General features: G+C 59.0%; 46 protein-coding genes (1 of these 46 running past the window's edge). 11 read left to right on the top strand and 35 right to left on the bottom strand.

All coding sequences use genetic code 11. The features are described 5' to 3' along the window. From HMPREF1024_RS24845 to HMPREF1024_RS24865, 5 genes are all read right to left on the bottom strand, one after another. Positions 1 to 358, bottom strand: partial view of a multidrug ABC transporter permease/ATP-binding protein gene (locus HMPREF1024_RS24845; RefSeq protein WP_004184919.1) — the 5' portion only. The gene continues 1,286 nt to the left of window position 1, outside the view; only the first 358 of its 1,644 coding nucleotides appear in the window; its start codon is at positions 356 to 358; its stop codon lies beyond the left edge, outside the window. Positions 359 to 432: 74 nt separating this feature from the next. Beyond that, positions 433 to 1,086 (bottom strand): DNA oxidative demethylase AlkB, encoded by a 654-nt coding sequence (alkB, locus tag HMPREF1024_RS24850; protein ID WP_009307393.1) that lies wholly within the window; start codon positions 1,084 to 1,086, stop codon positions 433 to 435. Further along, positions 1,086 to 2,150 carry a bifunctional DNA-binding transcriptional regulator/O6-methylguanine-DNA methyltransferase Ada gene (gene ada / locus HMPREF1024_RS24855; protein WP_009307392.1) on the bottom strand — a complete coding sequence of 355 codons (1,065 nt, stop codon included), beginning with the start codon at positions 2,148 to 2,150 and terminating at the stop codon, positions 1,086 to 1,088. Before ada ends, alkB begins: the two co-directional genes overlap by 1 nt. Positions 2,151 to 2,223: 73 nt before the next feature. Further along, positions 2,224 to 3,276, bottom strand: a complete 1,053-nt coding sequence (gene apbE, locus HMPREF1024_RS24860; RefSeq protein ID WP_009307391.1) for an FAD:protein FMN transferase ApbE — start codon at positions 3,274 to 3,276, stop codon at positions 2,224 to 2,226. A 103-nt stretch (positions 3,277 to 3,379) separates the two neighbouring features. Beyond that, positions 3,380 to 4,483: a porin OmpC gene (locus HMPREF1024_RS24865; protein ID WP_009307390.1), complete on the bottom strand. Its 1,104-nt coding sequence runs from the start codon at positions 4,481 to 4,483 to the stop codon at positions 3,380 to 3,382. A 769-nt stretch (positions 4,484 to 5,252) separates the two neighbouring features. Here HMPREF1024_RS24865 and rcsD point away from each other — a divergent pair. Both rcsD and rcsB read left to right on the top strand, forming a co-directional pair. Beyond that, positions 5,253 to 7,910 (top strand): phosphotransferase RcsD, encoded by a 2,658-nt coding sequence (gene rcsD / locus HMPREF1024_RS24870; RefSeq protein WP_002913006.1) that lies wholly within the window; start codon positions 5,253 to 5,255, stop codon positions 7,908 to 7,910. A gap of 15 nt (positions 7,911 to 7,925) precedes the next feature. Continuing rightward, on the top strand, positions 7,926 to 8,576 hold the full coding sequence (rcsB, locus tag HMPREF1024_RS24875; RefSeq protein WP_002913007.1) for a response regulator transcription factor RcsB: 651 nt from the start codon (positions 7,926 to 7,928) through the stop codon (positions 8,574 to 8,576). A 45-nt stretch (positions 8,577 to 8,621) separates the two neighbouring features. On the opposite strand, the gene rcsC is transcribed toward rcsB, so the two are convergent. Further along, positions 8,622 to 11,462: a two-component system sensor histidine kinase RcsC gene (gene rcsC, locus HMPREF1024_RS24880; protein WP_009307389.1), complete on the bottom strand. Its 2,841-nt coding sequence runs from the start codon at positions 11,460 to 11,462 to the stop codon at positions 8,622 to 8,624. Between the two features lie 131 nt (positions 11,463 to 11,593). Beyond that, the gene (gyrA, locus tag HMPREF1024_RS24885; RefSeq protein ID WP_004175036.1) at positions 11,594 to 14,227 is read right to left on the bottom strand and encodes a DNA topoisomerase (ATP-hydrolyzing) subunit A; all 2,634 of its coding nucleotides are present in this window, start codon (positions 14,225 to 14,227) and stop codon (positions 11,594 to 11,596) included. A 146-nt stretch (positions 14,228 to 14,373) separates the two neighbouring features. Between gyrA and ubiG the strand changes: the two genes are divergently transcribed. The 4 genes from ubiG to yfaE all read left to right on the top strand — a co-directional run bounded on the left by ubiG (position 14,374) and on the right by yfaE (position 19,218). Continuing rightward, positions 14,374 to 15,102: a bifunctional 2-polyprenyl-6-hydroxyphenol methylase/3-demethylubiquinol 3-O-methyltransferase UbiG gene (gene ubiG / locus HMPREF1024_RS24890; RefSeq protein ID WP_002913014.1), complete on the top strand. Its 729-nt coding sequence runs from the start codon at positions 14,374 to 14,376 to the stop codon at positions 15,100 to 15,102. 344 nt (positions 15,103 to 15,446) lie between these two features. Next, positions 15,447 to 17,732 carry a class 1a ribonucleoside-diphosphate reductase subunit alpha gene (gene nrdA / locus HMPREF1024_RS24895; RefSeq protein ID WP_009307388.1) on the top strand — a complete coding sequence of 762 codons (2,286 nt, stop codon included), beginning with the start codon at positions 15,447 to 15,449 and terminating at the stop codon, positions 17,730 to 17,732. A 101-nt stretch (positions 17,733 to 17,833) separates the two neighbouring features. Beyond that, positions 17,834 to 18,964 carry a class Ia ribonucleoside-diphosphate reductase subunit beta gene (gene nrdB, locus HMPREF1024_RS24900; RefSeq protein ID WP_004140835.1) on the top strand — a complete coding sequence of 377 codons (1,131 nt, stop codon included), beginning with the start codon at positions 17,834 to 17,836 and terminating at the stop codon, positions 18,962 to 18,964. After that, positions 18,964 to 19,218: a class I ribonucleotide reductase maintenance protein YfaE gene (gene yfaE, locus HMPREF1024_RS24905; RefSeq protein WP_002913017.1), complete on the top strand. Its 255-nt coding sequence runs from the start codon at positions 18,964 to 18,966 to the stop codon at positions 19,216 to 19,218. Before nrdB ends, yfaE begins: the two co-directional genes overlap by 1 nt. Positions 19,219 to 19,682: 464 nt before the next feature. Here the strand turns inward: yfaE and glpQ are convergent, their stop codons facing one another. Together glpQ and glpT are read right to left on the bottom strand one after the other, a co-directional pair. Then, a complete protein-coding gene (gene glpQ, locus HMPREF1024_RS24910; protein ID WP_004149154.1) occupies positions 19,683 to 20,753 on the bottom strand; it encodes a glycerophosphodiester phosphodiesterase in 1,071 nt (356 codons plus the stop codon). Positions 20,754 to 20,762: 9 nt separating this feature from the next. Continuing rightward, positions 20,763 to 22,109, bottom strand: a complete 1,347-nt coding sequence (gene glpT / locus HMPREF1024_RS24915; protein WP_002913019.1) for a glycerol-3-phosphate transporter — start codon at positions 22,107 to 22,109, stop codon at positions 20,763 to 20,765. A 271-nt stretch (positions 22,110 to 22,380) separates the two neighbouring features. On the opposite strand from glpT, the gene glpA reads away from it, so the two are divergent. The 3 genes from glpA to glpC are packed head-to-tail and all read left to right on the top strand — an operon-like array spanning position 22,381 to position 26,427. Further along, positions 22,381 to 24,003 (top strand): anaerobic glycerol-3-phosphate dehydrogenase subunit A, encoded by a 1,623-nt coding sequence (gene glpA, locus HMPREF1024_RS24920; RefSeq protein WP_002913020.1) that lies wholly within the window; start codon positions 22,381 to 22,383, stop codon positions 24,001 to 24,003. Further along, positions 23,993 to 25,252, top strand: a complete 1,260-nt coding sequence (gene glpB / locus HMPREF1024_RS24925; protein WP_009307387.1) for a glycerol-3-phosphate dehydrogenase subunit GlpB — start codon at positions 23,993 to 23,995, stop codon at positions 25,250 to 25,252. The genes glpA and glpB overlap by 11 nt, the downstream gene beginning before the upstream one ends. Continuing rightward, the gene (gene glpC / locus HMPREF1024_RS24930; RefSeq protein WP_002913041.1) at positions 25,249 to 26,427 is read left to right on the top strand and encodes an anaerobic glycerol-3-phosphate dehydrogenase subunit GlpC; all 1,179 of its coding nucleotides are present in this window, start codon (positions 25,249 to 25,251) and stop codon (positions 26,425 to 26,427) included. The genes glpB and glpC overlap by 4 nt, the downstream gene beginning before the upstream one ends. A gap of 21 nt (positions 26,428 to 26,448) precedes the next feature. Here glpC and yfaU read toward each other — a convergent pair whose 3' ends face one another. The 7 genes from yfaU to HMPREF1024_RS24965 all read right to left on the bottom strand — a co-directional run bounded on the left by yfaU (position 26,449) and on the right by HMPREF1024_RS24965 (position 33,862). Further along, a complete protein-coding gene (gene yfaU / locus HMPREF1024_RS24935) occupies positions 26,449 to 27,252 on the bottom strand; it encodes a 2-keto-3-deoxy-L-rhamnonate aldolase (RefSeq protein ID WP_002913043.1) in 804 nt (267 codons plus the stop codon). 14 nt (positions 27,253 to 27,266) lie between these two features. Next, positions 27,267 to 28,556 carry an MFS transporter gene (locus tag HMPREF1024_RS24940; protein WP_002913045.1) on the bottom strand — a complete coding sequence of 430 codons (1,290 nt, stop codon included), beginning with the start codon at positions 28,554 to 28,556 and terminating at the stop codon, positions 27,267 to 27,269. 42 nt (positions 28,557 to 28,598) lie between these two features. Beyond that, on the bottom strand, positions 28,599 to 29,804 hold the full coding sequence (gene rhmD, locus HMPREF1024_RS24945) for an L-rhamnonate dehydratase (RefSeq protein ID WP_004175029.1): 1,206 nt from the start codon (positions 29,802 to 29,804) through the stop codon (positions 28,599 to 28,601). Between the two features lie 10 nt (positions 29,805 to 29,814). Beyond that, positions 29,815 to 30,600, bottom strand: a complete 786-nt coding sequence (locus tag HMPREF1024_RS24950; RefSeq protein WP_002913046.1) for an IclR family transcriptional regulator — start codon at positions 30,598 to 30,600, stop codon at positions 29,815 to 29,817. A gap of 204 nt (positions 30,601 to 30,804) precedes the next feature. Next, entirely contained in the window at positions 30,805 to 32,001 is a 1,197-nt protein-coding gene (locus HMPREF1024_RS24955) for a nicotinamide mononucleotide deamidase-related protein YfaY (protein WP_004151110.1), read from the bottom strand. A 102-nt stretch (positions 32,002 to 32,103) separates the two neighbouring features. Beyond that, complete coding sequence (locus HMPREF1024_RS24960) at positions 32,104 to 32,646, bottom strand: YfaZ family outer membrane protein (RefSeq protein WP_002913070.1); 543 nt, start codon at positions 32,644 to 32,646, stop codon at positions 32,104 to 32,106. A gap of 274 nt (positions 32,647 to 32,920) precedes the next feature. Continuing rightward, positions 32,921 to 33,862, bottom strand: a complete 942-nt coding sequence (locus HMPREF1024_RS24965; RefSeq protein WP_004180717.1) for an Rpn family recombination-promoting nuclease/putative transposase — start codon at positions 33,860 to 33,862, stop codon at positions 32,921 to 32,923. Positions 33,863 to 33,999: 137 nt separating this feature from the next. On the opposite strand from HMPREF1024_RS24965, the gene nudI reads away from it, so the two are divergent. Beyond that, positions 34,000 to 34,425, top strand: a complete 426-nt coding sequence (gene nudI / locus HMPREF1024_RS24970) for a nucleoside triphosphatase NudI (protein WP_004175023.1) — start codon at positions 34,000 to 34,002, stop codon at positions 34,423 to 34,425. Between the two features lie 55 nt (positions 34,426 to 34,480). Here nudI and menE read toward each other — a convergent pair whose 3' ends face one another. The 7 genes from menE to HMPREF1024_RS25005 all read right to left on the bottom strand — a co-directional run bounded on the left by menE (position 34,481) and on the right by HMPREF1024_RS25005 (position 42,085). Continuing rightward, the gene (gene menE, locus HMPREF1024_RS24975) at positions 34,481 to 35,857 is read right to left on the bottom strand and encodes an o-succinylbenzoate--CoA ligase (protein WP_009307386.1); all 1,377 of its coding nucleotides are present in this window, start codon (positions 35,855 to 35,857) and stop codon (positions 34,481 to 34,483) included. Further along, the gene (gene menC / locus HMPREF1024_RS24980) at positions 35,854 to 36,819 is read right to left on the bottom strand and encodes an o-succinylbenzoate synthase (protein WP_009307385.1); all 966 of its coding nucleotides are present in this window, start codon (positions 36,817 to 36,819) and stop codon (positions 35,854 to 35,856) included. The genes menE and menC overlap by 4 nt, the downstream gene beginning before the upstream one ends. Further along, positions 36,819 to 37,676, bottom strand: a complete 858-nt coding sequence (gene menB, locus HMPREF1024_RS24985) for a 1,4-dihydroxy-2-naphthoyl-CoA synthase (protein ID WP_002913098.1) — start codon at positions 37,674 to 37,676, stop codon at positions 36,819 to 36,821. The genes menC and menB overlap by 1 nt, the downstream gene beginning before the upstream one ends. Before the next feature lie 14 nt (positions 37,677 to 37,690). After that, on the bottom strand, positions 37,691 to 38,449 hold the full coding sequence (gene menH, locus HMPREF1024_RS24990; RefSeq protein WP_009307384.1) for a 2-succinyl-6-hydroxy-2,4-cyclohexadiene-1-carboxylate synthase: 759 nt from the start codon (positions 38,447 to 38,449) through the stop codon (positions 37,691 to 37,693). Beyond that, positions 38,446 to 40,116, bottom strand: a complete 1,671-nt coding sequence (gene menD, locus HMPREF1024_RS24995; RefSeq protein WP_009307383.1) for a 2-succinyl-5-enolpyruvyl-6-hydroxy-3-cyclohexene-1-carboxylic-acid synthase — start codon at positions 40,114 to 40,116, stop codon at positions 38,446 to 38,448. The genes menH and menD overlap by 4 nt, the downstream gene beginning before the upstream one ends. 82 nt (positions 40,117 to 40,198) lie before the next feature. Further along, positions 40,199 to 41,488, bottom strand: coding sequence for an isochorismate synthase MenF (menF, locus tag HMPREF1024_RS25000; protein WP_004899574.1), 1,290 nt, complete (start codon positions 41,486 to 41,488; stop codon positions 40,199 to 40,201). A 135-nt stretch (positions 41,489 to 41,623) separates the two neighbouring features. Then, complete coding sequence (locus HMPREF1024_RS25005) at positions 41,624 to 42,085, bottom strand: GNAT family N-acetyltransferase (protein WP_004184987.1); 462 nt, start codon at positions 42,083 to 42,085, stop codon at positions 41,624 to 41,626. Between the two features lie 57 nt (positions 42,086 to 42,142). Between HMPREF1024_RS25005 and rnz the strand changes: the two genes are divergently transcribed. Continuing rightward, positions 42,143 to 43,063, top strand: a complete 921-nt coding sequence (gene rnz / locus HMPREF1024_RS25010) for a ribonuclease Z (protein WP_002913144.1) — start codon at positions 42,143 to 42,145, stop codon at positions 43,061 to 43,063. 54 nt (positions 43,064 to 43,117) lie between these two features. Here the strand turns inward: rnz and nuoN are convergent, their stop codons facing one another. The 12 genes from nuoN to HMPREF1024_RS25070 form a co-directional block, all read right to left on the bottom strand. Next, positions 43,118 to 44,575 (bottom strand): NADH-quinone oxidoreductase subunit NuoN, encoded by a 1,458-nt coding sequence (gene nuoN / locus HMPREF1024_RS25015; RefSeq protein WP_004151107.1) that lies wholly within the window; start codon positions 44,573 to 44,575, stop codon positions 43,118 to 43,120. A 6-nt stretch (positions 44,576 to 44,581) separates the two neighbouring features. Further along, the gene (gene nuoM, locus HMPREF1024_RS25020; protein WP_002913146.1) at positions 44,582 to 46,111 is read right to left on the bottom strand and encodes an NADH-quinone oxidoreductase subunit M; all 1,530 of its coding nucleotides are present in this window, start codon (positions 46,109 to 46,111) and stop codon (positions 44,582 to 44,584) included. 169 nt (positions 46,112 to 46,280) lie between these two features. After that, complete coding sequence (nuoL, locus tag HMPREF1024_RS25025) at positions 46,281 to 48,122, bottom strand: NADH-quinone oxidoreductase subunit L (protein WP_004151106.1); 1,842 nt, start codon at positions 48,120 to 48,122, stop codon at positions 46,281 to 46,283. Beyond that, on the bottom strand, positions 48,119 to 48,421 hold the full coding sequence (gene nuoK, locus HMPREF1024_RS25030; protein WP_002913148.1) for an NADH-quinone oxidoreductase subunit NuoK: 303 nt from the start codon (positions 48,419 to 48,421) through the stop codon (positions 48,119 to 48,121). Before nuoK ends, nuoL begins: the two co-directional genes overlap by 4 nt. Continuing rightward, on the bottom strand, positions 48,418 to 48,972 hold the full coding sequence (gene nuoJ / locus HMPREF1024_RS25035) for an NADH-quinone oxidoreductase subunit J (RefSeq protein WP_002913150.1): 555 nt from the start codon (positions 48,970 to 48,972) through the stop codon (positions 48,418 to 48,420). The genes nuoK and nuoJ overlap by 4 nt, the downstream gene beginning before the upstream one ends. A gap of 11 nt (positions 48,973 to 48,983) precedes the next feature. Then, positions 48,984 to 49,526 carry an NADH-quinone oxidoreductase subunit NuoI gene (gene nuoI, locus HMPREF1024_RS25040; RefSeq protein WP_002913152.1) on the bottom strand — a complete coding sequence of 181 codons (543 nt, stop codon included), beginning with the start codon at positions 49,524 to 49,526 and terminating at the stop codon, positions 48,984 to 48,986. 14 nt (positions 49,527 to 49,540) lie between these two features. Beyond that, on the bottom strand, positions 49,541 to 50,518 hold the full coding sequence (gene nuoH / locus HMPREF1024_RS25045; RefSeq protein ID WP_002913156.1) for an NADH-quinone oxidoreductase subunit NuoH: 978 nt from the start codon (positions 50,516 to 50,518) through the stop codon (positions 49,541 to 49,543). Then, on the bottom strand, positions 50,515 to 53,241 hold the full coding sequence (gene nuoG / locus HMPREF1024_RS25050; RefSeq protein ID WP_009307382.1) for an NADH-quinone oxidoreductase subunit NuoG: 2,727 nt from the start codon (positions 53,239 to 53,241) through the stop codon (positions 50,515 to 50,517). Before nuoG ends, nuoH begins: the two co-directional genes overlap by 4 nt. Before the next feature lie 32 nt (positions 53,242 to 53,273). Continuing rightward, complete coding sequence (gene nuoF / locus HMPREF1024_RS25055) at positions 53,274 to 54,611, bottom strand: NADH-quinone oxidoreductase subunit NuoF (protein ID WP_002913158.1); 1,338 nt, start codon at positions 54,609 to 54,611, stop codon at positions 53,274 to 53,276. Beyond that, positions 54,608 to 55,108, bottom strand: coding sequence for an NADH-quinone oxidoreductase subunit NuoE (nuoE, locus tag HMPREF1024_RS25060; RefSeq protein ID WP_002913160.1), 501 nt, complete (start codon positions 55,106 to 55,108; stop codon positions 54,608 to 54,610). The genes nuoF and nuoE overlap by 4 nt, the downstream gene beginning before the upstream one ends. Before the next feature lie 2 nt (positions 55,109 to 55,110). Further along, the gene (gene nuoC / locus HMPREF1024_RS25065; protein WP_009307381.1) at positions 55,111 to 56,919 is read right to left on the bottom strand and encodes an NADH-quinone oxidoreductase subunit C/D; all 1,809 of its coding nucleotides are present in this window, start codon (positions 56,917 to 56,919) and stop codon (positions 55,111 to 55,113) included. 86 nt (positions 56,920 to 57,005) lie between these two features. Then, the coding region (locus HMPREF1024_RS25070; RefSeq protein ID WP_009307380.1) for an NADH-quinone oxidoreductase subunit B family protein at positions 57,006 to 57,671 on the bottom strand (666 nt) is incomplete at its 5' end.

Here is a 57,671-nt window from a genome sequence, read left to right as displayed (position 1 = left end):
TGGTGATATTGCGGATATCGCTGGTCAGCCCGGCAAGCAGCGACGCGCTGCCGATCTTCTCTACTTGTTCAATCTGGGTATCGAGGATGCGTTTAACAAACTCACCGCGCAGACGATAGACAAAATGGTGGCCGAGGGTGGTTAGCGCCAGCTGCGAGCCCAGGGTCACCGCCATCAGCAGCCCCAGCAGACCAAGAAACTCCGGCAGGACCCGCAGCGAGGTATCGACAGCGGTAATCAGACGCAGGTTAATGAAAGCGATTAAGCCGATACCCAGCGCGGCGCTGAGCAGGCTGAGAGCAATAACGCCCAGAAACGGCCAGCGGTACTGGCGCCAGACGAGAGAGAGAAGTTCCATAACAGGCTATCCGCAAAAGCAAAACAGCCAGCAGTTTAAACGGCTCGCCGATGACATCAAGAATAATTCTTATTTTAATACTGGCGACCGCCCGCCTGTCGGAAGGTGAGATTGTAACGACAGTCGCCCGTTTCCGGATGATGCCCCGCTTTCAGCGGCTGAATGCCATGATAAAACAGGCGCGACTCGCCGCCCCAGACCACCACATCGCCATGCTCCAGCAGCAGCCGCTGCAGCGGGTCGCTGCGTTGCAAGCCGCCAAACTGAAAGATGGCCGGCAAGCCCAGCGAGACCGAGACAATCGGCGCCCGCAGATCCTGTTCATCTTTATCCTGATGCAACGACAGTTTTGCGCCAGGACAATAGCGGTTAATCAAACAGGCGTCGGGGGAAAACTCCGGATAGCCGCCGGCGGCGGCCGCCGCCAGCGCCAGTTCATGAAATACGGCAGGCATCGGCGGCCAGGTTTGATCGGTTACCGGGTCGACCGGGGCGTACAAATAGCCCTGGCGATCGGTAGTCCAGCCCAGCGCGCCGCAGTTGGTCATGGCGACCGACATGGTGTACCCGCCCGGCGTGACCATCTGGCGAAACGGCGACTGACTGGCGACGTCGGCTATCGCCTGCAGCAGCACCGGGGCGCGTTCGCGGGCAAATCGCCGCAGCACCACCGCGCCGGGGGCCAGCGGCTCCTGCCACGGTGGGGTATCGCTAAACAGATCGAGCATTACTCCTCCTCATGTTGGGCCTCGCGCGCCAGCAGCTGCGCTTTTCGCGCCGTTCCCCAGCGATAACCGGACAGGGTGCCATCTTCACGCACCACCCGGTGGCAGGGAACAATCACCGCCAGCGAATTCGCCGCGCAGGCGCCGGCCACGGCTCTTACTGCCCGCGGCTGGCCAATATGCTCTGCCACCTGGCGGTAGCTGCGGGTCTCGCCCACCGGGATCTGCCGCAGCGCCTGCCAGACCTGCAGCTGAAACGCGGTGCCCTGCAGATCCAGCGGCAGCGATACCGGCCGCCGGCTGTCGTCGAGGTGGGCGAAAATCTCGGCCATCTGCTGACAAAAATCGGGGTCGCCTTCACGCAGCTCGGCATTGGGAAAGCGCCGGCGCAGGTCGTCGAGCAATGCCGCATCGTTATCACCCGGCAGCACCGCGCAGACGCCGCGCTCGCTCTGCGCCACCAGGCAACGACCCAGCGCGCAGTCGCCCGTGGTCCAGGTTACCACGGTGGCGGCGGCGCCGCGGCGAAACTGGCTGGCGGTCATCCCTAACGCTGCGTCGGCCTGGCGATAATAGCTGCTGCTGTCGGGAAAACCAGCCGCCAGCGCGGCGCGGGTCACCGGTATCCCCTGCTCCAGCGCTTCCCGCAGGCGCTGCGCCCGCCACGCTTGTTGCCAGGCTTTAGGGGTCATGCCGGTGACGGATTTAAATAAACGGTGGAAATGAAACGGGCTCATCGCCAGCTGGCCTGCCAGCGCCTCGAGGGTCAGGGGCGCGTCCTGCTCCAGCAGCCGACAGGCCTGCGCCACTTTGTCGACCCTTTGCTGCTGCGGGTAGTCTTTATCCGGTTGGCAGCGTTTGCAGGGGCGGAATCCCGCCGCCACGGCGGCGGCGACGTCGGCAAAAAAGCGTACGTTTTCCCGCCGCGCGCGCCGCGAGCGGCAGGAGGGACGACAGCAGATGCCGGTGGTCAGTACCGCAAAGACGAACTGACCATCGGCCCGGGTATCACGTTCGCAGACCGCCTGCCAGCGGCGATCATCGGTATCGGCAACTATCGGTTTCATGACGGGTCTCCAGCTGTAAGTGTACCCTCAGTCTGTGGTAAAGCCCGCAGTAAAAAACCCGCAATCTTGCTTTTTAATTTTTCTCGCCGACAAGGAAAGTGCGGAACTGCGGCGACATCCAGGTTTTAAAACCCTCTCCATCTTTAACGATCATGTAGACCGCCAGCCCCTCCTCGCGCACCACCTGCTGCGCTTTTTCCGGCCCCAGCACCATCAGTCCGGTATCCCAGCCGTCCGCCTCCAGCGCCGTTGGCGCAATGACGGTCACGGAGACCAGCTTATGGGTTATCGGCTGCCCGGTCTGCGGATCGATAACGTGCGAGATGCGTTTGCCATCGAGTTCATAGTAGTTGCGATAGCTGCCGGAGGTGCTGATGCCGTGACCATTGATGTCGACAATCGCCTGAACGGCGTTTTCGCGGTCGGTCGGTTTCTGGATCGCTACCCGCCAGGGCTTGCCTTCGCCGTTCATCCCGCGGCTGACCAGCGCTCCGCCCACCGACACCAGATAGCGGGAGATCCCCTCCTGCTCCATCAACCGCGCGAGGTGGTCGGCGGCATAGCCTTCTCCCACAGTGGAGAGGTCGACAAACAGATCGGGAATATCTTTTTGCAGGAACTGCCTGCCGCTCTGATTAATAACCTGCAGATGCTGCAGGCCGGTGCGCGCCTTCGCCGCGGCTATCGCCTCGGCATCCGGGGTGGTGACCGGCTGTTTATCCGGGCCAAAGCCCCACAGGTTGACCAGCGGCCCCACGGTAATATCCATCGCGCCGTGCGTTTTGGCGCCAATCCGCAGCGACAGGGTGACGATATCCGCCATCGCTTCGCTCACCGGCCAGGGTTCGGTAGTGGCGGCATGATTGAAGCGCATCAGCGCGGAGTCGTTTTTCCAGGTCGACAGCAGGCGATCGTCGGCGTCCAGCTGGGCCTGAACCTTGGCGCGCAACGCCTGGGCCTTTGCCTCATCCACGCCAATGACGCTGACCCGCCAGAAGGTGCCCATCGTTTTGCCATCCAGCACGGTGGCCGTCGCGGCGGAGGTCGCAGGAGTGGTAGCTGAATCGCAGCCAGAGAGCAGAACGCAGGCGCCCAGCAGCGCGGCGCGAAAGAAAGTCATATCCATTAATCGAGGCTCCTCTTACCAGGGCGACAAGAGTATACCAGCGAGGTTAAACCAGACATAAAAAAAGGCGCCAGAGGCGCCTTTTTGTTATGCAGCTTGCAACTTAGAACTGGTAAACCAGGCCCAGTGCAACCACGTCGTCGGTAGAGATACCGGCGTTGCGGGTGAAGCTGTTGTCGTCCAGCAGGTTGATTTTGTAGTCAACATAGGTGGACATGTTTTTGTTGAAGTAGTAGGTCGCGCCAACGTCAACATATTTCAGGATGTCCTGGTCGCCGTAGCCTTCCAGATCCTTACCTTTAGACTGCAGGTAAGCCACGGACGGACGCAGACCGAAGTCGAACTGGTACTGAGCAACCACTTCGAAGTTCTGCGCTTTGTTAGCAAAGCCCAGGGAACCGGCGCGGGTCGCGTTGTAGGTCTGGGTGTACTGAGTGGCCAGGTAGATGTTGTTCGCGTCGTATTTCAGACCGCCGGTGTAGGTTTCAGCGTTGTCGCCACGACCCAGTGCCAGCTTGCTGTTCTGGTCGCCAAGACGTTTGGAGTTAGAGTATGCGAAACCAGCGCTGATGCCATCATAGATGTCATAGGTCAGAGAAGTACCGTAACCGTCGCCGTTCTGTTTCAAGGCGGTACGACCGTTGTTGGTAGGAGACAGAGCGCCTTCGCCGCTGACGCTGCCGTTTTTACCCTGATACTGCAGAGCAAAGTTCAGGCCGTCAACCAGACCGAAGAAATCAGAGTTACGGTAGGTTGCAACGCCGTTAGCACGGGACTGCAGGAAGTTGTCAGAACCGTAGGTGTCGCCGCCGAATTCCGGCAGAACGTCGGTCCAGGACGTTACGTCGTATACTACGCCGTAGTTACGACCGTAGTCGAAAGAGCCCGCGTCGCCAAATTTCAGGCCTGCGAATGCCAGACGAGTCCATGCCTGATCGCTGGAGCTTTCAGTGTTGTTCGCCTGAACGTTGTATTCCCACTGGCCGTAACCGGTCAGCTGGTCGTTGATCTGGGTTTCGCCTTTCACGCCTACACGCATGTAGGTCCGGTCGCCGTCGACGCTCTTGTCGTCAGAGAAGTAGTGCAGACCGTCAATTTTACCGTACAGGTCTAATTTGTTGCCGTCTTTGTTATAAATTTCAGCCGCATTTGCTGCGCCTGCTACCAGCAGAGCCGGTACCAGGAGGGACAGTACTTTAACTTTCATGTTATTAACCCTCTGTTTGTTATATGCCTTTTATTATGCCACTGCTTACTGATTACCCTTCTAATCAGTCGGCTATTTCATTGTGCTGCAAAATGCAGAATAATCCAACAAGAATATGATACTAAAACTTCTAAGATGTTTCAAAGTTCCCACAAGATGTTTCAATTTGTAAATTTAGCGGAACTTTTTTTACCGCAAAATGGTCAGGGAAATACGCACTAATCATCAAAAAAATATTTAACCTTTTATAATCAAATTGATAGACAACAACATATCTATAGCACTGAATGGTAAAACAAAATGATCATTGGTGGCTAAAATAAGAGTCGCTATCATCATTAACTTTATTTATTACCGTCATTCAGTTCTGAATGTCTGTTTACCCTATTTCAACCGGATGCCTCGCATCCGGTTTTTTTTACCCTTCTTTACACAACTTTAATTTATCTGTGCTACGGCTAATGATTCCCTAACGACTATTAATCAATCAATTAGGCCATCAGTGGTGCATATTCTGCCAATGTCTTGTTATTTCGTGCGATTCTTCCCTTTTGTTTCCGTCAATATCGTCGCCGGTTAACCTTCCCGGCGCGGTTTCATTTACGCTTCGTTTCTAAGATAATTCCTGGACGGCATCGCACCGCTGGCACCAATCTGTAGTATGGATTTACGCCATTAGCCTTTATACTGCCAGCAGCATCTGCTTTGTTGCCAGTTACTCTGGCGCTACATCCTGTTTACAAACAATGATGAGTCGTTCAGCCACAAGATGACCCCGAAAAAATTCTCCCTGATCCCCGGCAACATCAGCCGCTTCTTCATTTTGATGGTTATTGTCCTGCTGGCGACAATGGGGGTGATGATTCAAAGCGCCGTCAATGCCTGGCTGAAGGAGAAAAGCTATCAGGTGGTTGATGTCTCCCACGCTCTGCACCAGCGCATTGACGCCTGGCGCTATGCCACCTGGCAGATCTACGACAATATCGCCGCCACCTCAGTCAACACCGCAAGCGGCGGTCTGCAGGAGACGCGTTTAAAACAGGACGTTTACTACCTGGAGAAACCCCGGCGTAAAACCGAAGCCCTGATCTTTGGCTCCCATGACAGCTCCACCCTCGAAATGACGCAGAAAATGTCCGATTATCTCGATATTTTGTGGGGCGCGGAGACCATTCCGTGGTCGATGTACTATCTCAACGGCCTGGACAATAGTCTGATCCTGGTCTCCACCCTGCCGTTGAAGGACCTCTCTTCGAGCTTCAAAGAGTCAACGATCAGCAGCGTCGTGGAGTCGCGGCGCGCGGAAATGCTGCTGCAGGCTAATACCCTTGATGAGCGCGAGACGTTCTCGCCGTTGCGCCATCTCGCCTGGCAGAACGCGCACTATTTTACGTTACGCACCACCTTCAACCAGCCCGGACACCTTGCCACGGTGGTTGCCTTCGACCTGCCGATTAACGATCTGATCCCGCCCGGCATGACCATCGACAGCTTCCGTATCGAGCCTGACCCGTCGCAAAATCTCGCCACCACGCCGGATAAAGAGAGCGCCGATCATATCGGGATCACCTTTAACGGCATGCAGATTGACATCGCCACCGACATCAGCACCACCGGTATGCAGTTGCTGTGGACGGTACCAATGAGCACCATGCTGCTGGAGTCCATGCAGAACATTCTTCTGCCGCTGCTGCTCAACATTGGTCTGCTGGCGCTGGCGCTGTTTGGTTTTACCACCTTTCGCCACTATAAAGGACGCAGCCATTCGTCTGGCGCCGGGCTCCCCTCCGCCGCCAACAGCGAACTGCGTCTGCTGCGCGCCATTAACGAAGAGATTGTTTCTCTGCTGCCGCTGGGGCTGCTCGTTCACGATCAGGAAGCCAACCGAACGGTTATCAGCAATCCAATTGCCGACCATCTGCTTCCGCACCTGAATCTGCAGAACATCACCAATATGGCGGACCAGCATCAGGGGGTGATCCAGGCCACCGTCAATAATGAGCAGTATGAAATCCGCCAGTATCGCAGCCAGGTAGCGCCGCGCACCCAGATCCTGATCATCCGTGATCAGGACCGCGAAGTGCTGGTCAATAAAAAGCTCAAGCAGGCCCAGCGCTTGTATGAGAAAAACCAGCAGGGACGGGCCGCCTTTATGCAGCACATCGGCAGCGCCCTGAAGCAGCCCGCGCTGACGCTGGCGGCAGAGGCGGCGGCGCTCAGTAGTACAGAGAATCGGACGCTGGCCCAGCATGCCGATGAGCTGGTCAAACTCATCGATGACATTCAGCTCGCCAATCTGCTGGAAAGCGATGCCTGGAAAACCAACCAGACGTTGTTCTCGGTGCAGGAGCTTATTGACGACGTCGTGCCGGAAGTGCTGCCGGCGATGAAACGCAAGGGTCTGCAGCTGCTCATCAACAATGCGCTCCCGGCCGGCGAGCAGCGCTATGGCGACCGTGAAGCTCTGCGGCGCACGCTGGTGCTGTTAATCCAGTATTCAGTGACCACCACGCCTATCGGCAAGATCACCCTCGACGTCTGTCAGGATGAGTCGGCCAGCGATCGCCTGACCTTCCGCATTCTGGATACCGGCAACGGCGTCTCGGCAAACGAGATCGACAATATGCACTTCCCGTATCTCAACGAGACCCAGAGCGACCTGTACGGCAAAGCAAACGCCCTTACCTTCTGGCTATGCGACCGCATGACGCGCAAGCTGGGCGGGCAATTGACCATTAAAGCCCGGGAGTCGCTGGGGACGCGCTATACCCTGCATCTGAAAATGCCGGCCAGCGAAGAGGCGCCAGAGGCGGGAGAGCATTTGCTGGATGACGTTATCGTCCTGCTGGATGTGACTTCCAGCGAAGTGCGGCGGATTGTCACTCGCCAGCTGGAGAGCTGGGGAGCGTCCTGCATCACACCGGACGATCGGGCGACCAGTCAAGCCTTTGATCTTTATTTAACGGATAATCCGTCTAATCTTACTGCTTCAGGCTTGCTTTTAAGCGATGATGAGGTCGGGATACGCAAGATCGGCCCGGGCCAACTGCGGGTCAACTTTAATATTAGCACGGCGATGCAGGAGGCTATCCTGCAGCTTATTGAGCAGCAGCTGGCGGAGGAGGCGGTTCAGCCCGTCACCTCAGGAAACGAGAGTAACGCCGAACTCCATGCCAGCGGCTATTACGCACTGTTTGCCGATACGGTACCGGATGATGTTCAGAGATTGTATACTGAAATCGAAGCGGGCGATTTTGCTGCTCTGGCGCAAACCGCCCACCGCCTCAAAGGGGCATTTGCTATGCTTAATCTGATACCCGGCAAGCAGTTATGTGAAACGCTTGAGCATCTGATTCGCGAAAAGGATGCGCAAGGCATAGAAAAATATATCAGCGACATTGACGCTTACGTCAAGAGCTTGCTGTAGAAGGTAGCCTTATACATGAACACTATGAACGTAATTATTGCCGATGACCATCCGATCGTACTGTTCGGTATTCGTAAGTCACTTGAGCAAATTGAGTGGGTGAACGTCGTTGGCGAGTTTGAAGACTCCACGGCCCTTATCAACAATCTTCCGAAGCTGGACGCCCATGTGCTGATCACCGATCTGTCCATGCCCGGTGACAAATACGGCGACGGGATCACGCTGATTAAATACATCAAGCGCCACTTCCCGGATCTGTCGATCATTGTTCTGACCATGAACAACAATCCGGCGATCCTCAGCGCGGTGCTGGATCTGGATATCGAAGGGATCGTCCTCAAGCAGGGGGCGCCGACCGACCTGCCAAAAGCGCTGGCCGCGCTGCAGAAAGGGAAGAAATTCACCCCGGAAAGCGTCTCTCGCCTGCTGGAAAAAATCAGCGCCAGCGGCTATGGCGATAAACGCCTGTCGCCGAAAGAGAGCGAAGTGCTGCGCCTGTTCGCCGAAGGTTTCCTGGTAACCGAGATCGCCAAAAAGCTTAACCGCAGCATTAAAACCATCAGCAGCCAGAAGAAATCGGCGATGATGAAGCTGGGCGTCGAAAACGACATCGCCTTGCTGAACTACCTCTCTTCCGTCTCGCTGAGCGCGACGGACAAAGAGTAATCTCTTCGCCCTCTCCGTCTCGCCCCGGCGAGACGGAGCTCCCCATTATTCCCGCCCTTTACGCACCCGCGCCGCATATACCGTCAGCGTTTGCTTCAGTACGTCGAGGGTGACCGGCTTGGACAGACAACTGTCCATCCCCGATTCCAGACAGCGCTGCTTCTCTTCCGCCAGGGCATTGGCCGTTACGCCAATCACCGGCAGCGTCAGGCCAAGCTGACGAATGCGCTGCGTCAGGCGATAACCATCCATATTAGGCATGTTGACGTCGCTGAGCACGATATCGATGTGCTGCTTGCTGAGGACGTTGAGCGCGTCGATCCCGTCGTTCGCGGTCACGCACTGGTAGCCGAGCGACCCCAGCTGATCCGCCAGCAGGCGGCGGTTGATCGGGTGATCGTCGACCACGAGGATCATCATGTCGTCGTTATTGCCGGCCTGCGCCTCCGGGGCCATCAGCGCCGGGCTATTTTCCGCACTGGCGAGCGCAACATGGAAAATACGCCCCAGCAGAGGCAGCAGTTCGTGGGGAGTCGTCACGCTGTGCAGCCATTCGCCGGCGGACCGCTCCTGCGGAATACCGATATGACGGCGACAGAAGATGACCATGGCCCTTCCCTGCCATCCGCTCAGCGCCTCATCGTCAGTGAGTAAGACATCCTCGGCGTCCGGCGTTTCGCCGGCATGGCGGCGGACCGTCAGGCCGTGGTAGCTGAGCAGCGAGGTGACGAACATCGCTAGCGAAGTGTTATGAATCGCCAGCCAGCAGGTCTTGCCAGCGAAACCGTCTCTGCTCACCGGTGAGGTATTCTGCACGCGATACAGAGGAATACGGATGGTAAAGCGGCTACCCATCCCCGGCTCGGTTTCGACAGCAATATCGCCATCCATCATGCTGATCAGTTTTTCACAGATCGCCAGGCCAAGGCCGGTGCCCTGAAAATTGCGCTGCACGCCGGTCCCCACCTGGAAGAAAGGATCGAAGAGGCGCAATACCTCTTTCGCCGGGATCCCCTCTCCGGTGTCGCGAACGCTAATCTGCAGATAATCCCCCGCGCACTGGACGTGCAGGACAATGCAGCCGGTATCGGTGAACTTTATCGCATTGCTGAGCAGATTTGAGATCACCTGCTGCAGGCGCATCGGGTCGCCGGACATTTGTTCCGGAACGTCCGGCTCGATAAAGCAGTACAGGCCCAGCTGCTTGCGTACCACCAACGGCAGATAGTTAGCGGAGATATGGTTCATGACTTCGCGCGGAGAGAACTCCCGCGGCTCGATCTTCAACTGCTCGGACTCGATTTTCGAGAAATCAAGAATATCGCTGATGATTTTCAGCAGCAGGCTGGAGGAGTTGTTCATCGCCGTCACAAGGCGATCGACGCCTTTCGGCAACGCTTTGGTCTGCAGCAGATCGAGGTTACCGATGATGCCATACAGCGGGGTACGCAGCTCATGGCTAACGGTCGCCAGGAACATCGATTTCGACTGGCTGGCCTGCTCCGCCGCCTGGGCCATCTCCTGCAGCGACTCCTCCATTTTCACGCGGGCGGAAACGTCCACCAGCACGCAAATGGCGACGTTTTCATTGCGATAGCGTGAATGAACAAAGCTAATCTGCAGGTTGGTATGGTTGCTGGTCAGCACGTCGACAAAATTGACCTGCTGGCCGCAGATGATCTGCGTCAGCCGCTGGCGGTCCTCGTGGGTCAGCATGTTCAGGTAGTTGTGCGCCAGTTCATTACTGAGAATATTGGTCCCGTCGGCAGTGCGCAGAATACAGATCCCTACCGGGGCAGAAGCCACAATTTTGCGGTTGAACTGCTCGTGCTCTTCCAGGCGCTGGGCGTCATTCTCCGCGGGGATAAAAATGCGCCGCTCATACATCCGCGCCAGCGCGAACAGCATCGCGCCGCTGAGGATATTAAGAACGATAGCATTGATGATCAGCATACGGATCCGCTCCAGCACCTGATCTACCGAGACGGAATAGACGATGCTCAGGGAGGACGGCGAGAGGCTTTTTTTCAGCACCAGCTCGCGGAAACCCGAACTGTAGCCAAACCACATCCGCTCCTGCATCCACTTCGCTTCGCTCTGGATTTTACCTTCCGCACCGGCCAGCGAAATCAGCGGCTGGCCGTTATCGTCAAAGATCGTCACGCTCATCGGCAAACTGCCCGGCGTAAAGAAGCTTTCCATGCGGATGGTCTGCTCCACGCCCAGCATCGCCTGCAGGCGATTGGCCATATAGACCGGCGTCAGGGCGTAAAAATAGCCCACCCCGGGGCGAACGCCCTGGCTTATCCAGAACAGGTTGTTGCCGCGCTCATTTTGCGGCGCGTTGCGATATTGCTCTATGCGCTGATGCAGGACTTTCAGCGCCTGATCGCGCTCAATCGGCACGTCCCGCAGGCCAAAGTTGGCCATGCAGAGGTTATCGCTGCCGATGAGAAAGATGCGGTTAAGGTCGTAGGCGGCAGTAAAATTATCCCGCCAGTAGCGCATAAACCATGCCAGCGACTGCAGCGAATTACGCCAGGTGGCGCTCATCGCGCTGCAGTCGGAATCGGGGTACAGGGGTTCAAAGTTGGGCACCGCCATATCGCCGTTTTGCCCTTGCGCTACCGCGTCCCCTGCCGACAAGCGATTACCGGCGACATACTTCAGCTCTTTCATTACATCCGCGGTACGCTGGATATAGCGCTGGGCCTGATCGGCGTTGAGATTAAGCTCCTGATGGATTTCGGCTTCCCGCTCGTGCAGCGCGTTGACGATATAAAACACAGAGACAAACGCAATAAGCAGCCACAGCAATACCGCCAGCGCTCTGAACAGATAACGTGAAACCTTCAGGGTTGTATGAAAAGAGGCAAGATATTTCAATGTGGCGATGCTCGGCCGTCAGGGACTCAACAGAATGCGGTTAAGGTAGCGGTAAACCGGCTTTGCCGCAATGTTAATGCAAAAAGGGCCGGGAAAATACCCGGCCCTTCCAGAACATTTACCTCGGACGATTATTCTTCGTCTTCGGCGACATCGTCATCGGTATCCGCTTCCGGGGCGATATCGTCATCGCCTTCCGCCGCGCTACCGTCGATGGCATCCAGCTCTTCATCATCCACCGGCTCAGCCACGCGCTGCAGACCTACCACGTTTTCATCTTCCGCGGTGCGGATGAGGATCACGCCCTGGGTGTTACGGCCCACGATGCTCACTTCGGAAACGCGGGTACGCACCAGCGTCCCGGCGTCGGTGATCATCATGATCTGATCGCAGTCATCCACCTGCACGGCGCCGACCACGGAACCGTTACGCTCGGTGACTTTGATCGAAATAACGCCCTGGGTGGCACGCGACTTGGTCGGATACTCCGCCGCCGCGGTACGTTTACCATAACCGTTTTGCGTCACCGTCAGGATCGCGCCTTCGCCGCGTGGAATAATCAGCGAGACGACGCTGTCGTTTTCCGCAAGCTTAATACCGCGTACGCCGGTGGCGGTACGGCCCATGGCGCGAACGGCGTCTTCTTTGAAGCGTACAACCTTACCGGCCGCGGAGAACAGCATCACTTCATCCTGACCAGAGGTCAGATCGACGCCGATCAGCTCATCGCCTTCGTTCAGGTTGACCGCGATGATACCGGCGGAACGCGGACGGCTGAACTCGGTCAGCGCGGTTTTCTTCACGGTACCGCTGGCGGTGGCCATAAAGACGTTGACGCCCTCTTCGTACTCGCGGACCGGCAGGATGGCGGTGATGCGCTCATCGGCTTCCAGCGGCAGCAGGTTGACGATCGGCCGACCGCGCGCGCCGCGGCTGGCTTCCGGCAGCTGATAGACCTTCATCCAGTACAGACGGCCGCGGCTTGAGAAGCAGAGGATGGTGTCATGGGTGTTGGCCACCAGCAGACGGTCGATAAAGTCTTCTTCTTTAATGCGCGCTGCCGATTTGCCTTTACCGCCACGACGCTGTGCTTCGTAGTCGGTCAGCGGCTGATACTTCACATACCCCTGATGCGACAGGGTGACCACCACATCTTCCTGGTTGATCAGATCTTCGATGTTAATATCAGCGCTGTTGGCGGTGATTTCGGTACGACGTTCGTCGCCGAACTGGTCGCGGATCAGCTCCAGCTCTTCGCGAATCACTTCCATCAGACGGTCAGCGCTGCCGAGAATGTGCAGCAGCTCTGCGATCTGCTCCAGCAGCTCTTTATATTCGTCGAGCAGTTTTTCATGCTCAAGGCCGGTCAGTTTCTGCAGACGCAGATCCAGAATCGCCTGAGCCTGCTGCTCGGTCAGGTAGTATTTACCGTCGCGCACGCCGAACTCTGGTTCCAGCCATTCCGGACGCGCGGCGTCATCCCCGGCGCGCTCCAGCATCGCCGCAACGTTACCGAGATCCCACGCTTGGGCAACCAGCGCCGTTTTCGCTTCTGCCGGGGTCGGCGCGCGACGGATCAGTTCGATAATCGGGTCGATGTTGGCCAGCGCAACGGCCAGCGCTTCGAGGATATGCGCCCGGTCGCGCGCTTTGCGCAGTTCGAAAATCGTACGACGGGTCACCACTTCACGGCGGTGGCGTACAAACGCGGCGATGATGTCCTTCAGGTTCATGATCTTCGGCTGACCATGGTGCAGAGCTACCATGTTGATGCCGAAGGAGACCTGCAGCTGGGTCTGGGAATAGAGGTTGTTAAGCACCACTTCCCCTACCGCATCGCGCTTCACTTCAATCACGATGCGCATCCCGTCTTTATCAGACTCGTCACGCAGCGCGCTGATGCCTTCCACGCGTTTTTCTTTGACCAGCTCGGCGATTTTCTCGATCAGGCGCGCTTTGTTCACCTGATACGGAATTTCGTGCACGATGATGGTTTCGCGGCCGGATTTCGCGTCCACTTCCACTTCCGCGCGCGCGCGGATGTACACTTTACCGCGACCGGTGCGATAGGCCTCTTCGATGCCGCGACGGCCATTGATAATGGCGGCGGTCGGGAAATCAGGGCCAGGAATATGCGCCATCAGTCCTTCAATGCTGATGTCTTCATCGTCAACATACGCCAGACAGCCGTTAATCACTTCCGTCAGGTTATGCGGCGGTATGTTGGTGGCCATCCCTACGGCGATCCCGGAGGCGCCGTTCACCAGCAGGTTAGGAATTTTGGTCGGCATGACGTCCGGAATACGCTCCGTACCGTCATAGTTGTCGACGAAATCGACCGTCTCTTTTTCAAGATCGGCCATCAGCTCATGAGCGATTTTCGCCAGACGAATTTCGGTATAACGCATCGCCGCGGCGGAGTCGCCGTCGATGGAACCAAAGTTACCCTGGCCGTCCACCAGCATGTAACGCAGCGAGAACGGCTGCGCCATACGCACGATGGTGTCGTATACCGCGGAGTCGCCGTGCGGGTGGTATTTACCGATTACGTCACCAACGACACGGGCTGATTTTTTATAGGCTTTGTTCCAGTCATTGCCCAATACGTTCATGGCGTAAAGTACGCGACGGTGTACCGGCTTCAGGCCATCTCGGACATCCGGCAGCGCACGGCCAACAATGACCGACATCGCATAATCCAGATAAGAGTTCTTAAGCTCTTCCTCAATGTTGACCGGTGTAATTTCTCTCGCAAGGTCGCTCATCTAACCGCTATCCCTCTACTGTATCCCGGATTCAAAGGTCGCAAATTATAACACAGCCGCGCTAATAGAGGTAAAGCAATACGGTTTATTCATGGCGCGCTGCTGATATACTCGCAGGTCTGAACAGAAAAGGAGTAAAAGCGCCCATGAATGCCGAAAAAACGTCGGTAGCCCCTAACGTCGATCATGCTGAAATCGCCAAATTCGAAGCCGTCGCCTCGCGCTGGTGGGATCTGGAGGGCGAGTTCAAACCGCTCCACCGCATCAACCCGCTGCGGCTGGGCTATATTGCCGAACGCTCCGGCGGCCTGTTCGGTAAAAAAGTCCTCGATGTCGGCTGCGGCGGCGGCATCCTCGCCGAGAGCATGGCGCGCGAAGGCGCGACGGTCACCGGGCTGGACATGGGGGCCGAACCGCTGCAGGTCGCCAGGCTGCACGCCCTGGAGAGCGGTATTCAGGTAGACTATGTTCAGGAAACAGTTGAGGAACATGCCGCGAAGCACCCGCAGCAGTATGACGTCGTGACCTGCATGGAGATGCTGGAGCACGTCCCCGACCCGCAGTCGGTGGTGCACGCCTGCGCGCGGTTAGTGAAGCCCGGCGGCCAGGTCTTCTTCTCCACCATCAACCGCAACGGCAAGGCCTGGCTGATGGCGGTAGTCGGGGCGGAATATGTCATGAAGATGGTGCCCAAAGGCACTCATGATGTGAAGAAGTTTATCAAACCGGCCGAGCTGCTGGGCTGGGTAGATCAGACTACTCTGAAAGAGCAGCATATCATCGGTCTGCATTACAATCCGCTGACCAATACCTTCAAGTTAGCGCCAGGGGTTGATGTTAACTATATGTTGCATACCACCGCCAAACAGGACTGAGGTCAACACCTCCGCTTATGATGATTGCGCGGCATCAAGCCGCGTGATTATTTCTTCCGATGAAGAAATCAGCACTCGATCAAATTTTCATTTTTTTTTCTGTTTTATTGACTTCTTCTCCAGGCCTTATGCGACGTGGACTTGCGGATTATTACCCTTCCGCAACCTCAATTTAACGTCAAAATCAACCCTTGTACTCAAAAGATTCCTTACTAAAATACTCACCATATAGCGTTTCTTTTATCGACAACCCCCTACATATAGTATTTATCCACAGAGTTAGTCACAACGGACTTCTGTGGATAAACGGGGGATATTTTCTTTCACGGACAGGTAAAATCCACATGAATCAGAGTCTGCTGGTGACAAAGCGCGACGGGACCACCGAGCGCATCAATCTCGACAAAATCCATCGCGTACTGGATTGGGCGGCAGAAGGACTGAATAACGTTTCGATTTCCCAGGTAGAGCTGCGCTCCCATATCCAGTTCTATGACGGCATCAAAACCGCGGACATCCACGAAACCATTATTAAAGCCGCTGCGGATCTGATCTCCCGCGACGCACCGGATTACCAGTACCTCGCCGCGCGTCTGGCGATTTTCCATTTGCGTAAAAAAGCCTTCGGTCAGTTTGAGCCGCCGGCGCTCTACGATCACGTGGTGAAGATGGTCGAGAAAGGTAAATACGATCATCATCTGCTGGAAGACTACACGGAAGAAGAGTTCCAGCAGATGGACGGTTTCCTCGACCACTGGCGCGACATGAACTTCTCCTACGCAGCCGTTAAACAGCTGGAAGGCAAGTATCTGGTACAAAACCGCGTCACCGGCGAAATTTATGAGAGCGCGCAGTTCCTCTATATTCTGGTCGCCGCTTGCCTGTTCTCGAACTATCCGCGCGAAACGCGTCTGGACTATATCAAGCGTTTCTACGACGCGGTGTCCACCTTTAAAATCTCGCTGCCGACGCCGATCATGTCCGGCGTGCGTACCCCCACCCGTCAGTTCAGCTCCTGCGTGCTGATCGAGTGCGGCGACAGCTTGGATTCCATCAACGCCACCTCCAGCGCGATTGTGAAATACGTTTCCCAGCGCGCCGGCATCGGCATCAACGCCGGGCGCATTCGCGCGCTGGGCAGCCCGATCCGCGGCGGCGAAGCCTTCCACACCGGCTGCATTCCGTTCTACAAGCATTTCCAGACCGCGGTGAAATCCTGCTCGCAGGGCGGCGTGCGCGGCGGCGCGGCAACCCTCTTCTACCCAATGTGGCATCTGGAAGTGGAAAGCCTGCTGGTGCTGAAAAACAACCGTGGTACCGACGCCAACCGCGTTCGTCACATGGACTACGGGGTACAGATCAACAAGCTGATGTACACCCGTCTGCTGAAGGGCGGCGATATTACCCTGTTCAGCCCTTCCGACGTCCCGGGCCTGTATGACGCCTTCTTCGCCGATCAGGACGAGTTTGAGCGCCTGTACACCCAGTACGAGCAGGACGACACCATTCGTAAGCAGCGTATTAAAGCCGTTGAGCTGTTCTCGCTGATGATGCAGGAGCGCGCCTCTACCGGCCGCATCTATATCCAGAACGTCGACCACTGTAACACCCACAGCCCGTTCGATCCGGTAGTCGCCCCGGTGCGTCAGTCTAACCTGTGCCTGGAGATCGCCCTGCCGACCAAACCGCTGGAAGATGTCAACGACGAAAACGGCGAAATCGCGCTGTGCACCCTGTCGGCCTTCAACCTCGGGGCTATCGACAGCCTCGACGAGCTGGAAGAGCTGGCGGTGCTGGCGGTGCGTGCTCTGGATGCGCTGCTCGACTATCAGGATTACCCCATCCCGGCGGCTAAACGCGGTGCGATGGGGCGTCGTACGCTGGGTATCGGCGTGATCAACTTCGCTTACTATCTGGCGAAGCATGGCAAACGCTACTCCGACGGCAGCGCCAACAACCTGACGCACAAAACGTTCGAAGCGATTCAGTACTATCTGCTGAAGGCCTCTAACGAGCTGGCTATCGAGCAAGGCGCCTGCCCGTGGTTCAACGAAACCACCTATGCGCAGGGCATCCTGCCGATCGATACCTATAAGAAAGATCTGGACGGCATCGTCAGCGAACCCCTGCACTACGACTGGGAAGCATTGCGCGAATCCATTAAAACCCACGGCCTGCGCAACTCCACGCTCTCCGCGCTGATGCCGTCCGAGACCTCGTCGCAGATCTCCAACGCCACCAACGGCATTGAGCCGCCGCGCGGCCACGTGAGTATCAAAGCGTCCAAGGACGGTATCCTGCGCCAGGTGGTGCCGGATTACGAAAACCTGCAGAACGCCTACGAGCTGCTGTGGGAGATGCCGAACAACGACGGTTATCTGCAGCTGGTGGGTATCATGCAGAAGTTTATCGACCAGTCGATCTCTGCCAACACTAACTACGATCCGACGCGCTTCCCGTCCGGAAAAGTGCCGATGCAGCAGTTGCTCAAAGACCTGCTCAACGCCTATAAATTCGGCGTCAAAACGCTGTACTATCACAACACCCGTGATGGCGCTGAAGACGCCCAGGATGACCTGGCCCCGTCCATCCAGGACGACGGCTGCGAAAGCGGCGCTTGTAAGATCTAAGGTATTTTTGCCGGGTAACGCTGCGCTTACCCGGCCTACGTTTGTGTAGGCCCGGCCAACCCATTCCTGCCGGGCAATACAGTTCAACAGGACTCACTTCAATGGCATACACCACTTTTTCACAGACGAAAAACGATCAGCTGCTGGAACCCATGTTTTTTGGCCAGCCGGTTAACGTGGCCCGCTACGATCAGCAAAAATACGACATCTTTGAAAAGCTGATTGAAAAGCAGCTTTCCTTCTTCTGGCGTCCGGAAGAGGTTGACGTTTCCCGCGATCGCATCGACTACCAGGCGCTGCCGGAACACGAAAAACATATTTTCATCAGCAACCTGAAGTACCAGACGCTGCTCGACTCCATCCAGGGCCGTAGCCCGAATGTGGCGCTGCTGCCGCTGATCTCCATCCCGGAGCTGGAGACCTGGGTAGAAACCTGGGCCTTCTCCGAGACCATTCACTCGCGTTCGTACACTCACATCATCCGCAACATCGTCAACGACCCGGCGACCGTGTTCGACGACATCGTCACCAACGAGCAGATCCAGAAACGTGCGGAAGGCATCTCTCACTATTACGATTCGCTGATCGAGATGACCAGCTACTGGCATCTGCTGGGCGAAGGCACCCACACCGTCAACGGCAAAACCGTGACCGTGAATCTGCGCGAGCTGAAAAAGAAACTCTATCTGTGCCTGATGAGCGTTAATGCCCTGGAAGCGATCCGCTTCTACGTCAGCTTCGCCTGCTCCTTCGCCTTTGCCGAACGCAAACTGATGGAAGGCAACGCCAAAATTATCCGCCTGATCGCCCGCGATGAAGCGCTGCACCTGACCGGCACCCAGCATATGCTGAACCTGCTGCGCTCCGGCAGCGACGATCCGGAAATGGCGGAAATCGCCGAAGAGTGCAAGCAGGAGTGCTATGACCTGTTCGTGCTGGCGGCGCAGCAGGAGAAAGAGTGGGCGGACTACCTGTTCCGCGACGGCTCGATGATCGGCCTGAATAAAGATATTCTCTGCCAGTACGTCGAGTACATCACCAATATCCGCATGCAGGCGGTGGGCCTCGATCTGCCGTTCCAGACCCGCTCCAACCCGATCCCATGGATCAACACCTGGCTAGTCTCCGACAACGTTCAGGTGGCGCCGCAGGAAGTGGAAGTCAGTTCTTATCTCGTCGGCCAGATCGATTCTGAAGTCGATGCCGACGATCTGAGCAACTTCCAGCTGTAATGAAGCGGATCTTCCTGAAAATCTCTGACACTCGCCTTGAGTGTCAGGATGAACACCCTTCCCTGCTGGCGGCGCTGGAGTCGCATAATATCGACGTCGAATATCAGTGCCGCGAAGGCTACTGCGGCTCCTGCCGCACGCGTCTGGTCTCCGGCCAGGTTGACTGGCTGACCGAGCCGCTGGCCTTTATCCAGCCGGGAGAAATTTTGCCCTGCTGCTGCCGGGCGAAAGGCGATATTGAGATCGAGATGTAGTCTTGTCAGGTGGCGCTACGCTTACCCGACCTACTGTTCCAGGACCGGCCGTTTACGCACTGCCGCCCTGGGCTGCTGAAACTGCCGGTGTTGACGGCCTCAAAATCGCTGAGACGTTCCCGGAAGGCCGGGGCAGCCCGCATGGATGCGGGCTGAGGGCCGTGTTTTGCATGGACGCTACCTCGGCCCGACCCGAAGCCTGCAGGGATAAGTCGAAGGGACCGCGCAGCGGCGATTTTGCTGGCCGGAGCCCGGGGGTACAGGGGGAGGCGGCGACTGGCCTCCCCCTGTGCGCTCCCTGCGCTATGAAAGGCATAACGCAGAAGAAATATCGGGAGCGCAATCTTCCAGGAAATAACATAGAACAAACGTTATTCCCGGGTCGAAATCGTTGCACGCCGAGAACAGTGTCAACAAAACCGCAGTTCGTACGCCGGGTAAGGCGTAGCCGCCATCCGGCTTTTTTACTGTTTCGCGTCCAGGAACTGCACCGCTTTATCCGGGAAATCGGTAAATAAGCCGTCGACGCCCGCCTGGTTATACAGCACGTCATAGAGCTGATTAACGTTAGTCGCGTACTCCGGCAACTGATCCGCGCGCACGGTGTACGGATGCACCTGCAGATGGCTGGCATGCGCCTCTTTCACCATCGCCGTCAGCTTCACCGCCCCCGGCTTCGAGCCTTCCGCTACCAGCATATGGTAATCCGGGCCGATACCGTCCGCGTACTGCGCAATCTGCGCCATCGCCCCTGGCTTGAACATCCAGTCATAGCTGTAGTTCACCCACTTACCATCGGCCTGTTTCTGCTGGGTTTCATTCCAGTCGGTATAGGCGATGAGCTGCACCAGATTGAGATCCATCCCCATCTTCGGCTCCAGCTCATTTTTAATGCGTTTGAGCTCGTTGGCGTCAAAGCACTGCAGATAAACCTTATCCTGCTTGCTGGTATAGCCATATTCCTTCAGCACCTTCAATGTGCTGGCGGTAATATCTTTGCCTTCCTGGTGGTGGAACCACGGCGCTTTGATTTCCGGGTAGATACCGATGTTTTTGCCGGTTGAATGGTTCAGCCCCTGGACAAACTCAATCTCCTCTTCAAAGGTATGAATACGGAAATCGGATTTGCCCATCGGGAATCGCCCGGGATAGGTTTGCACGTACTTACCATTTTTCGGCTCAAAACCTTCGGTGAACTTCAGCGACTTAATCTCGTCCAGGGTAAAGTCGATGGCGTAGAAACGGCCATCTTTACGCGCCCGCTGCGGGAAACGCTGCGCAACGTCAGTCACCCGATCGAGATAGTGGTCGTGTAACACCACCAGCCGGTCGTCTTTGGTCATCACCAGGTCTTGCTCAAGGTAATCCGCCCCCTGAGCGTAAGCCATCGCTTTCGCCGGCAGGGTATGTTCCGGCAGATACCCGCTGGCGCCGCGGTGGGCGATGACCATTTTATCAGCCGCTGTCGCACTGAAGCACAGCGCCGAACTGGACAGAATCATTCCGCTCATCAGCGCGGTAAGTTTCATTTTCATCGCCGCTCCTTAGGCTTGTTTCAGCTGTTGGTGATGGCGACGTTCACCGAGCATCACGATAACCAGCAGGATAACCGCCAGCACGCTGCCGCCGATCATCACCATAAAGCCGCCGTCCCAGCCGAAGAAATCGACGGTGTAGCCGACGATAGCGCTCGCGGCCACGGAACCGCCAAGATAGCCGAACAGGCCGGTGAAGCCCGCGGCGGTCCCGGCGGCTTTTTTCGGCGCCAGCTCGAGGGCATGCAGACCAATCAGCATCACCGGGCCGTAGATCAGGAAGCCAATGATGATCATACAGGCCATATCGACGCCCGGATTACCCGGCGGGTTCAGCCAGTAAACGACAGTGGCGATGGTCACCAGGGTCATAAAGAACACGCCGGTGGCGCCGCGGTTGCCTTTAAACACTTTGTCCGACATCCAGCCGCACAGCAGCGTGCCCGGGATCCCCGCGTACTCGTACAGGAAATAGGCCCAGGAGGATTTATCCAGCGCGAAGTGTTTAACTTCTTTCAGGTAGGTCGGCGACCAGTCGAGAATGCCGTAGCGCAGCAGATAAACGAAGACGTTAGCGATAGCGATGTACCACAGCAGCTTGTTCGGCAGAATGTATTGCATAAAGATCTGCTTCGCCGTCAGCTCTTCTTCGTGCTTTTCGCTGTAATCGTCCGGGTAGTCGTTTTTATATTCTTCAATCGGCGGCAGACCGCAGGACTGCGGGGTGTCGCGCATCATCGCAAAGGCGAAAATTGCCAGCAGAATGGCGCCGAATGCCGGCATATACAGCGCCGCGTGCCAGTCGTTAAACCACGCCATCCCTAACAGGAACAGCAGCGGCGGAATGCCGCCGCCGACGTTATGCGCGCAGTTCCACACCGAGACAATCCCGCCGCGCTCTTTCTGCGACCACCAGTGCACCATGGTCCGGCCGCACGGCGGCCAGCCCATCCCCTGGAACCAGCCGCAGAGGAACAGCAGCACGAACATTATCATGATGCTGGACGTCGCCCACGGCACGAAGCCCATCACCAGCATCACCAGCGCGGCGAGGATCAAGCCAGCCGGCAGGAAAATGCGCGGATTCGAGCGGTCAGAGACCGATCCCATGATGAATTTCGAAAATCCATAGGCGATGGAGATACCGGAAAGGGCGAAGCCGAGGTCGCCACGAGAGAACCCCTGCTCGATAAGATAAGGCATCGCCAGGGCAAAGTTCTTACGAACCAAATAGTAGGCGGCATAACCAAAAAAGATGCCAATAAAAATCTGCCAGCGTAATCGGCGATATAGCGGGTCAATCTCCGCTGCTGGCAAACGCGCTTTATGCGCGGCGGGTTTAAAAATACTTAACATATCAGCCTCCGTGGCCCTTGCTGTTTTCTACTGACGTCACGACAAAATCCCAGATTAATCACCAACTTCAAATATGGTCGCGATGGTAGGCAATACGTAGAGTTGATACTGTGAAACATCGCACAATTTGTTACAGAAATATGACAAAACGTTCCAATGTGAGCACGAAATCACATAACACGCTCAAATAACGCGCGAATATGCTCGAAATCAAACAATAACCTTACTATTTGTGGCTAAATGGCGTTAAACGAAAGCAGAGGAGCTGAAGATGACGGGACGTCTTGATAGCGAGGTCATTATCATCGGCGGTGGAGCAACCGGCGCCGGTATCGCCCGCGACTGCGCCCGGCGCGGATTACGAACGCTGCTCATTGAGCGCCATGATATCGCCACCGGGGCGACCGGCCGGAATCATGGACTGCTGCACAGCGGCGCCCGCTACGCGGTGACCGACAACGAATCCGCCCGCGAATGCATCAGTGAGAACCGCATTCTGCGCCGCATCGCCCGCCACTGTATTGAACCGACCAATGGGCTGTTTATCACCCTGCCTGAAGATGACCTGGCATGGCAGCAAACCTTTATCGACGCCTGTCAGCAGGCTGGCATAGAGGCCACGCCGCTCTCGCCGCAGGAAGCGCTGCGCCGGGAGCCCGCCGTCAACCCGACGCTGCTGGGCGCGGTGCAGGTCCCGGACGGTACCATCGACCCGTTTCGCCTCACCGCGGCCAATATGCTCGACGCCCGCGAACACGGCGCGCAGATCCTTACCGGCTGCGAAGTAACAGGCCTGCTGCGCCGGGGCGATCGCGTCTGCGGCGTCCAGGTATACGACCGCCAACTTCACCAGGCCCGCACTCTGTACGCCGGGATGGTGGTTAACGCCGCCGGGATCTGGGGGCAGCGTATTGCGGAATATGCCGACCTGCGCATCACCATGTTCCCGGCGAAGGGATCGCTGCTGATCCTCGATCATCGGATTAACAACCTGGTGATCAACCGCTGCCGTAAGCCGGCCGACGCCGATATTCTGGTGCCCGGCGATACCATCTCGCTGATCGGCACTACCTCAATGCATATTCCTTATGACGAAATTGACGACAACCGGGTAACAGCGGCGGAGGTCGATACCCTGCTGCGCGAAGGGGAAAAGCTGGCGCCGGTCATGGGCCGCACCCGGATCCTCCGCGCCTACTCCGGCGTCCGCCCGCTGGTGGCCAGCGATAACGATCCCAGCGGGCGCAGCGTCAGCCGCGGCATCGTCCTGCTCGACCATGCCCAGCGTGACGGTATGGAAGGCTTCATTACCATCACCGGCGGCAAGCTGATGACCTATCGCCTGATGGCCGAGTGGGCCACCGACGCCGTCTGTCGTAAGCTGGGAAACACCACCCCCTGTACCACGGCCGAAGCCCCGCTGCCCGGTTCACAGGAGCCAACGGAAAGTACCCTGCAAAAGATAATCTCCCTCCCCACCCCGCTGCGCGGCTCGGCCGTCTACCGTCACGGCGATCGCACCCCGTCCTGGCTTGGCGACAGCCGCCAGCACCGTAGCCTGGTCTGCGAATGTGAAGCCGTCACTGCCGGTGAAGTGAAATACGCGGTGGAAAACCTGGCGGTCAACACCCTGCTCGACCTGCGCCGCCGCACCCGGATTGGCATGGGGACCTGTCAGGGGGAACTCTGCGCCTGCCGCGCTGCCGGCCTGCTGCAGCGCTTTAACGTCACCACGCCCGCGCAGTCGTTAACCCAGCTCTCGGAATTTCTCAATGAACGCTGGAAGGGCGTGCAGCCCATCGCCTGGGGCGATGCGCTGCGCGAAAGCGAATTCACCCGCTGGGTCTACCTCGGCCTGTGCGGATTGCCACAGGAGCACCGGGATGAAGTTTGATTGCGCGATTATCGGCGGCGGGCTCGCCGGCCTGCTGTGCGGGCTGGCCCTGAATCAGCACGGCCTGCGCAGCGTCATCATCAGCCGCGGGCAGAGCGCGCTGCATTTTTCCTCCGCGTCGTTAGACCTGCTCTCGGCGCTGCCCAACGGCGATAACGTCACTGACGTCGCACAAGGTCTGCAGCAGCTCGCTGAACAGCTTCCTGAACACCCTTATTCCCGTCTCGGCGCCGAGGCGGTGCTCGAATACGCGACACAGACCGAAGCCCTGCTGGCCGCCTGCGGCGCGGTGATGCAGGGCGATGCGCGCCGGCCGCACCGGCGGGTAACGCCGCTGGGGACGTTGCGCCCGGCATGGCTGTCGCCCCTTGAGGTGCCTGTCGCGCCCCTGCCGTCGCAGGGCGCCTGTCTGGTGGGGATCAGCGGCTTTGCTGATTTTCAGCCGCATCTCGCCGCCGCCGCGCTCGGTCAACACGGAGTTACCGCCGCGGCGGTGGAAATCGAGTTACCGCTGCTGGATGTGCTGCGTGACAACCCGACCGAGTTTCGCGCCGCCAATATCGCCCGCGTCCTGGATGATGAGAATATGTGGCCGGCCCTGCATGCAGCGCTGCTACCGCTGGCGCAGCAGTATGACCTGCTGATCATGCCCGCCTGTTTTGGCCTCGCCGACGATCGCCTTTACCACTGGCTGCAGGCGCGTCTACCCTGCCCGCTGCGTCTGCTGCCGACGCTGCCGCCTTCGGTTCCCGGGATGCGTTTGCATTCTCAGCTGCAACGCCAGTTCATTCGCGAGGGCGGCGCCTGGCTCGCAGGCGATGAGGTGGTGAAAATCAGCCATCGACAGGACGCCGTCGAGGCGGTCTGGACGCGCAATCACGGCGATATTGCGCTGCGTCCGCGCTTTACCGTGCTGGCCAGCGGCAGCTTTTTCAGCAACGGTCTTGTCGCCACTCGCGATAGCGTGCGCGAGCCGATCCTCGGCCTCGACCTTCACCAGACCCTGCCACGGGAAAGCTGGTACCAGCGCGATTTCTTCGCCTCACAACCGTGGCAGCGCTTCGGCGTGAAAACCGATGCCCTGCTGCGCCCCCTGCTGGGCGGGCAGCCGTTCCATAATCTGTTCGCCATCGGCTCATTGCTCGGCGGGTTCGATGCCATTCAGCTCGGCTGTGGCGGCGGCGTCTGCGCCGTTACCGCGCTGCACGCCGCCAGACAGATCCACGCCCTTGCCGGAGGCCGGCCATGAACGATACCCGTTTTGAAAGCTGCATTAAGTGCACGGTCTGTACCACCACCTGCCCGGTAAGTCGGGTCAATCCGCGCTATCCTGGCCCGAAACAAGCGGGGCCGGACGGCGAACGCCTGCGTCTGAAGGATGGCGCGCTGTACGACGAGGCGCTGAAGTACTGCATTAACTGCAAGCGCTGCGAGGTCGCCTGCCCGTCGGATGTGAAAATTGGCGATATCATTCAACGCGCCCGGGCACAGTACGGCCAGCAAAAGCCGACCCTGCGCGACGCCATCCTCAGCCATACCGACCTGATGGGTACCCTTTCCACCCCCTTTGCCCCCCTGGTCAACGCCGCCACCGGCTTAAAACCGGTGCGCCGTCTGCTCGACGCGACGCTCAACATCGATCACCGGCGTACGCTGCCGAAATATGGTTTCGGCACCTTCCGCCGCGCTTACCGCCAGCTCGCCGCCCGTCAGAAGCAATACAGCGAACAGGTGGCTTTCTTTCACGGCTGCTACGTCAACTATAACCATCCACAGTTGGGTAAAGATCTCATTCGCGTCGTCAACGCGCTGGGTACCGGGGTGCAGTTGTTATCAAAAGAAAAATGCTGCGGCGTACCGCTGATCGCCAACGGTTTTTTCGACAAGGCGCGTAAGCAGGCGCAGAGCAACGTCGCCGCGATGCGGGAAAACACGCTACCGATCATTGCCACCTCCTCGACCTGCGCCTTTACGCTACGTGATGAATACCCCCATCTCCTCGATGTCGATAACAGCGATCTTCGCGATCGGGTCGAGCTTGCCACCCGCTGGATCTGGAAACAGCTGGCTGCCGGCAGGACGCTACCGCTGCGCCCGCTGCCGCTGAAAGTGGTCTATCACACCCCGTGTCATATGGAAAAGATGGGCTGGTCGCTGTATACCCTCGAGCTGCTGCGGCTGATCCCCGGCCTGCAGCTGGAGGTGCTGGATTCCCAGTGCTGCGGCATCGCAGGCACCTACGGGTTTAAAACTGAGAATTACGCGGTATCCCAGGCTATCGGCGCCCCGCTGTTCCGTCAGATTGAGGAGAGCGGGGCCGACCTCGTCGTCACCGACTGCGAGACCTGCAAATGGCAGATTGAGATGTCCACCAGCAAACGCTGCGAGCATCCGCTGACGGTGCTGGCGCAGGCGCTCGTCTGAGCCCAGCGCCAGCCTGTGCCGTCAATAGCTCGTTTTCTCTTGCGGCTGGGCGCTGGCAGATTTAAACATCGCCAGCCGGCGGTCCAGCGCCTGGGTATACAGCATGGTATCCACCCCGACGGCGACAAAGTTGGCCCCCCAGGCAAGACATTTTTCCGCCATCGCCGGGTCGACCGCCAGAAATCCGGCCGCTTTCCCCGCCGCGCGAATGCGCCGGATGCTCTGCTCGATCACCCGCTGCACGTCAGGGTGACCGGCATCGTCCGGGTAGCCCAGTGAGGCGGAGAGATCCGCCGGACCGATGAACACCCCGTCAATGCCGTCCACCTCGAGAATAGCGTCCAGGTTCTCCAGCGCGGTTCGGCTCTCGACCTGAATCAGCAGACAAAGTTCGTCATTCGCCTCCGCCATATAATTCTCCACCCTTCCCCAGCGCGCCGCTCTCGCCACGCCGGCGCCAACGCCGCGGCTCCCGATGGGGGGATAACGGGTCGCTGAGACCACCTCCCGAGCCTGCTCGGCGGTATCGACCATCGGCACCAGCAAGGTTCTGGCGCCAATATCCAGCACCTGTTTTATCAGGCTGCGGTTGCCCTCGACCGGGCGAATGACCGGCTGGCTGGCATAGGGGGCAATCGCCTGCAGCTGATGATAAAGGTCCTGAATGGTGTTCGGGGCATGCTCGCCGTCGATCAGCAGCCAGTCGTATCCCGACGTCGCAGCGATCTCCGCCATGTAGGATGAGGTGGAGCTCAGCCACAGGCCGATTTGCGTCTCACCGCGTAATAATCCCCGTTTGAAGGGGTTAGATAACAGTGCGTTCATAGCGATTCCTTTATTCAATGCTGTACGCTGCCGCGCTGGGGTACCGCGCGGGTAAGGCTCAATGAAAAGATAATGACCACCCCGACAATGGCGACGCCGGCCAGGGTTAACAGTCCGGCGGCGCTGCTGGCGAACAACGTTTCGGCCTGCACGCGCACGATCGGCGCCAGAAAACCACCGATGGCGCCAAACAGGTTAACAAAGCCAATCCCTGCGGCCAGCGCCGTGCCGGACAGCAGCTGCGTCGGCATCGTCCAGAAGACCGGCTGCACGGCAATCACCCCGACCGCCGCCACGCACAGCGCGATGATAGCCAGCACCGGCGCCACCAGTCCGGACACCGCAATCCCGACCGCCGCCGCCAGCAGCGTCAGGGCGGCAATATTGCGCCGCTCGCCGGTGCGATCGGAGTAGCGAGGGATAAGCCAGGTGCCAAACAGCGCCGCCACCCACGGGATGGCCGTCACCACCGAGGCAACAAAGCCGACTTTGGTGCCCAGCAGCGCAGCAACCTGGGTGGGCAGGAAGAAAATCAGACCATAGACCGCCACCTGAATGGTCAGATAAATCAGCGCCAGCTGCCAGACCCGTCCGTTACGCAGCGCATCGGACAGGCGCGAGGCAATCTTTTTCTCCTCCTCGCGCGCCAGCTCGCTTATCAGCGCCTGTTTCTCCGCTGCGCTCAGGAAGCGGGCATGCTGCGGCGAATCGTCCAGCCAGAAGAAGGTGAACGCTCCCGCGGCGACGGCGAGCAGGCCTTCAATGACAAACATCCAGAACCAGCCGGGATGGCCCATAAATCCATGCATCTCCAGCAGCGCACCGGATAAAGGCGATCCCAGCGTCAGGGCCAGCGGCGCGCCCATATAAAACAGCCCCATAATGCTGGCGCGGTTTTGCTGGGGAAACCACTGTGAAGTGAGGTAGATCATTCCGGGAAAGAAGCCCGCCTCCGCCGCGCCCAGCAGGGTACGTACCAGCAGGAATTTCGCTTCCGTATCCGCCCACGCCATCGCCGCCGACAGCACGCCCCACAGCAGCGTGGTGCAGCCGATCCATCGCCTGGCGCCAAATTTGCGCATCAGCAGATTGGCCGGCACCCCGAGGAAGGCATAGACCACAAAGAAGATACCGGCCCCCAGCGCGTAGGCCTCATTGCTGAGTCCGGTATCCAGCTGGTAGGTCTCTTTGGCGAAACCGATATTAGAACGGTCAAGAAACGCCAGCACGTACAACGCCAGCATAAAGGGGATTAAGCGGGCGCGGTTTTTCTTCACCACGCTCTCCAGCAGAGTGTTGCTCATCATAATATCCTCAGGCGCGGGCCGCCGGGCGGCCCGACGCAATCAGTGTTGATAAGGACGCTTCAGGTTGCAGTCGCGATTGAGCTCGACGCCAAAGCCGGGTTTATCCAGGACTGATTTATGAATGCGCCCTCTCTCCGGCACCGGCTCGCCGAGCAGGATCGGGTCGAACTGCGGGCGCAGCGTGGCGCAGTCCGGACTGGTCATCAGAAACTCGCTGAACGGCGTGTTGGTAAAGGTGATCACCGCATGATGTGAGTAAACCGACGAGCCGTGGGGCACTACCAGCTGCCCGCGCGCTTTGGCGATGGCCGCGATCTCCACCAGGGTGGTTAAGCCGCCGCACCAGCCGACGTCGGGCTGCATAATATCGATGCCGGTTTCCGACAGGGTGCGGAAGGACTGCAGCGTGCCGTGGTGCTCGCCGCTGGTCACCATCATCCCGGCCGGCGCCTGGCGCTTCAGCTCGCGATAGCCTTCATACTGCTGCGGCGGCAGACACTCTTCGATCCACTTGAGGTTATAAGGGGCGCAGGCATGGGCAAGTTTGGTGGCATAGTTAACGTCCTGGCTCATCCAGCAGTCCAGCATTAACCAGAAATCCGGGCCGCATTTTTCGCGCATATCCGCCACCATGGCGACGTCTTTGCGGATCCCGGCGTCGCCATCGTGCGGCCCCCAGTGGGTAGGCATTTTGCCGCCGATAAAGCCCATCTCCTGCGCCAGGTCCGGACGTGCACCGGTGGCATAGAACTGGATTTCGTCGCGCACCGCCCCACCCAACAGTTTGTAGACCGGCAGGCCAACCACTTTCCCGAAGAGGTCCCACAGCGCCAGGTCGACACAGGAGATGGTATTCATCACCAGGCCGCCGGATCCCGCGTAGTAAAGGGTGGCATTAAGCATCTGGTCATGGATCAGTTTGATATCGCTGACGCATTTGCCTTCGATAAAGCGGTTGAGATGTTTTTCGACGATAAAGCAGCCCATCTCCCCGGCCGTCGACACCGCAAAGCCGGTCTGTCCGTTGTCGGCTTCCACTTCCACAATCAGCGTCCCCAGCACGTTGATGCCAAACGACTGCCGGGACTGCTCATACTGTTTATATTTGCTCATCGGGGTGGCGATATGATCGTCAATCCAGTGGTTAGCCCCCTGGTCATGGTAATCGCCGCCGCCGGCGCCCTGCTCTGCTGTGGCGCCGCCGATGAACCAGGCGCGGACGTGTTTAATTTTCGGTAGGGTCATGATGTTCTCCTTATGATGAGGCGAGTTGTTCGAAGGGGCTTTTCCACCCCAGCAGACGTGAAATATCTTTCGCGCAGGCAATCGCCTTACCAGCCAGGTAATCGCGATTGTCTTCATTGATTTGCAGACGGGTACCCACCACCGAGATGGCGGCGGTCAGGTCGTTATTGGCGTTAAATACCGGGGCAGCCACGCAGCGCACATCCGGATAGTCCTCGCCATTATCAAAGCTCCAGCCCCGGGCGCGGATCCGCCCCAGCTCCTCCCGCAGCTGTTGAGCATCGGTGATGGTCGTTGGCGTGGCCCGCTCCCACTGTAGGTCTTCGATAATCGACGCCTGAACGCTGGCGGGCTGCCAGGCCAGCAAACATTTGCCGATCCCGGAGCGGTAAAGAGACAGGCTCTTACCCTCATGCGAGCGCACGCTGATGGTGGCGGGAGACTCAATTTTCAGAATGTAGTAGGCGTTACCCTGATCGATAATGCCCAAGTGACAAAGCAGGCCGCACTCATCCATCAGCCGGGTGAGGCGCGGCCGCGCCAGCTCGCGCAGGTCCATTTTGCTCAGCGCCTGCCCGGCCAGCTCCACCAGCTTGGTCCACAGGCAGTAGTTATCCTGATTATCCATACTGATGAAGCGCTGCTTTTTCAGCTCGCCCAGCAGCAGATACACCGTGCTTTTCGGGATCCCCAGCTCCGCTATTATCGTCGCCGCGCTGCAGGGGCCGATGCGGCCAATTAAATTGAGGATCTCAATCGCGCGGGTCAGCGCCGGGACTTTCGTTGATTCCAACATACTGGACTCCAATCCTGAATACTGGAATCAGTGTTGCGATTGTCCGGGCGGTAAAGTGTGAGCGACATCGCGGGGCAATCGTTTTCCCGTATACTGGACCGTTCGCAGCAGAAAATTGCGACTTAACGCACAGAATTTTTTCAGAGAAGTACAACAGGTTGGACGACCGGCGCCCCGAGGATACGGTGCGCCGGGGGGAATGACTTACAGCGAGAGGGAATCCACCACGTTAATCCAGCCATGTTCGCTGGCCAGTGGTTGACCATTCAGCCAGCGACGCAGCATGTTTAACGCCATCATAGCGCAGACTTCCTGGCGTACCGCCAGGCTGTGGCGGGTGGCGCTAAACTTCACCCGCAGCGCGAAGGTGCCGTCCGGGGTGGCCAGGGCCACGTTAAGATGATCGTTTTCCTGACCGCTCACCGCCAGAGCCAGGCCGGCAAAATGGTTTATGCGCCGCTCGGCCGCCCAGCGGGCCGCCTGCGCCAGCGTCTCCTCCTGCGCCGGAACGACTTCGCTGGCCAGCAGCGGCGCGCCGGCGCGGGACAGCTGGAGCGCCAGCAGGCCGCTGGTAAACTGCTCGCTGAGCGTCAGGCTCAGCTGCCGCTCCTGCAGACAGCGGGCGATTTGCGCGGGTAACCCTTCCGTACCTTCGAAAATCAGGCTGTCGCCAGCCACCTTACGCACCTCCGGCCACAGGGCCAGCATAGCGTCGCGCTGGTTGGCCGGTCCGGTTAGCTTGAGTTCAATGATCGGCATCGACGAGCGGTAACCCATCACCACGCCCGGAGGCAGCGTCAGCGGATTAAGACTTTGCGCCAGCTCGCTCTCCGAGCGGCCAAAGGTGGTCAAACGCAGGCATACCGGCGGGTCCGGCAGCGTAAAGCGCTGGCGCAGGCGCGGTAAAATTTCCTGCTCGACCATCACCTTAAATTCAGAGGGGACCCCGGGAGTGAAAAACATCAGGCAGCGGTTGAGCTGGATGGCAAAGCCACAGGCCGTACCGACCGGGTTGTTGATCATCTCAGCGCTGGCCGGGATTTCCGCCTGCTTACGGTTGCTTTCCGCCATCGGCCTGCCGCGCTCGGCAAAAAAGCGGGTCATGGTTTCCAGCCACTCCGGATGCAAAATAAGCCCTTCGCCTTTCGCAGTGGCAGCGGCCAGCGCGCTCAGGTCGTCGCTGGTTGGGCCGAGGCCGCCGTTGACGATCAGCACATCCGCCTGTTCGCTGCGTTCGCGCAGAATCGCCACCAGCGCATCGAGATCGTCGCCAACGGTATTGCGGCGCGTTAACGGTAAACCCTGATTAAAAAAGAAATCCGCCAGCCATGCCGCATTGGTATCAATAATTTGACCATGCAACACTTCATCGCCGGTGGACAGCATTTCCACATTCAACATTGCTCACTCCTTGCCTGCCAGGTGAGAAATACTATAACGCAAAGCGGGATGCTGACGAGGAGGAAAATCTGGCGCAGCAAGAAGATGCCGCGCCGGAAGAGATTAGAAGCTGGCGCTGGCGCCGATGTATGGGCCGTCGGCGATGGTGTTATCGCGGTTGCCATCTTTGCCCGCCAGGTTCAGGTAACGGTAGCCGGCCTGGATGCTAAGCGGACGCATAATGGTCCAGCTGGCGCCGACGTTGGCTTCCTGGTAGCTATCAATGCCGCTGGAGAGCGAATCCGGAGAGTAGTAATAATCGCCGTACAGGCGGAAGCTGTCGCCGATTTTCCACTGCAGGCCGCCGCCGACCGCGGCCGCATAACCTTCATCGCCCTGTTTCGGATTGGTGTAAATACCTTTACCACCCACGGTCGCGAGGAACGGCCCCAGCGGAATATTGAGTCCCAGGCCTAAACCCGCGGCGTCGCCGTCGTTATCGCTGTGCAGCCAGTTACCCGAAACGGCCAGGCCGGTGGACTCGGTGCCGAAGCCGACGCCAAGGTTGGTGTAATGCTCGCCGGCTTCACCGGTAACGCTAATCGCATGGGCCGCCGAAGAAACCATCATCACGCCCGCCAGCGCCATAAAAATGCTTTTTTTCATTATTTACTCTATCCAGAAAATTAAAATCAAAGAAGTCCCGAAAAAACCTGAAAATTCTACTGCGCACCCATCAGGAATCAATGACCTGGCGAAATGAATTTTCACAAGAGTGTAACCAGTTGCGTATTTTTACGGCATCGAGCGTTGCCAGAACCACGAACAGCCTATCCAACGCCAGTAATATTCATGTTTATTATGATTAACGCTGACACATTGACGAAAACAGAGAGCTGGCGCCGCACGATCGGCGCGGCGCGGGTGGATAAGGGAATAATTAATGCTGCAGCCGGGCCAGACATTCCGGGGCGAGGCCGGTCAGTTTCGCCACCAGCGACAGGTCGAGTCCGTTAGCAAGCATCGCCCGGGCGATACGCTCCGCGGTCTGCTGCTCACCTTGCTCGATACCTTGCTGTAGACCTTGTTCAAGACCTTGCTTTAATCCTTGCTGATGGCCGCGTTGTTCCAGAAACTGGGCAATATTCATTAGCGTCTCCTTATGCGGCCGCCGGGGAACGTTTTGCGCAAGATGGCGCAAAAAAGCAACCGGATCGGCGGCGTTTCCTGCCTGTAATAAATAGTGCAACAGCGTCTTAAGCTGCCTGCGGCTAGTGTATCCCAGCGCCAGGAGCCTGACCAGCTGCTCATGCAGGTCCATCAAATCCCGCTGGCGAATATGCTTCTGTAGCAGCTCCAGCATCGCCACGCGCCGATGGCGCATGATTTCATCGTCCGGGGTGCTAGTGATATCAATTAAGGGAAAATCTTCACCATAGATCCGCCGCGCGATGTCCGGATCGGCAAAGCCTGCCAGCCAGCACATCGGGTAAGGCCAGGGAGAAACGCGACCATGATAAAACAGCAGCGGGATCACCAGCGGCAGCTGCGTATGCCCTTTATCCAGATGACGCTGCATCGCGGCTATCGCATAGCGCATCAGGCGAAATGCCATATGGCGGTCCGCCGAGCTTTGGTGCTCTATCAACAGATAGATATAGCCCTCCCCCGCCTGCGTTTGCAGCGAGTAAAGGATATCGGAATGACTCGCCCGCAGTTCGTCGTCGATAAAGCTCCCGGACTCCAGCCGCAGCGTGTTCAGGTTACATAACGCGCGCAGCGGTGCGGGAAGGTGAATGTCCAGAAAATCCCTGGCCGTCGCCCGATGCGACAGCAGGTGTTTAAATACAGCATCGTGGGGGGAATTCGTCGCCCTTTCCATGGCGGTGCTCCATACAATCATTTTCGCTTAACGTAGCACTCAACAAGACCTGAACTGTATTTCGCTTGCAGTTTACCGAGGCGGCTCGCAAACTATTTCACCAGCATACCGCCCCATCCCTCTGCAGGAGAAAACCCATGCGCCACAGGACGATTGTTTGCCCGCTGATCGAGAATGAAGGCCATTATCTGCTTTGCAAAATGGCCGCCGACCGCGGGGTTTTTCCCGGGCAATGGGCCTTATCCGGCGGCGGCGTGGAGCCAGGGGAACGTATTGAAGAGGCGCTGCGGCGGGAAATACGCGAAGAGCTCGGCGAAAAACTCATCCTTACCCATATCGCGCCATGGTGCTTTCGCGACGATACCCGCGTCAAAACCTACCCCGACGGGCATCAGGAAACGATCTACATGATCTATCTCATCTTCAACTGCGTGAGCGCCAATCGCGATGTGACGATCAACGAGGAGTTTGACGATTACGCCTGGGTCAAAGCCGAAGATCTCAAAAACTACGATCTTAATGCCGCCACCCGCGTTACTCTCAGCCTGAAAGGGCTACTTTAGTCCAGCATACTGCGTTCAACCCACCCGGCGTTATGCCGCGGGATAATGCGGGTGGCTACGATACGGTCGCATGCGTCTGCTGCCTGACCCACTCGCACAGCGCCCGGCGCGAAATCTTAATCCCGCCGTTTTTTAACGTTTCCGGCAACCGCAGCCAACGCACCGGCTGCTGAAAACGCGCTAACCGCTCAGCGCTCCATGCCGCCAGCGCGCTCAACTCGCAGCCGTCATCGCATTCCACCACCGCTACCGGGCGCTGGCCGTATTCCGCATCATCCAGCGGCACGATAAACACCTGCTGTACCTGTGGATGGGCGAGTATCACACGCTCGACCTCTTCCGGTTGAATACCTTCTCCACCGCTAAAAAAGAGGTTATCCAGTCGCCCAACAACCGTCAGCCGACCGTTATGCAATGCTCCGCGATCGCGCGTCGCAAACCAGCCTTCATTGTTGGTTAATGACAACAATTGACCATCCCGCCAGTAGCCTGCGGCCATACTCGACGCCCGCAGCCAGATCTCGCCGGCGACAATTTTCACCTCTCGCCCCGGCAGCGCTTCGCCAACATCCGCAGCGCCGTCGGCCTCTTTGGCACACACGGTGGAGGCGAATTCGGTGAGGCCATAGCCGCAGAAGCTGCGTATACCCTGCTTTCGCGCCCGTTCAGTCAATTCGACCGGGATCGACGCGCCGCCGAGCAGCACCGCCTTGAGGGAAACCGCAGCATCATCATTCAGCAGGCGCCATAGCTGAGTCGGCACCAGCGAAGCATGGGTACAGCCGTGCAGCATCTGCGCCAGCGGCTGTTTGTCACGTACCGTGAGTCGCGCGCCGGCCAGCAGCCAGCGCCAGACGATCCCCTGACCGGAGACATGGAACAACGGCAGCGACAGCAGCCAGTCATCTCCTGCGGCAAACGGCATCAGCGCCAGCACGCCAGCCGCGCTGGCCAGATGGGCGCTGGCGCTATGTACCGCCGCTTTCGGCAGGCCGATTGAACCGGAGGTCAACGTCATCGACAGCAACCGATCGCCATGCCAGCAAACAGCATGCTCGCCCTCGACCAACTGCAGGGTTAACATCGGTAAATTCCCCGGCAACACATCGCCATTCAGCACCAGCTGATGCTGCATGGTTAACGCGGGTAACAACGCCTGCAGCAACACCGCTGGCAGCTGCGGATTCAGCGGCAGCACCCGCGCCCCGCACTGCAGCAGCGCCAGCCATGCCAGCAGAGTTTCCGGCTGGTTATAGGCCCGGAGCGCCACTCCCTGCCCTTCCATTACGCCCTGCGCGGCAAAACCAGACGCCAGCGCGTCAACCCGCGCGCATAGCTCCCGCCAGGTCAACGGCTGGTTATTCAGACGTAAGGCGAGGGCCTCTCCGCGCCGCTGACGCCAGTGCCGCCAGGGCCAGTCGTTAAAGGTCACAGCAGCGGCTCCAGCGCATCAATGTTGAGCACCGGCAGCGTACTTTCGGGCCACGGCCGTACCAGCTGGGCGCCCATCAGCGACAGCGTATCCAGCCCAGGAATAGTCTGCGGCGTCAGCCAGGCGGCAATCCGGGCCAGCTGGGTTAAGCCGAGACTGGACTCGATCGACGAGCTGATCACTACGCTCAACCCCAGCGCATGCGCCGCGGCGACCTGTTGCTGCACCTTCTGCAAACTGCCGGTTAGCGTCGGTTTGATCACCACCGCGCGCACGCCCGGCTCAGCGACAAAGCGGAAATCCGCCTCGCGCAGGCTTTCATCCCAGGCGATAGCGATCCCTGTCTCGCGGCTAAAGGCCCGAGAATCCTCCCGCGTTTTGCAAGGTTCTTCAAGAAAAGCAATGCGCTGGCGGTACGCCGGATTAACGTATTTGGCGAACTGTTGCGCTTTGAGCGGCGTCCAGGCGCGGTTGGCATCGAGCCGCAGCTGCAGGTCGGGGATCGCCTCCAGCAGCAGATTGACCACCATACCGTCGCGGACCGCCTCCCAGAGGCCAACTTTGACCTTAGCGACCTTCTCGCCGGGCATCGCCGCCAGTCTGGCGAATAGCTCATCCGGATCGCCGGAGCAGAGCGGCGCCGCGCGATAATCCGCGGCCTGCGGTAGTTCGCCGCCAAGCTCCGCCTGCGCGCAGCTGATGCCAAACGCGACGGAGGGCTGCGTGGGAAGCGGCGGCTCGGCGCCGTCGCGCCAGGCCTGTGCCCACGCTAACAGCGCCATTTGCGCCTCTTCCAGCGTCTCGACACTGAATCCCGGCAGGGGAGAAATTTCGCCCCAGCCTTCGCGTTCACCCTCCTGCAGGCGGATGAACAGCCCGTCGCGGGTTTTTAACCGCCGCTCGCGCAGCACCACGCCCGCGTCCATCGGTATCTGCCAGCGGTAAACCTGCGAAACGCGCATTATGGATTCCGTTTAAATTTGCTGAAGTCCGGCTGACGTTTCTGGTTGAAGGCGTTGCGTCCTTCCTGCCCCTCTTCCGTCATATAGAACAGCATAGTGGCGTTGCCCGCCAGCTCCTGCAGACCAGCCTGGCCGTCGCAGTCGGCGTTCAGCGCCGCTTTCAGGCAGCGCAAGGCCATCGGGCTGTTCTGCAGCATTTCACGACACCAGCGCACGGTCTCTTTTTCCAGATCCGCCAGCGGTACCACGGTATTCACCAGCCCCATGTCCAGCGCCTGCTGAGCGTCATACTGGCGGCACAGGAACCAGATTTCGCGCGCTTTTTTCTGCCCGACGATCCGCGCCATATAGGAGGCGCCCCAGCCGCCGTCGAAAGAGCCGACTTTTGGCCCGGTCTGGCCGAAGATGGCGTTTTCCGCCGCGATAGTCAGATCGCACATCATATGCAGCACGTGACCGCCGCCGATAGAGTAGCCGGCCACCATCGCGACCACCGGTTTCGGGCAGGTGCGGATCTGACGCTGGAAGTCGAGCACGTTAAGATGATGAACGCCGGAGTCGTCCTGATAGCCGCCGTAGTCGCCGCGGACTTTCTGGTCGCCGCCGGCGCAGAAGGCTTTCTCACCTTCACCGGTCAGCACGATGACGCCGATATTGTCGTCATACCGGGCATCCGCCAGCGCCTGGATCATCTCTTTGACGGTCAGCGGGCGGAAGGCGTTGCGCACCTGCGGACGATTAATGGTGATTTTGGCAATCCCGTCAGTCGATTTGTGATAGCGAATATCGGTATAGCCTTCGGAGCAATCGTGCCATTCAACGGGGGCGTAGAGCATTGCTTCATCAAGAGAGATCATAGAATGTCCTTCAGTTAACTTGCCAGAATCTGCGCCAGACAGGCAATCACCGCCGCCGGGTTGTCCCGGTGCGCGTTGTGTCCGGCATGGTGAATAAGATGGAGATCCGCCGCGAGCGTCTGCGCGATGGCGCGAAACTTCGCGTCGCGCTCGCCGCACAGGTAGTGAAAAGGAAAATCGCGCGCCTGCAGAGACGCGCGCAGATCGGCCTGCGCGGCAAGGGAGGTTGCCTGCAGCATCGCCGCCAGCGTCGCGCCGTTGTTCCGGCTGCGTAAGGCGACCAATGACTCACGCTGCGCGGCATTCAGCGAAGCGAAGACCGGCTGCTGATACCAGTCGGCAAAGACCTGCTCAAGCGGCTCGCGGTGAAAACGTTCCGCCCAGGCGCGGTCATTGCTGCGCCGCACCTGCCGCGCCTCTACATCCTGCAGGCCCGGATGGCCGCCTTCAACGATCAGCCCGCGCATGCCTGCGCGCGGCTGGCTGGCGAAGTTCATTGCCACCCGGCCGCCCAGCGAGTAGCCGATCAGCCAATACTTATGTATGTTGTAACTATTAAACATAGACTGCAGCAGAGTATTGACCCCGGCAAAGTCCTGCACCGCGATATCCGCGGAGCCGCCGTGCCCCGGCAGATCGAGGTACAGCCGCGGCCAGGCGGGAAAGGCGTCGCCCACTTTCCGCCACTCGTTGCGGTCGCCGGAAAAACCGTGCAGAAACACCAGCCAGGGATAGCCCGGCTGGCCGTTGTCGACAGCAGCGCTGAGGATCACAGGCGACTTACCTGCGCCAGCAGCTGCTGGAGGGTCTGCGCGCCGTCGGTCTCATTGACCGCCAGCTCAATCACCGTCGCCCCTGCCCTGCGCCAGGCGCCGGCCAGCGCCTCATCCAGCGACGGCCAGTCATCAGGGCGATGATAGGCCAGGCCGAACATCGCCGCCGCGTGGCTGAAATCCACGTCCTGCGGCATTAAATAGAACTGACGGCGTTCGTCCTGCGGCGTCGGCAGCATAGAAAAAATCTGCCCGCCGTTGTTATTCACCACGATCAGCACCAGCGGCGCCGACGCCTGGCGCAGCAGGGCCAGCGAGTTGAGATCGTAGAGCGCGGAGAGATCGCCAACGATGGCCAGCGTCGGTCGGGCGCTGGCGCGCTGCACGCCGGCCGCAGTGGCGATCAGGCCATCGATACCGCTGGCGCCGCGGTTGCTGTAGACCGGATACCCGGCCGGTAGCTGCGCCAGGGCGTCGATCAGGCGCACCACCAGGCTGTTGCCAACAAACAATTGGCCCTGCTCCGGCAGATAGCGCCGAATACGCTGCGCCAGCTGCGCTTCGCCAAAAGGCTCGTTGCTGGCGACCACAGCCTGCCACGCCTGCCCGGCAAGCTGTGGGATCACCGTCGCCCACGGCTGGCGTTTCTCCGCCGGATGTAATTCGAGCCAGCGCTCAACGCTTGAGAGCAGACGGCGACCGCGGTGCTGCGCCGGGTCGAGGCGACCGGGCAGATTATCCACCAGCCAGTATTCATCCGGCTCGCAGGTCGCCTGCCACTGGAGCACGCGTTTGCCGGTCAGGCTGCTGCCGAGTTGCACGACGATCTGCGCCTGCGCCAGCTCGCTGACCGCTTTGCCGTTGCCCAGCCACAGGTCGGCGCACGGCAGCGGCTGCCCGGTCTGCGACAGGACATCGCCGATCAGCGGCCAGCCGAGGGTCTGCGCCCACTCAGCGACCTTTTTCCCTTCCGCGGCGCTCATTCTGCCCGCCACGACGACGCCGCGTTTTTGTCGCCAGAAGAACCAGTCGCGCTGCTTCTCGCTCTCTAACTGCAGCGCCTGGCGCAGCCAGGGTTTGTCGCTCTGCCACCAGTTGCCGAGCTGCTGCTGCCACTCCACGCCGGTCTCATCCATATCACCATACAGCGGTTCAGCGAACGGACAGTTAATATGCACCCCGCCGGCGTGCAGCGCGCCCAGCGCCTGGTCGATGGTTGAGACCAGCCAGCGGGCAGGAATATCCTGCGAGGGACGCGGCAAAGAAATCGTCTGCGCAGGATGGGAGGCAAACATCCCCGGCTGGCGGATAGCCTGGTTCGCGCCGCAGTCGATCAGCTCCGGCGGACGGTCGGCGGTTAACAGGATCAGCTTTTCACCGGTGAGCCCTGCCTCAATCAGCGCCGGATAGAGGTTTGCGGTGGCGGTCCCGGAGGTGACTATCACCGCCACCGGCTGCCGGCTGGCCTTCGCCAGTCCGAGCGCCAGGTGGCCGAGGCCGCGTTCGTCGAAATGGGTATGATGGATAAAGGCGCGGTTTTCCGCCGCCGCCAGGGTTAAGGGTGTCGAGCGCGAGCCCGGCGCGATGCAGATATGCTGCACGCCATGGCGCGTTAAAGCTTCCAGGATCACCGCCGCCCAGCGTCGGTTAAATGCGCTTACTGACATGAAATTGTCCGGTATCAAATATTGATGCTAAGTATAGATAAGGCAAAGTGACGTCGTTTTGATATGCATCGTCATTCAAGCTTTATGGACACAGCAGCGAGCGCAGCCCGGCCGCTTTGTTGTCAATCTCCTGCCACTCCTGCTGTGCATCAGAGCCGCTGACGATCCCCGCCCCGGCATACAGCCGCAGGGTGTCGTGGTTCACTTTCGCCGAACGCAGCGCCACGCAAAACTCGCTTTGCGCCAGTGACAGATACCCGGCGGACCCGGCGTACCATTCGCGGGAAAACGGTTCATGACGCTGAATGAACGCCAGCGCCGCCCGGCGCGGCAGGCCGGCCACCGCGGCGGTGGGCTGCAGCTGCAGCAGACAGCGGCTGTCGTCAGGCGCCGCCAGCTCGGTCCAGATGCAGCGTCGGAGATGCTGCACCTTACGCAGCCTCACCACCTGCGGCGGCAGGACGTCCAGCGTCGAGGCCTCACTCTGCAGGCGCTGGCAGATATCCTCTACTACCAGCATGTTTTCCCGCTGGTTTTTGTCGTCTTTCATCAGCCAGTCGGCCAGTTGCTGCGCCTTCGCGTCTTCCTGATGGTTCGCGACGGTCCCCGCCAGCGCTTCGGTGCGCAGCAGCGCGCCGCGCCGGCGCCACAGCCGTTCCGGCGTGGAGCCGAAAAATGCCTGCCGGGCATTGAACGCCATCAGGAAATGAAAACAGTTAAGATTGCTGCGCCGGCTAGCCGCCATGATGCTCACGGCGTCCAGCGGGGCGGCAAACTGCAGGTCGGTTGCCCGCGCCAGCACTACTTTATCCATTTCACCGGCGCTGATCGCCTTAGTCGCCCGCGCAATCATTGCCTGCCATTGAGGATAGTCGGATGAGTGGCGCTCGCTCAGCAACGGCGGTATGGCGCCGGGAGTCGCCTGAGTGGTTGTCAGGCTGGCGAGAAACGCGCGGGCCGTCGCGGCATCCTCACGCAGGGAGATATCACTATGCAGCACCAGCCGCAGCACGGCCCTGCCGCCGCACCGGCGCCACTCCAGACGCGGCAGCGCCAGGCTGCCCTGCTGCGGTTCAAACGCATTCAGGCCGCAGATACGCAGATCCTGCCGGCCGGCCTGGCGTAAAAAGCGGTTCGCCGCGTCGAGCGAGGTAAAGGTTTTTACCGCCCCCAGCGTCGCCAGTTCCTCATCGCCATTGCGCTGCTGCCAGTAAAACTGCGGCCATTGCGCCTGCTGGCCGCACCATAGTAGCGGATCGAAGGCATCATTCAGCGGAAAGGCAACATCGATAATTCGCGTGCCGGGCGAGTCTGGAAATGACTCGCCCAGGCCGTCTTGCAAACGGGCCAGCGCAGTGGAAACAGACAGCACGCAAACCTCCACGGTAGTAAAACCCCACATTATAAGGGGTTCGACGACGGAATAGCAGTACCCATGATGAGGGAGCGGGTATTATCTTACCCGCTCGCCGGGCCAGAGCTGCGCGTGGACGAGGGTGCAGAGGAGTCAGACAGCGCGCTTTTCTCGCGCCATGCCAATGTGGGGGATGCCATCCTCATCATAGACCTCGGTCACCGGCGTAAAACCGAAGTGGGCGTAAAAGGATTGCAGGTGCGCCTGCGCCCCGAGGTAAATCGCCTTTTGCGGCCAGTGCTGCTGACAGCTGGCCAGCGCCTGCTCCATCAGCTGATAGCCGAGCTTCGCACCACGGGCGGCGGGGCTGACGATGACCCGGCCAATCACCACCGGCGCAAACTCCTCTTCGCTTTTGAGGATCCGCGCGTAGGCCACCAGTTCGCCATCGCGCCAGCCGAGCAGATGGCGATTTTCACCAACCAAATCATCGCCGTCGACATCCTGATAGACGCACTGCTGCTCTACGACAAAGACTTCACTGCGCAATTTCAGCAGCGCATACAGCTGGGGAACGGTGAGTTCACTATGGTGGAGATCCTGCCAGGTCATCATCTGCTGCTCCTTATTGATATACTGATACTTTGCGACTCGCCCTGAGGACACTGGACGATGGAATTAACTTTTTTGGGGACATCCGCCGGGGTGCCGACCCGCACGCGTAATATGACGTCGATAATACTCAATTTGCAACAGCCGACCCGCGCCGAAATGTGGTTGTTTGACTGCGGCGAAGGGACCCAGCATCAGTTTCTTCACACGCCCTACCATCCCGGCAAACTGAATAAGATTTTTATTACCCATCTGCACGGCGACCACTTGTTCGGCCTGCCCGGCCTGCTGTGCAGCCGCTCGATGCAGGGAAACTCCCTGCCCCTCACCCTCTACGGGCCAAAAGGACTCAAAGAGTTTGTTGAGACCGCGCTGCGCCTGAGCGGTTCGTGGACCGACTATCCGCTCACCATCATCGAAGTCGGCCCTGGTCTGGTGTTCGACGAAGAGGGCTATCGGGTCACCGCGTATCCGCTCAGCCATCCGGTGGAGTGCTATGGGTATCGCATTGCGCAGCATGACAAGCCCGGCACCCTCGACGCCGCCCAGCTGATTGCCGATGGCGTGCCTCCCGGGCCGCTGTTCCATCAACTCAAGCGCGGACAGCGCGTCACGCTGGCAGATGGCCGGGTCATCGACGGCAGCCGCTATCTGGGGCCAGCGACCCCGGGTAAAACGCTGGCCATCTTCGGCGATACCGCCCCCTGCCCGCAGGCGCTGGAGATGGCTCGCGGGGCGGATGTGATGGTCCACGAAACCACCCTTGAGCAGGCGATGGCGGAGAAAGCCAATAGCCGCGGCCACTCTTCCAGTCAGCAGACCGCGGCGCTTGCCAAAGAAGCGGGGGTCGGTACGCTGATCGCCACCCACTTTAGCTCGCGCTACGATGCCGAAGGCTGTCTGCGTATGCTGGCGGAATGCCGGGAGATTTTCCCTAACACGCTGCTGGCGGAAGATTTTATGGTCTACAAGATGGCGTAAAATCCGGGCATAAAAAAACCGCCATCCCGGCGGTTTTTTATTGAGTCAATCAACTTACATCAGCGGCGTCGCCAGCTGCACGATGCTAATCAGCGGCTGCGGCCAGATACCGAGCACTAGCACCAGCAGCGCGGAGATCAGCACCACGATACCGCCGGCGCTGTACTGCCAGTTTGACGGCGCATCGCGATTCAGCTGCTCCGGCGCGCTCAGGTACAGGCTCACTGCCACGCGCAGGTAGTAGTAGAGACCGATCGCCGAGCCGACAACCACCGCGGCAACCAGCCACCACAGATGCGCATGCACACCGACGGCCAGCACGTAGAACTTACCGATAAAGCCGAGGGTCATCGGGATACCGGCCAGGGAGAGCATCATCACCGTCATCACAGCCGACAGGATCGGACGGTGCCAGAACAGGCCGCGGTAGGAGAACAGCGAGTCAGCATCCGGACCGCGGTACGGGCTGGACATCAGGCTGACCACGCCGAACGCGCCGAGGCTGCTGAACAGGTAACCGGCCAGGTAAACGCCCACGGCTTCCATCGACATTTCACCGCTCTGCAGGGCAATCAGCGCCACCAGCAGATAGCCGAGATGGGAGATGGAAGAGTAACCGAGCAGGCGCTTAATGTTGGTCTGGCTCAGGGCCATCAGGTTACCGAAGATGATAGAGGCGAAGGCGATCAGGCCCAGCACCACGCGTACCGCTTCGCTGTTGCCCACCGGCATGTACAGGAACAGACGCATCACTACGCCGAAGATAGCGATCTTGCTGGCGGTCGCCAGGAAGGTGGAGACCGGCGCAGGCGCCCCCTGGTAAACGTCCGGAGTCCACAGGTGGAACGGCACCAGCGACAGTTTAAAGCCAAGACCGACGATCATCAGACCGAGGCCCGCCAGCAGCAGCGGCTCGTGCAGCATGTTGTCCGCCAGGCTTTTGCCCAGCGCGAGGAAGGACAGGTTGCCGGAGTTCGCATACACCAGCGCCATACCGAACAGCAGGAAGGACGAAGCTGCCGCGGAGAGGATGGTGTATTTGATGCTCGCTTCCAGCGAACGCTTCTGGCGGAAGGCGTAACCAACCAGGCCGAACAGCGGCAGCGAAATCAGCTCAATACCGAGGAACAGCGCCGCCAGATGATTCGCACCGGCCAGCAGAATGCCGCCCAGGGCGGCGATCAGCACCAGCAGGTAGAACTCTTCTTTGTTGTCCTTGTAACCCTCAAGCCACGGGTAGGCGAAAGTACAGGTCGCGAGGCTCGCCAGCAGCACCAGACCGGTGTAAAGCATGGCGTAGCCGTCAACGCGGATCAGCGGCGTGACGTCCATCGCCCCGTTCTGGCCGACGAACCAGAGCGAGACCAGCGCGGCGTTAAGTCCAAGAACCGACAGCGTGGCATTGAGAAAATGATTGCGTCGCCACGCAATGGAGAGCATCACAACCACCACCGTCAAGCCGACGATCAGCAGCGGTAGCAGTGCGATCAGTTGTTGTGGAGTTATTGTCATGGCGAATTACGGCCTTGTAGTAGAAACAGAATTAACAAACCACTGCTGAATGTTGCTCATCGCAGCATGCGAGGTGTCGAGGATCGGCTGCGGGAAGAAGCCCAACAGCACCAGCAGCACCACCAGCAGCAGGATGATAGACAGTTCACGCAGGGACATCCCCGGCAACTCTTTCGCCGCCACTTCGCTCTTCGCTTTACCGAAGTAAGCGCGATGTAACATCGACAGCGAGTAAACGGACGCGAATACCAGACCAAAGGTGGAGATGACGGTGATCGTCGGCACCACTTTATAGCTGCCGAACAGGATCATAAATTCGCCGACGAAGTTACCGGTGCCCGGCATCCCCAGAGTGGCGACCGCGAAGAACATCGACATCGCCGGCAGCCATTTAATTTTGCTCCACAGACCGCCCATTTGGCGCATATCGCGGGTATGCAGACGTTCGTACAGCTGGCCGCAGAGAATAAACAGACCCGCCGCGGACAGACCGTGAGCAATCATCTGGATCACCGCTCCCTGATAGGCCAGCTGGCTGCCGGTGTAGATAGCAATCAGCACGAAGCCCATGTGGGACACGGAAGTGTAGGCGATCAGGCGTTTAATATCGGTCTGGGCGAAGGCCATCCACGCGCCGTAGAAGATACCAATCACGCCCAGCCACATGGCGATGGGTGCAAACTCGGCGGAGGCATTCGGGAACAGCGGCAGCGCAAAGCGCAGCAGACCGTAGGCGGCGGTTTTCAGCAGGATCCCCGCGAGGTCGACAGAGCCGGCGGTCGGCGCCTGGGAGTGAGCGTCCGGCAGCCAGCCGTGCAGCGGCACCACCGGCATTTTCACCGCGAAGGCGATGAAGAAGCCGAGCATCAGCAGGTATTCCACGCCGTGAGACATTGGGGTTTTCAGCAGATCTTCATAGTTGAAGGTCCACACGCCGGTGGCGTTGAAGTGGACGAAGGCCAGCGCCAGAATGGCAATCAGCATCACCAGACCGCTCGCCTGGGTATAGATGAAGAACTTGGTGGCCGCTGTGATACGCGTTTTACCGTCCGAGGCTTTGTGGCCCCACAGCGCGATCAGGAAGTACATCGGCACCAACATCATTTCCCAGAAGAAGAAGAACAGGAACATGTCGATGGCGAGGAACACGCCGATAACGCCGCCCAGGATCCACATCAGGTTGAGGTGGAAGAAGCCCTGGTATTTTTCGATTTCACGCCACGAACAGAGCACCGCCAGCACGCCGAGGAGACCGGTCAGCACCACCATCAGCAGCGACAGGCCGTCGATCGCCAGATGGATGCTAATGCCGAAGCGTGGGATCCACGGCAGCACGAATTCCGACTGCCATTGCGGAATACCCGCGGATTGCGTCAGAGAATAGCCGCCCTGCATCCACAGCTGCAGGCCAAGCACCAGCGTCAGTCCCATGGTAATCAGCGCGATCCAGCGCGGCACTTTCACGCCAAAGCGTTCGGTCTGCCAGCACAGGAAGCCGCCGATAAAGGGAATTAATATTAGCCAGGGTAGTAACATGGCGATTTTTATTCCTTGTTAAAGTCCCGTTCAGGACCGATTTTCAACGAATTCGACTACATTCACGTTTGAGTGCGGTTTGTTGTGTCGGGTGGCGCTTCGCTTACCCGACCTACGGTCTCGTAGGCCCGGTAAGCGAAGCGCCACCGGGCAAAACCGCGCGATCAAATCAACGCAATACCATCAGCAGCGCCAGCACCACCACCGCGCCGATGCTCATTGAAGCCACATACCAGCGCAGATAACCGTTCTCGCTCACCAGCAGGCCTTTGCCTGCGAAGCGGGAAAGGATCGCCGGGATATTCATCAACGAGTTCAGCGGATCGCGTTTCAGCAGCCAGGCAATACCGAGGAATGGTTTTACGAACACCTTGTCGTATAACCAGTCGAAGCCCCAGGCATGGAACCACCAGGTACCGAAGAAGCGGCCAGGCGCACTGTTGGCGATGGAGGTCACCAGCGTGCGTTTGCCCAGCCACAGCCATGCAGCGATCAGAATCCCGGCAATGGCGATGATCCCGGAGGCAATCTCCAGCGTCATCACGCTACCGTGGGCGAGCTCAGTGGTCTGCGGCAGTACGCCTTCCAGCGGCGGCACAATCAGCGCGCCAACGAAGGTGGATAGTACCAGCAGCACAATCAGCGGCAGATGATGGGTAATCCCCTTCCCTGCGTGCGCGTGAATTTGCTCTTTACCGTGGAATACGATGAAAATCATCCGGAAGGTGTACAGCGAGGTCATAAAGGCGCCGACCAGGCCTGCCACCATCAGATTGATATGGCCATTGGCCATCGCGCCTGCCAGAATCTCATCCTTACTGAAGAAGCCTGCGGTGATAAGCGGCAGTGCGGACAGCGCCGCGCCCCCCACCAGGAAGCAGACGTATACCAGCGGAATCGATTTGCGCAGGCCGCCCATCTTGAAGATGTTCTGTTCGTGATGGCAGGCCAGAATGACCGAACCAGACGACAGGAACAGCAGCGCTTTAAAGAACGCGTGAGTCATCAGGTGGAAAATCGCCGCGTCCCATGCCTGCACGCCCAGCGCGAGGAACATGTAGCCAATCTGGCTCATGGTAGAGTAGGCGAGAACGCGTTTGATATCGGTCTGCACCAGCGCGGCGAAGCCCGCCAACACCAGGGTGACCGCCCCGACGATACCGACCAGATGCAGCACTTCCGGCGTCATCAAGAACAGGCCGTGGGTACGGGCGATCAGATAGACGCCCGCGGTGACCATGGTCGCGGCGTGGATCAGCGCAGAGACCGGCGTCGGACCCGCCATCGCATCGGCAAGCCACGTTTGCAGCGGCAGCTGGGCGGATTTACCGACCGCGCCGCCAAGCAGCATCAGCGTCGCCCACTGCAGCGTGGTGCTGCCGTTAGCGAAGTGCTGCGGCGCCAGCTCCACCATTTCGCGGAAGTTCAGGGTGCCCAGTTCGTTATAAAGAATGAACAGCGCGAAGGCGAGGAACACGTCGCCGACGCGGGTCACCACAAACGCTTTCATCGCTGCGGCGCCGTTCTTCGGATCGGTGTAGTAGAAACCGATCAGCAGGTAAGAACAGAGGCCCACGCCTTCCCAACCGAGGTACATCAGCAGCAGGTTATCGGCCAGTACCAGAACCACCATGCTGGCGATAAACAGGTTGGTATAGGCGAAGAAGCGGGAATATCCCTCTTCACCGCGCATGTACCAGGAGGCGAACATGTGGATCAGGAAGCCGACGCCGGTAACTACGGAGAGCATGGTCAGCGACAGGCCGTCCAACACCAGGTTGAAGCCGATGTTGAAATCACCGACCGACATCCAGGTCCACAGCGGCACGCTGACCGCCTGTTTGCCGTTAGCGAAAAAGTCGACGCCAACGTACGCGGTGACCAGCGCCGCCAGGCCTACCGAGCCCATGCCAACGGCGGCGGAAAGATTTTCCGACCAGCGCCCGCGGGAGAAGGCCAGCAGCACAAAGCCAATCAATGGCAAAAGAATGGTTAAGGCAAGCATGTTCATCCACGCAACTCACTTACTGAATCGATGTTCAGGTTCTGGCGGCGACGATGGAGCTGCAGCAGCAGCGCCAGGCCGATACTCGCTTCCGCAGCCGCGAGGCTGATGGCGAGGATATACATTATCTGACCATCTGCCTGACCCCAGTAGCTACCCGCCACCACAAAGGCCAGCGCGGCGGCGTTAATCATGATTTCCAGGCTAATCAACATAAACAGCAGATTGCGGCGGATCACCAGCCCCGTCAGACCAAGCACAAACAGGATGGCCGCGAGGATCAGTCCATGTGTTAAGGGGATCATGCGTGTTCCTCCGTTTTTCGTTTGTCGCTGTCGTTCAGACGGTTGCTCAGCACCTCGCCGGCGCGCTCTTCGCGACCAATGTGGAAGGCAACCACCAGGCCCGCCAGCAGCAGCATGGAGGCCAGCTCCACCGCCAGGACGTACGGCCCAAACAGCGCAATGCCCACTTCTTTGGCGTTAATCGCCGCACCGTCGATACCCTGGTCGTTAATGCCCAGGATGGCGTAAACGATAACCACCAGCAGCACCGCGGAGAGGATGGCCGGGCCAATCCAGATCCCCGGCTGCAGCCACTTGCGCTCCTGTTCGATCTCGGTGCCGCCCAGGTTGAGCATCATCACCACGAAGACGAACAGCACCATAATGGCCCCGGCGTAGACGATGATTTCCAGCGCTCCGGCGAAGTACGCGCCCAGCGAGAAGAACACCCCGGCAATCGCCAGCAGCGAAATAATCAGGTACAGCAGCGCATGCACCGGATTGGTGTGGGTGACGACCCGCAAGGTTGCGAGGATGGCTATCAGGCCACAGATATAAAAAGCGAATTCCATTGCCCCTCTCCTTACGGTAACAGGCTCTTGACGTCGATTGGCTTAGCTTCATTTTCCGCTTCGCCCTTATCTTTGCCGTCGATTGCCATACCCGCCATCCGGTAGAAGTTATATTCCGGGTATTTGCCCGGACCGGAAATCAGCAGATCCTCTTTTTCGTACACCAGATCCTGACGCTTGTATTCACCCAGCTCGAAGTCCGGGGTCAACTGGATCGCCGTGGTCGGGCACGCTTCTTCGCACAGGCCGCAGAAGATGCAGCGTGAGAAGTTGATGCGGAAGAACTCCGGATACCAGCGGCCGTCTACCGTCTCTGCTTTCTGCAGCGAGATACAGCCCACCGGGCAAGCTACCGCACACAGGTTACAGGCGACGCAGCGCTCTGCACCGTCCGGATCGCGGGTCAGCACGATGCGACCGCGATAGCGCGGCGGCAGGTAGACCGGCTCTTCCGGATACATCCGGGTTTCACGTTTGGCGAAGGCATGCAGACCAATCATCCAGATACTACGGACCTGGGTGCCGAACCCCACCAATAATTCTTTTAAGGTCATGTTCAATTCACCCCTTATTGCGCCTGCCAGAGAATGACAGCCGCCGTTACCAACAAGTTGACCAGCGTTAACGGCAGGCATACCTTCCAGCCAAAGGACATTACCTGGTCATAGCGCGGACGCGGTAATGATGCGCGGATCAAAATGAACATCATCATGAAGAACGCGGTTTTCAGCGCGAACCAGATGAAAGGAGGTAACCACGGGCCATTCCAGCCGCCGAAGAACAGCGTGACGATCAGCGCTGAAACGGTGACGATACCGATGTATTCCCCGACGAAGAACAGACCGAATTTCATGCCGGAATATTCAATGTGGTAACCATCGGCCAGTTCCTGCTCCGCTTCCGGCTGGTCGAACGGGTGACGGTGACACACCGCCACGCCGGCGATGGCGAAAGTCACGAAGCCGAAGAACTGCGGGATAACGTTCCACAGATGCGCCTGGTTGTTAACGATATCGGTCATATTGAATGACCCCGCCTGCGCCACCACGCCCATCAGGGAGAGACCGAGAAACACTTCGTAGCTCAGGGTCTGCGCGGAAGCACGCATCGCCCCCAGCAGCGAGTATTTGTTATTGCTCGACCAACCGGCGAACAGCACCGCGTAGACCGCCAGGCCTGCCATCATCAGGAAGAAGAGGATGCCGATGTTCAGGTCGGCCACCACCCACGTCGGGCTAACCGGCACGATAGCGAAGGCCAGCAGCAGCGAGGTAAAGGCGATAACCGGCGCCAGAGTAAAGATCACGCGATCGGAGAAGCGCGGGATCCAGTCCTCTTTAAAGAACATCTTGATCATGTCGGCGACCAGCTGCAGCGAACCGCCCCAGCCGACGCGGTTAGGTCCGTAGCGGTTCTGGAACAAGCCGAGCAGACGACGCTCGCCGAAGCTCATGAACGCGCCGCAGGTGACAACCACCAGCAGAATGACCACGGCCTTCAGGATGCTTAACAGAATGTCGATAAGATCCGGCGTTAACCAGCTCATGCTTTCGCCTCCTGCAGTGAATCAATACGCGATCCGGTCAGCACCGGCGCAATGCCCGGCATGCCCATCGGTAAGCCAACCTGTCCCGCGGTCAGGCCTTCAGAGATAACCAGCGGCAGACGCAGGGTCTGGCCTTCCACGCTAAAGGAGAGCATTGCCCCTGGGTTGACGCCAAGCTTCGCGGCATCCGCCGGGTTCAGCTTGATGTACGGCTCAGGCATCCGGCTCTGGAACACCGGCGCGCGCTGAGACAGCTCATCGCTGCCGAACAGATGGTAGTACGGCGCAATTCGCCATTTGCCCTCTTCCGCCTGGAAGCTGGCCGGCACCGCCGTGAAGTACTCCAGTCCGCTGGCGGACGCTTCAAACAGACGAACGCCCGGATCGCCGTGGCGCAGTTTCCCGCCCACTTCATCCTGGAACTTGTTCCATGCCTGCGGGGAGTTCCAGCCCGGCGCCCAGGCGAACGGGATCTGCGAACGCGGGGCGGACGGCTGGTTGTTCCCTTCCATGGAGAAGGCGAACATCGTGTCTTTATCCTGCGGCTGACGCGGCTCGTGCACGCTGATGTTAGCGCGCATCGCCGTGCGGCCGCTGTAGCGGTGCGGTTCACGCGCCAGCTTCTGGCCGCGAATGCGGAAGGTCGCATCCGGCGCGGCGTCTTTAATGCCCGCCAGCTGCGGCAGCGCCGCAATCGCCGCATCAATGACGTGGTCCAGCTGAGTCCAGTCAACCTGACGGTTGTTGACGGTGCTGTGCAGCGAATGCAGCCAGCGCCAGCTTTCCAGCATTACGGTTTTCGCGTCGTAGTAAGCCGGATCGTAAACCTGGAAGAAACGTTGGGCGCGGCCTTCGTTGTTCACCACGGTACCGTCGCTTTCCGCAAAGCTTGCCGCGGAGAGCACCAGGTGCGCTTTGTCCATAATCGCGGTGCGCTGATGATCCACCACCATCACCAGCGGCGCTTTCGCCAGCGCAGCGTCAACGCGCGCGGCGGAAGCATGACGGTGAAGGTCGTTTTCCAGCACGATAACCGCGTCTGCGGCGCCGCTTTCCAGTTCGTCCAGCGCCTCTTCAAGCGAGCCGCCGCCGATCATGCCCAGTCCGACGCTGTTAACCGCCCGGGCGACCATGGTCACCCCGACATCGGCGCCGCGGCCTTTCAGAGCTTTCGCCACGTTAGCGGCGGCCTGGATGATCTCCATGCTGCCGGCGTTGGTCCCGGAGATGATCAGCGGTTTTTTCGCCCCGGCCAGCGCCTGAACGATAACGTCGACTTTACCCTGCAGGTCCTGGCTCAGGCCGTCAACCGCCGGCGCGCTGTCGTCCAGCGCATGGGCAATAGCAAAGCCGAGACGCGCCTGATCTTCTACCGGCGCGCGGTAGGTCCACGCCGCGATGTCATCCAGGCGGGTGTCATCGACGTTGGTGACGAATAGCGGGTGCTTGGCGCGCTGGCCGATGTTGAGGATCGCGGCGATCTGCCAGTCGGCCACTTTCTGCGCCGCCGCCATTTCGCGTGCTTTCCCTTTCACTGCCTGGCGTACCGCCAGGGCCACGCGCGCGCCGGTCTGGGTAATGTCTTCGCCCAGCACCAGTACCGTATCGTAGGATTCGATATCGCGCAGGCTTGGCGTGTGGATCCCGCCCTCGCGCAGCACTTTCAGCATCATCTGCAGGCGCGCTTGTTCGCCTTTGGCGATGCCGGTATAGAAGTTGTCGGCGCCCACCAGCTCGCGCAGCGCGAAGTTGCTTTCAATGCTGGCGCGCGGGGAACCGATGCCGATCACTTTCTTCGACTGGCGCAGGATATCCGCCGCCCCCTGCATCGCCTGCTCGGCGTTAAGGGTGATCAGATCGTCGCCGCGGCGCTGCACCGGCTGACGCGGACGGTCTTTCAGGTTCACGTAGCCATAGCCGAAACGACCGCGGTCGCAGAGGAAGTAGCGGTTCACGGTACCGTTATAGCGGTTTTCGATACGACGCAACTCGCCATAGCGTTCGCCCGGGCTGATGTTACAGCCGATGGAACACTGCTGGCAGATGCTCGGCGCAAACTGCATGTCCCACTTACGGTTATAGCGCTCGGAGTGGGTTTTGTCGGTGAAAACGCCGGTCGGGCAGACTTCCACCAGGTTGCCGGAGAACTCGCTCTCCAGGGTGCCATCTTCCGGGCGGCCGAAGTAGACGTTGTCGTGCGCGCCATAGACGCCCAGATCGGTGCCGTCGGCATAATCTTTGTAGTAGCGCACGCAGCGGTAGCAGGCGATGCAGCGGTTCATTTCGTGCGAAATAAACGGCCCCAGATCCTGATTGCGGTGGGTACGCTTGGTGAAACGATAGCGGCGGAAGCTATGACCGGTCATCACCGTCATATCCTGCAGGTGGCAGTTGCCGCCCTCTTCGCAGACCGGGCAGTCGTGCGGGTGGTTAGTCATCAACCACTCCACCACGCTTTCGCGGAACTGCTTCGCTTCGCTGTCGTCGATAGAAATAAAGGTGCCGTCGGATGCCGGAGTCATACAGGACATCACCAGGCGACCACGCGTGTCTTCCGCGTTCTGATATTGCTTCACCGCACACTGGCGGCAAGCACCGACGCTCCCTAGCGCCGGGTGCCAGCAAAAGTAGGGAATATCAAGACCAAGAGAGAGACAAGCCTCTAGCAGGTTGTCCGCCCCGTTGACCTCGTATTCTTTGCCGTCTACATGAATCGTAGCCATTTGCGTGCTTCCAAAAATAAAAAACCTTTAGATTACCAGCGCGTCTTAAGCAGGTTCGGCTGAATCCCGTTGATTGCATGGGTATTGCTGAACTGCTGCTTAATGCCAGCCTCGAATTCTTCGCGGAAATATTTAATCGCGCTCTGTAGCGGCTCGACCGCGCCCGGCGCGTGCGCGCAGAAGGTTTTACCCGGGCCCAGGAATCGACACAGTTGCTCAAGGGTTTCGATATCGCCAGGCTGGCCTTCGCCGCGCTCCAGGGCGCGCAGGATCTTCACGCTCCACGGCAGACCATCGCGGCACGGCGTACACCAGCCGCAGGACTCGCGGGCAAAGAACTCTTCAAGGTTGCGCACCAGCGAGACCATGTTGATCTCGTGGTCAACGGCCATCGCCAGCGAGGTGCCCAGACGGCTGCCCGCTTTACCAATGCTTTCGAATTCCATCGGCAGATCGAGGTGCGCTTCGGTGAGGAAGTCGGTCCCTGCTCCACCCGGTTGCCAGGCTTTAAACTTCAGGCCATCGCGCATACCGCCGGCGTAATCTTCGAGGATCTCGCGGGCAGTGGTGCCGAACGGCAGCTCCCAGACGCCCGGATTCTTCACCCGGCCGGAGAAGCCCATCAGCTTGGTGCCAGCATCTTTGCTGGTGGAAATGTTCTGGTACCACTCGACGCCGTTGGCGAGGATCGCTGGCACGTTGCACAGGGTTTCTACGTTGTTGACGCAGGTCGGCTTGCCCCAGACGCCGGAGCTCGCCGGGAACGGCGGCTTGGATCGCGGGTTGGCGCGGCGGCCTTCCAGAGAGTTGATCAGCGCCGTCTCTTCGCCGCAGATATAGCGCCCTGCCCCGGTGTGCACGAACAGCTCGAAGTCAAACCCGGTGCCGAGGATGTTTTTCCCCAACAGACCCGCTTCGGTGGCTTCAGCAATCGCGCGACGCAGATGCTGGGCTGCTTCAATATATTCCCCGCGCAGGAAGATGTAGCCGCGGTACGCTTTCAGCGCAAACGCGGAGATCAGCATGCCTTCCACCAGCAGGTGCGGCAGCTGCTCCATCAGCAGGCGGTCTTTATAGGTGCCCGGCTCCATTTCATCGGCGTTACACAGCAGGTAACGGATGTTCATGGATTCGTCTTTCGGCATCAGGCTCCACTTCAGACCAGTGGAGAAGCCCGCGCCGCCGCGCCCTTTCAGGCCAGCGTCTTTTACCGCCGTGACAATCTCATCCGGGGCCATCCCGGTCAGGGCTTTACGCGCCCCTTCATAGCCATTTTTACTGCGATACTCGTCCAGCCACACCGGCTGCTTGTCGTCGCGCAGGCGCCAGGTGAGCGGATGCGTTTCCGCAGTACGAATTACAGTTTTCATTTGTACTGCTCCAGCAGGTCAGGAATTGCCTCCGGCGTCAGATGGCTGTGAGTATCCTCATCAATCATCATGGTCGGTCCCTTGTCGCAGTTACCCAGGCAGCAGGTCGGCAGCAGGGTAAAGCGGCCATCAAAGGTGGTCTGCCCCGGCTTGATATTCAGTTTCTTCTCAATGGCGGCCTGAATACCCTGATAGCCGGTGATGTGGCATACCACGCTGTCGCAGTAGCGGATCACGTGACGGCCAACCGGCTGGCGGAAAATCTGGCTGTAGAACGTCGCCACGCCTTCCACGTCGCTGGCCGGGATCCCCAGCACATCGGCGATAGCGTAGATCGCGCCATCCGGCACCCAGCCGCGCTGTTTCTGAACGATTTTCAGCGCTTCGATGGACGCCGCACGCGGGTCTTCGTAGTGGTGCTTCTCGTGCTCAATAGCCTCACGCTCTGCCGCACTCAGCTCAAAAGCCTCGGTTTGTGGTTGTTGATTCTCGTGCATAATTAGCGGTCCACGTCTGACATAACAAAATCGATACTACCCAGATAGACGATCAGGTCGGATACCAGGCTGCCGCGGATCGCCGACGGGATCTGCTGCAGGTGCGCAAAGCTCGGCGTACGCACGCGGGTACGGTAGCTCATGGTGCTGCCGTCGCTGGTCAGGTAGTAACTGTTGATCCCTTTGGTCGCCTCAATCATCTGGAAAGATTCGTTGGCCGGCATCACCGGGCCCCACGATACCTGCAGGAAGTGGGTGATCAGGGTTTCGATATGCTGCAGCGTGCGCTCTTTCGGCGGCGGCGTGGTCAGCGGGTGATCCGCTTTGAACGGGCCTTCCGGCATGTTATCGAGGCACTGTTGAAGAATGCGCAGACTCTGGCGCAGCTCTTCTACTTTCAGCATCACGCGGGTGTAGCAGTCTGAGACGCCCCCCCCGGTCGGGACTTCGAAGTCGAAGTTTTCATAGCCAGAGTAAGGACGCCATTTACGCACGTCGAAGTCGATACCGGTGGCGCGCAGGCCTGCGCCGGTGGTGCCCCACTCCAGCGCCTCTTTGGCGGTATAGGCTGCCACGCCGACGGAACGGCCTTTCAGAATGGTGTTGCGCAGGGCGGCCTTCTCATAGGAGTCCAGACGCTTCGGCATCCACTCGAGGAACTCACGCAGCAGGCGATCCCAGCCACGCGGCAGATCGTGCGCGACGCCGCCGATGCGGAACCACGCCGGGTGCATACGGAACCCGGTAATCGCTTCCACCAGATCGTAAATTTTCTGCCGATCGGTAAAGGCGAAGAAGACCGGCGTCATCGCGCCGACGTCCTGAATAAAGGTCGAGATATACAGCAGGTGGCTGTTGATGCGGAACAGCTCGGAGAGCATCACGCGGATCACGTTCACGCGATCCGGTACGGTGATCCCAGCCAGTTTTTCCACCGCCAGCACGTACGGCATCTCGTTGACGCAGCCGCCGAGATATTCAATACGGTCGGTATACGGGATGTAGCTGTGCCAGGACTGACGCTCGCCCATCTTCTCGGCGCCGCGGTGGTGATAACCGATATCCGGTACGCAGTCGACGATCTCTTCGCCGTCCAGTTGCAGAATAATGCGGAACGCACCATGCGCCGATGGGTGGTTCGGACCGAGGTTGAGGAACATGAAGTCCTCGTTGTCGGTGCCGCGCTTCATGCCCCACTCTTCCGGTTTAAAGGTCAGCGCCTCCATCTCCAGATCCTGTTTGGCTTTGGTCAGCTCAAACGGGTCGAACTCGGTGGCACGCGCCGGATAATCTTTACGCAGCGGGTGACCTTCCCAGGTCGGCGGCATCATGATGCGACGCAGGTTCGGGTGACCATCGAAGGTAATGCCAAACATTTCCCAGGTTTCACGCTCATACCAGTTGGCGTTGGGGAACAGTTTGGTGAAGGTCGGCAGATGCAGATCGTTTTCCGACAGCGCCACCTTGAGCATGATGTCGCGGTTGCGATCGATGGAGATCAGGTGATAGAAAACGGAAAAATCCGCGGCGGGCAGGCCATCGCGGTGCGTGCGCAGACGTTCGTCCATGCCGTGCAGGTCAAACAGCATCACGTAAGGCTTCGGCAATTTCTTCAGGAAATCACCCACCTCCAGCAGCTGTTCACGCTTCACCCATACCACCGGTACGCCGGTACGGGTTGGCTGAATGGTAAAGGCATCCGGCCCAAAGCGGTTGCGCAGTTCGCCAATCACCGGGTCATCAAGGTGATCGCGGGTTTGCCAGGCTGGTGCGGCGTCATGCGCGGTTAAATCGGTCATATTGTTCACCATTGCAAAAGGTCCGTGGTGACTGCCGGCGAGACTTCGCGCTGTTGTAGATTGATTTGCGAAGTGGTTCTCCCGCCCGCAGGCGCAAATTAAATCTCGTCCGGCGTCCGCAGATTGGTCACTGCAATACGTTCGCCGCGTTTACGCTCGCGTTCCGACTGCATATTGGCGCGATAAACGCCCTGATCGCCAACCACCCATGAGAGCGGACGACGTTCTTTACCAATGGACTCCTGCAGCAGCATCAGCGCCTGCATATAGGCCTCCGGACGCGGCGGGCAGCCCGGGATGTACACATCGACCGGAATGAATTTATCCACGCCCTGGACGACGGAATAGATGTCGTACATCCCGCCTGAGTTGGCGCAGGCGCCCATGGAGATCACCCACTTCGGCTCCAGCATCTGATCGTAGAGACGCTGAATAACCGGCGCCATTTTGGTAAAGCAGGTTCCCGCGACCACCATCAGGTCCGCCTGACGCGGAGAGGCGCGCAGAACTTCTGCCCCAAAACGCGCAACGTCATGCACCGCAGTGAATGACGTCACCATTTCCACATAACAGCAAGAAAGGCCGAAGTTGTACGGCCAAATTGAGTTCTTACGGCCCCAGTTCACCATGTCATGCAGCGCGTGTTCGAGTTTCCCCATATACACGCTTTTATTGACTTCCTGCTCCAGAGGATCGGTAACGATCTCCTGTTTCTGCAGGGGGTAACGGTCGTTCTCACCGTTAGGATCTATGCGGGTGAGCGT

This window comes from Klebsiella sp. 4_1_44FAA, assembly GCF_000238715.1.
In the GTDB taxonomy this organism is placed as follows: Bacteria; Pseudomonadota; Gammaproteobacteria; order Enterobacterales; family Enterobacteriaceae; genus Klebsiella; species Klebsiella pneumoniae.
Note: the sequence above shows the minus strand (reverse complement) of the source record. Positions and strands in the feature narration are given on the sequence as shown.

Coding starts and splice junctions, on each gene's coding strand:
- alkB (WP_009307393.1), bottom strand. CDS start 1,086: ATGCTCGATCTGTTTAGCGATACCCCACCGTGGCAGGAGCCGCTGGCC.
- ada (WP_009307392.1), bottom strand. CDS start 2,150: ATGAAACCGATAGTTGCCGATACCGATGATCGCCGCTGGCAGGCGGTC.
- apbE (WP_009307391.1), bottom strand. CDS start 3,276: ATGGATATGACTTTCTTTCGCGCCGCGCTGCTGGGCGCCTGCGTTCTG.
- HMPREF1024_RS24865 (WP_009307390.1), bottom strand. CDS start 4,483: ATGAAAGTTAAAGTACTGTCCCTCCTGGTACCGGCTCTGCTGGTAGCA.
- rcsD (WP_002913006.1), top strand. CDS start 5,253: ATGACCCCGAAAAAATTCTCCCTGATCCCCGGCAACATCAGCCGCTTC.
- rcsB (WP_002913007.1), top strand. CDS start 7,926: ATGAACACTATGAACGTAATTATTGCCGATGACCATCCGATCGTACTG.
- gyrA (WP_004175036.1), bottom strand. CDS start 14,227: ATGAGCGACCTTGCGAGAGAAATTACACCGGTCAACATTGAGGAAGAG.
- ubiG (WP_002913014.1), top strand. CDS start 14,374: ATGAATGCCGAAAAAACGTCGGTAGCCCCTAACGTCGATCATGCTGAA.
- nrdA (WP_009307388.1), top strand. CDS start 15,447: ATGAATCAGAGTCTGCTGGTGACAAAGCGCGACGGGACCACCGAGCGC.
- nrdB (WP_004140835.1), top strand. CDS start 17,834: ATGGCATACACCACTTTTTCACAGACGAAAAACGATCAGCTGCTGGAA.
- yfaE (WP_002913017.1), top strand. CDS start 18,964: ATGAAGCGGATCTTCCTGAAAATCTCTGACACTCGCCTTGAGTGTCAG.
- glpQ (WP_004149154.1), bottom strand. CDS start 20,753: ATGAAAATGAAACTTACCGCGCTGATGAGCGGAATGATTCTGTCCAGT.
- glpT (WP_002913019.1), bottom strand. CDS start 22,109: ATGTTAAGTATTTTTAAACCCGCCGCGCATAAAGCGCGTTTGCCAGCA.
- glpA (WP_002913020.1), top strand. CDS start 22,381: ATGACGGGACGTCTTGATAGCGAGGTCATTATCATCGGCGGTGGAGCA.
- glpB (WP_009307387.1), top strand. CDS start 23,993: ATGAAGTTTGATTGCGCGATTATCGGCGGCGGGCTCGCCGGCCTGCTG.
- glpC (WP_002913041.1), top strand. CDS start 25,249: ATGAACGATACCCGTTTTGAAAGCTGCATTAAGTGCACGGTCTGTACC.
- yfaU (WP_002913043.1), bottom strand. CDS start 27,252: ATGAACGCACTGTTATCTAACCCCTTCAAACGGGGATTATTACGCGGT.
- HMPREF1024_RS24940 (WP_002913045.1), bottom strand. CDS start 28,556: ATGAGCAACACTCTGCTGGAGAGCGTGGTGAAGAAAAACCGCGCCCGC.
- rhmD (WP_004175029.1), bottom strand. CDS start 29,804: ATGACCCTACCGAAAATTAAACACGTCCGCGCCTGGTTCATCGGCGGC.
- HMPREF1024_RS24950 (WP_002913046.1), bottom strand. CDS start 30,600: ATGTTGGAATCAACGAAAGTCCCGGCGCTGACCCGCGCGATTGAGATC.
- HMPREF1024_RS24955 (WP_004151110.1), bottom strand. CDS start 32,001: ATGTTGAATGTGGAAATGCTGTCCACCGGCGATGAAGTGTTGCATGGT.
- HMPREF1024_RS24960 (WP_002913070.1), bottom strand. CDS start 32,646: ATGAAAAAAAGCATTTTTATGGCGCTGGCGGGCGTGATGATGGTTTCT.
- HMPREF1024_RS24965 (WP_004180717.1), bottom strand. CDS start 33,862: ATGGAAAGGGCGACGAATTCCCCCCACGATGCTGTATTTAAACACCTG.
- nudI (WP_004175023.1), top strand. CDS start 34,000: ATGCGCCACAGGACGATTGTTTGCCCGCTGATCGAGAATGAAGGCCAT.
- menC (WP_009307385.1), bottom strand. CDS start 36,819: ATGCGCGTTTCGCAGGTTTACCGCTGGCAGATACCGATGGACGCGGGC.
- menB (WP_002913098.1), bottom strand. CDS start 37,676: ATGATCTCTCTTGATGAAGCAATGCTCTACGCCCCCGTTGAATGGCAC.
- menD (WP_009307383.1), bottom strand. CDS start 40,116: ATGTCAGTAAGCGCATTTAACCGACGCTGGGCGGCGGTGATCCTGGAA.
- HMPREF1024_RS25005 (WP_004184987.1), bottom strand. CDS start 42,085: ATGATGACCTGGCAGGATCTCCACCATAGTGAACTCACCGTTCCCCAG.
- rnz (WP_002913144.1), top strand. CDS start 42,143: ATGGAATTAACTTTTTTGGGGACATCCGCCGGGGTGCCGACCCGCACG.
- nuoN (WP_004151107.1), bottom strand. CDS start 44,575: ATGACAATAACTCCACAACAACTGATCGCACTGCTACCGCTGCTGATC.
- nuoM (WP_002913146.1), bottom strand. CDS start 46,111: ATGTTACTACCCTGGCTAATATTAATTCCCTTTATCGGCGGCTTCCTG.
- nuoL (WP_004151106.1), bottom strand. CDS start 48,122: ATGAACATGCTTGCCTTAACCATTCTTTTGCCATTGATTGGCTTTGTG.
- nuoK (WP_002913148.1), bottom strand. CDS start 48,421: ATGATCCCCTTAACACATGGACTGATCCTCGCGGCCATCCTGTTTGTG.
- nuoJ (WP_002913150.1), bottom strand. CDS start 48,972: ATGGAATTCGCTTTTTATATCTGTGGCCTGATAGCCATCCTCGCAACC.
- nuoI (WP_002913152.1), bottom strand. CDS start 49,526: ATGACCTTAAAAGAATTATTGGTGGGGTTCGGCACCCAGGTCCGTAGT.
- nuoH (WP_002913156.1), bottom strand. CDS start 50,518: ATGAGCTGGTTAACGCCGGATCTTATCGACATTCTGTTAAGCATCCTG.
- nuoG (WP_009307382.1), bottom strand. CDS start 53,241: ATGGCTACGATTCATGTAGACGGCAAAGAATACGAGGTCAACGGGGCG.
- nuoF (WP_002913158.1), bottom strand. CDS start 54,611: ATGAAAACTGTAATTCGTACTGCGGAAACGCATCCGCTCACCTGGCGC.
- nuoE (WP_002913160.1), bottom strand. CDS start 55,108: ATGCACGAGAATCAACAACCACAAACCGAGGCTTTTGAGCTGAGTGCG.
- nuoC (WP_009307381.1), bottom strand. CDS start 56,919: ATGGTGAACAATATGACCGATTTAACCGCGCATGACGCCGCACCAGCC.